This window comes from Streptomyces sp. NPDC043896, assembly GCF_056435605.1.
In genome coordinates this window covers 374,089-430,599 of record NZ_JBWKEE010000002.1, presented here as the reverse complement: position 1 = coordinate 430,599, position 56,511 = coordinate 374,089, and the positions used below count along the sequence as shown (strand labels likewise).

Genomic DNA, 56,511 nt, shown 5'->3' with positions numbered 1-56,511 from the left:
GCGGCCCTGTGCGAACGGCTCGACGGCATGGCGCTGGCCATCGAACTGGCGGCGGCACGGTGGTCCACGCTCGGTCTCGACGGCCTGACGGCCGGCCTCTCCGACCAGCTCCGGATCCTGGCCGGCGGCCCCCGGGCCGACGGGCGGCACCGGTCGGTGCGGGCCGTACTCGACTGGAGCCACGAGCTGCTCGATCCGCAGGACCGGGCGCTGCTGCGGCGGGTGTCGGCGTTCGTCGCCCCGTTCACCGCCGCGGCGGCCGCCGAGGTGGCCGGATCCGCCCCGCTGGAGGCGGCCGCGGTCGCCGACGGGCTCGGCAGGCTCGCCGAGCAGAGCCTGCTCTCCGTGTCACCGTCCGACACCGGTACCCGGTACCAGGCGCTGGAGACCCTCCGTCAGTACGGCACGGAGCGGCTGGCCGACGCCGATGAGCTCGACGACGTCCGCTCACGCCACCTGGCCTGGTGCCTGGCCGGTGCGGCCGGCCTCGAAGGGGGCGGCGGCCCGGACTGGCGGGCCCGGTTCGACGCGCTCGCGGAGGACCTGCGGGCCGCGTTGGCCTGGGCCGCGGGCCGGGAGGGGCAGCGCGCGGACGCGTACCGTCTCGCCCTGTCCCTGGCCGGGACGGCCTTCACCCGCAACCTGCTGGGCGAGGCCCAACAGCGATACGAGCAGGCGGCTTCGCTCGCGGCCGAAGCCGGTGGCGACCCCGCCGCCGCGTTGCGGCAGGCCGCCGGGGTGGCCGGGTGCCGCAGGCTCGGCGACGACATGTACCGCCTGCACCGGGCCGCCGCCGAAGCCGCCCTCGGGGCCGGGGACACCGCCGGGGCCGCCCGCGACCTGGCTGCCGCCGCCACCGCCGCGTACCGCTTCTCCAGCACGTTCACCGGCCGGGTTCCGCCCGCCGACGAGGTGACCGGTCTGCTCGCGCGGGCGCGCGAGCTGGCCGTCGGCGCCGGCCCGGCCGCCGAGGCGGCTCTCGCGCTCGCCGAGGCCGCGGTGGTCGCGGACGCGTTCGGCGCGGTCCAGGGGGTCGAGGACAACACCGCGCCCGACACCGTCGCGTGCGCCGAACGGGCCGTCGAACTCGCCCGGCTCGCGGGCGACCCGGTGGCCCGGTCCGCGGCCCTCGACGCGCTGTCCGGCGCCCGGAGCTGGGCCGGTGAGAGCTTCGCCGCCGCGGCCGCCGCCCGGGCCCGGATCGACATCCTGAGGTCGGCCCCGAACACCCCCGCCCGGACGCACGAGCTCATCGACGCCCTCGCCATGGCCGCCGCGACCGCCGTCGGCACGGGCGAGCTGCCGGCGGCCCGCCGTTGGGGCGGCGAACTCGCGGACCGTCCGCAGCTGGCCGAGGTGGGCGACCACGCCACGTCCTGGCTGCTCGTCGCGGACGCGTTCGCGGGCGACGCGGACGCCGTGCTCACCAGCGGCGTGCGCTTCCTCGACACGTGGGAGCAGGCCGGCCGGCAGCGGTCGTTCTCCCTCGGTCCGGCCGCCGCGTCCGTCGCGATGATCCACGGCCTGCGCGGCGACCACGAGGCCCGGGCGGCCTGGCTCGCGACAGCCGACCGGGCGGGCGGCAAGGAGGACCACCGGTACGGCCACGGCGCCGTCTTCGACGCCATGGTCCTGCTCCATCACGGGGACGCGCAGGCCGCCCTGGAGCGCATCGCGCCCGAGCCGGAACAGGTGTGGAAGTGGGTCTGCTGGGTGTGGCTGCACTGGTACGCGGCGATCCGGGCGGAGGCGGCGGTCCTCGCCGGGCATCCGCAGGCCCCGGCGCGGATCGCCGCCGCCCGGGCCGTGGTCACCGGGAACCCGGTCGCCACCGCCCTGGTCGACCGGGCGGAGGCCCTGCTCCACGGTGACCTGCCGGGGCTGCTCGCCACCGCGACGGCGTTCGAGACGTCCGGCTGCCCCTACCAGCGGGCGCGTACGCTGCTGCTCGCCGGGGGCGCGCACGCCGCGGCCGGCGCGGCCGCCCTGTCCGCCCTCGGACTCGCACCGATGGCCGCCCGGCTGCCGTAGATCCGGTCCGTGGGGCGGGGCGGGGCCGGATCGGCGGCGACGGCCGTGTGCGCCGTCCGGTGCGATGGGCGGCGACCGTATGGGTCCGGCGGTCCCGGGAGCATCGGGACAGCCACCGGCTTCCGCCGGCCGGGGGCTGCCCCCGCCGCAGCGACGGCCCGCCGGATGGACCGACGGGCCGTCACGGGCGTGGGGTCATTCGCCGGCGGGTGCCACCGTCTCGATGGTGATGCAGGCGACGGCCCGCTCCGCCCGCTCGGCGGCCTCGACGCCGTCACGGCCGACCGCGAGGACGTGGCCCGAGCGGTCCCAGGAGTTCCTGACGAGCCCGACCCGGTCCCCGGCCTCGACGTCCATCTCCACCTCCCGGACGCCCGGCACCGCCTTCGCCTCGTCGAGGCCCGTGATGCCGCGGACCACCCCGGGCGCCGCGTCGATGAACCGGATCGCCGCCCCGCCCACCAGCGAGCGGGATCGGGAGACCTCACCGCCGCCGAGGACGTTCAGCACGTCCCCGAGCAGGGAGCCGCCGTAGGAGAGGTCGATCAGGGTGTCGATGCAGTCGCCGGGCAGCCGGGCGGCGCATTCGACCAGGTTGGGGGTGTGACCGTCGGCGAGGAGCCACTCGGAGTGCAGGAGGCCGGTGTGGAACCCGCTCTCCCGGATCAGCGCCGTGACGGATTCGTCGAGTGCCTTCACGACGACGTCCGGCAGGGCGGCCGGAACGGTCTGACCCTGCTCGACGGGGTTGCGCCCGTCGAACACCGTCTTCGCGGTGATGTTCGAGTAGACCGGCTCCCCGTCCTTCACCAGCACTTCCACGCTGACCTCGGAGCCGCGGACCACCTCTTCCACCATGTAGAGCGGTTCGACGCCCTGACGGGCGCTCAGCCCGAACTTGTCCGCGGCGACGGCCTCCGCCCATGCCGCTTCGACGTCGTCCTCGGGGTCCAGCAGCAGCACCCCGAGGCTCGCCTGGCGATTGGCGGGCTTCAGCACGCAGTGTCCGCCGTGCCGGGCGCGGAAGGATGCCACGTCGGCGGGACCGGTCGCCTGTACCCAGCGCGGCTGGGTGACACCGGCGCGCGCGGCCACGGTACGCAGACGCATCTTGTTGCGGAAGGTCCGCGCGGCCTCCAGGCCGGCACCGGGGAGGCCCCAGCTCTCCGCCAGGGCGGCCGCGCCGATCACGCCGTACTCGACGCCCGGGATGACGGCGCGCACCCGGTGCGGCCGGCCGACGGCCTCGATGACGAGGTGCACCGACTCCTCCCGCTGGATCGGGGCCGGCACCACGCCCGCGAAGCAGCGGTAGCCCGTCGCGTGGGTGTCGATCTCACGGGCGGCGATGACATCGGGTTCCTCGACGACGAGGACGCTGCGCTCCGGCAGCAGCTTCTCCAGGTCGGCGAGCATGGAGATGCTGAAGCCGACCATCACGTGCGTCACATCGGGGAGTTCGGATTCAGACATCCGCCATCACGTCCTCGGGTTGGGGGTGAGCAGGGCACCGGGAGTGCCGCTGCGGGGTCATGCCCGGAGACCTGCGGCCGGACGGGCCTCGATCAGGCAGGACTTCGGTCCGGGAGTGATCGAGTGCAGGGTGAAGCCCGCGCCCTCCAGCAGGTCCCGCCAGGCCTCGGCCGTGCGCTCGCGCCCGCCGAGGAGGACGAGCATGTGCAGGTCGAGGAGCGCCATCGGGTGGCGGGTCGCCTCGGAGGGCAGGACCTGCTCGACGATGAGGAGCGTGCCGTCGTCGGACATCGCCTGCCGGCAGTTGCGGAGGATGTCCGCCGCCTTGTCGTCCGGCCAGTCGTGGAGGATCTGGGAGAGGACGTAGACGTCGGCCTGCTGCGGAACGCCGTCGAAGAAGCTGCCCGCCGTCACCGTGAGACGGGAGGCGACGTCCGGCGTGCGCGGCGTCCGGGCGGCTTCCTCGGCGATGTGGGGGAGGTCGAGGACGACGCCCTTGAGGTGGGGCGCGTGCTCCAGGAGCCGGCAGACCAGCGCACCGTTGCCGCCGCCGACGTCCACCACGGTGGCCGCGGCCGACCAGTCACGTTCCAGCAGGGGCAGCAGACGGAGCTCGACCAGGCCCGCCTGCGCGCCGGCGAACTCCTCTTCGGCGGCGGGATTGCCGGCCAGCCACTCGAAGTACGGCGAGCCGAAGACGCGGTCGAACGCGGGCGTGCCGGTGCGGAGCGAGTGGGAGGCGGAGCCCCACACCTGGTACGCCTCATTGGACATCAGCTTGACGAGGTGGTGCAGGGAGCCGTCCACGCTCGTGCGCAGGAGGCGGCCGGCATCGGTGAGCGCGAACGCCTCCCCTTCCACCCGGAACAGGCCCTCCGCGGCGAGCACCCGCAGGAACCGGCTGAGGGCGTCGGCGTCCACGCCGAGCTCCGCGGCGAGGTCCGCCGCGGACCGGGCCCGGTCCGCGAGGGCGTCGGGTACGCCGGCCTCGCACACGGCGACGATCGACTGGGACACGATGTGGCCCATGATCTGCCGGCGCACCCGCTCGTAGGTCTCACTCATGCTGTCGTCACTCTCGTCAGGGTCGGGAAAAGCGGGATGTCCACGGCCGTGCGGAGGTAGGAGGCACCATCGGTGCCGCCCGTTCCGGAGACCTCACCGATGATCTTCAGGGTGATCCCCCAGTGGCTGCGCTTCATCAGGCTCCAGCCGCGGTCCAGGCGGATCATGGCGTGCTCCAGGGCGTCGGCCTCCGCGAGCTCGTCCCGGTGGGCCAGGAAGGCCGCTTCGAGGGTGGGCCGGTCGGCCCCGGCCGTCCCGCCGCTCAGGCCGATGACGCGGCGGTAGGACTCGGACTGGATCGCACTGCGGCCCGAGGTGTAGCCGCGGATCACGGCGAAGGCGTCCACGGGCATGGTCGTCAGGACCCGGAAGAGGGCGGAGACCGACTCGATGCGGTCCGCTGCCCGGCCGATGACGTGTGACGCGGCAGGGCCGTCGCCCGACTCGACGCACCGGATCGCGTCCGACACGGCGGTGGCGATCTGCTGGTACATCCCCTCGAAGATCTGGATCATCCGGATGAACATCAGTTCGTCATGCAGGCGGGTCGTCGGCACGAGTGCCCGGCGCACCGCCGACGCGATCTCCGCGGGCACCGCTTCGCGGGCCAGGGCCGCGGCCCGGGCCGTCGCGGCGGCGAGGGCGCCGCCGTCCTCCCCCGCCTTGGCGAGGACGAGGGCGATCCCCGCCCGGTCCGGGGTCGCCTGCGGGGCCAGATAGGCCAGCCGGGTCAGCAGGCGGGTGGCCGCACGGGCACGGGCCTCCTGGGGGGACCTCCGGGCCGCGCCCACGGCGGCCGACGTCTCCAGCTCCGCGAGGTCCGCCACCACGGCGGTGATCATCGCGTCCGTCCGGGCCGTGTCGTCACCCACGAAGTGGTGCAGGTAGTCCTGGCCGTAATACGTCGCGTAGTTGCCGTCCGTCTGGTCGACCGCCATGGACAGCCACGCGGCCACCTCGGGACCGGTCCCGGGGGCGGCCTTGACGGCCTTGAGCCGGCGGACCAGGTCCGGCCGTACGCGGTGGCGGCCCATCGACTGGTAGTGGGCGACCGCCTCGTCGAAGGGGAACGCCGCCGACGCGTGCTCCCACAGGTCCAGGGCGTGCTCGAGTTCGCGCCCGGACCGACGGTCCGGGGTCGCTTCCGCGCTCACCACGGACCCGCCGGACACGCCGGGCGACAACGATTCCGCAAGCAGCGTCTCCATGTCGAGTACCCCGCTTTCAATCATGTTTTCTCCTCGCCTTCACCGTTCCGGTCAGGGATCCGGATCAGGAATTCCTCTGCGTGGCGGCCGCCACCGCAGGAGCCCTCGGGGGTGCGGGCGGACTTTCGTGGGACATCAGGAGGAACGGACGAGCTTCCCGTACGCGTGCACGATCTCGGCCACCAGCGGTGATCCGGGGAAGCGGATGCCGTCGACCGCCTCGACCTCGGCGATCTCGATGGCGGTGCCGCACAGGAACGCGCTGTCGAAACCGGCGAGTTCGTCATAGTGGACGTCGCGTTCCTGCACCGTGCGTCCGGGCAGCAGCTCGTCGATGACGGTCCGTCGGGTGATGCCGTCCAGGGCCAGCTCGGTGGTGGGGGTCACCACGACGTCACCGGCCACGAAGAAGACGTTGGAGCCGCTCGACTCGCACACCCGGTCCTCGGTCGACAGGAACAGCACGTCGTCGGCGTCGGCGGGCTTGTTCCGGTAGCTCAGATAGCTGAGGGCGTACGTCGACGACGTCTTGGCCTGGTACGGATGGCAGGCGGCCGGCGGCCGGCGCCACTCGGCGGTGGCCAGCCGGTACCGCCGGCCGGCGCCCTGCGAGGGGAACGGCAGGGCGAACACGGCGGTCCTGCTGGCACATCCCCGCCCCATGAAGCTCACGTCGGCGTCGTCGTAGTGGACGAGGATCTTCAGGTAGGCGTCCGTGAGCCCGTTCATCTCCAGCAACCGGTGGCACACTTCGGCGAGTTCCTCGTCGGAGTGGCCGATCGTGTGCCCGAACAGGTCCGCGGAGCGGCGCAGCCGCCACAGGTGCTCCGGGAGCTTGAACACGGAACCGCCGTAGCTGCGGATCCCCTCGTAGACCGAGGTGGCGTACGACAGCGAATGGGTCTGCGCGGACACGGTGACCTCGTCGGTCCGCGTGAAGGAACCGTCCTGCCAGGCGATCAACCCGCTCACGCCCGCACCGCCGTACGCGCGGTGTCGGCGCAGTAGAACTCGCCCCGGATCAGGCTCTCGCCGTCGTAGCTGTTGGGGGCGGTACCGTTGGCGTCGAGCTCGGCCATGATGGCGTCGTAGGCGGCGAGCGGGATGATCCGGAAGTCCATGCTGACCCGGGTGCTGTCACTGGTGTTCTCGGCGGTGCCGTGGAGGGTGCGGGGGTCGAACAGCAGGCACTGGCCGTACCGCATGTTGACCGGCATGGTGTCGGCCCGGATCGCGGCCAGCTTCTCGGGGTGTTCCCGCATGTACTCGAAGAACAGGGGCCGGCTGCTCTTGTAGTCCGCGTAGGCGAAGTCGTGGTGGTCGATGAACTCGCCCAGCGTCGTCAGGCTGGTCTCCTTGGAGCACACGCTCAGCGCTCCGGTCTCCTTGACGTCGCAGAACGGGAGCCAGCAGTTCACCTGCTGGAAGTAGTCACCCAGCATGGTGTCCGAGTGGTGCGAGAAGATCTCGCCGTCGGACAGCCGGAAGCGGTCGTCGAACCGGTTCGGTATGTGGAAGCGGACGAGCGGGTTGTTCTCGAAGACGAAGTCGAACCCGAGGTGGTCGCTGAGCCAGCCGACGAAGCGGTGGTACTCCGCGACCATCGGCGCGCCCAGCTCCTGGATCGGGTGGGTCCAGTGACCCGAGTCCTCGGAGTTCTCGGTGATCTTGGACGCCTCGACGTACTTGTGCATCTTGTCCAGCCGGAAGTCGGCCGGGAAGCCGTAGCGCTCCATCAGCGTGCTGCGCAGGACCTCGCTCAGCGCGAACGACGACGCCGGGTAGCTGACGGCCGACGCCTCTCCGAATATCGGGTGGTCGGCGTCCAGGAGCTGCTTCAGATCGAAAAGGGACATGACTGTCTTCTCCTCCTTCAGGTGGCGACCGCCGCGGCGAATCGCTCCATCGCCGCGCGTCGTTGTGTGTTGACCGGGACGAGCACGTTCACCAGGTCGGCCACGTGGTTGGCGCCCAGCCGGCGCTTGGCCTGCACCGCGCCCCGGCCGAGGCAGTGCGTGGTGAATCCGAGTTCGTCGGCGAACTTGTACAGCTGGTAGTAGTCGGTGATGTAGAGGTTGAGCCCGGGTTCCCGCAGGCTTTCGTCCTGGCCCTGCACCAACTGCGCGAAGACCCCGTTCCGGTCGTCCGCGTAGCTGAGGGACCCGTAGAGCGCGGCGCCGTCGTCGCGCCGGCGGTTCAGCTTCAGGTGGTAGTGCCGGCCGGCCGGCGACGCCGCGAGCCCGCGCAGGATCTCGGCGGTGTAGAGGTTCCTGGAGTGCCCGTACTTCGCCACGTTGTTCGCCTGGAGCCGGGCGAAGTCGTCGAGCGGGCCGGGGCGGTCGGCCAGGTCGGACAGGCGGTGGAAGACCGTGTCGTACAGGCGCTCGGCCTTCCTCGTCCGCCGGGCGATGTCCTTGTACTGCCCGTTGCCGACGGCCGAGCGCAGGGACCGGTCCAGGTCTCCCTCCACCCGGAAGTACGCGACCGGCATGAACCCCACGGCCACGTGGTCGAGGCCGAGGGCGGACGACGGGACGCCGCGGACCGATGGCAGGAGCAGCCAGTCGGCGTCCCCCGCCCAGGCCAGCAGCCGCGCGAGCCCGGCCTCGTCCGGTTCCTCGGACACCGGCAGGTAGAAGTAGCCCGGTGCCAGGTGCGCGGTCTCGTCGTGCACCGGGTCGCCGGCCCGCCCGGCACCGTCCATGACCGCCGCCCAGTGGGCGATCTCCCGCAGCCGCAGGGTCGGCGCCGCGACGCCGTGGCTGGCGCAGAACGCCGCGCGCTGTGCCTCCCACGGGGCGGACTGCGCGGCCCCGGCCTCGACCGTGGTCACCGGTCGCTCCGTTCTGCGGCGACCAGGCGCCGCTCGCTGGTGAAGTGGAACCGTCGCGTGGCCAGCGCGGCCAGCTTCCGGTTGTGGGTGATGACGAAGAACAGCGTCCCGGGGGCCTCGGCGAGCAGGGTGGCCATCAGGGCGACCTCCTCGTCCGTACCGAGTTCCGACGTGGCCTCGTCCAAGATCGCGATCGCGGGCCGGGACGACAGCACCCCGAGCAGCGCGAGTCGCTGCTGCTCCGACTTGCTCAGTCCGCTCAGGCCGGTGACCGGCGCCGTCGCGGAGAACCCGCCGGGCAGCCGCCCGACGACGTCCGACAGGCCGAGCCGCCCGGCCAGCCGCTCCAGTTCCGCCGGGTCCGCCCCGCCGAAGTGGTCCGCCAGCGGCCCGGGCCGGAAGACCGGGGCGGCCGTCAGGAACTGGATCTCGCCTCGGTGCGGGCCCGCCAGGTAGCTGCCCGCGGAGCCCAGGGTCGTCACCGTGCCGCCGGCCGGGCGCAGGTGACCGATCACCAGATTCGCGAAGGTCGACTTGCCGATGCCGCTCGGTCCCGTGATCACCACGACGTCCCCGGAGTCGAAGGACTCGCTGAAGTCCTCCAGCAGGGCGATGCCGTCGCGCCGGTTCGCGTACGTCACGGCCTGGAACGACACCAGCGTCGCCCCGTCGGGCCGCGGGGCCTGGACGGGGACGTCCGCCGGAGCGGGGGGCAGGGCCAGCCGGTCGGCACTGTCCAGGACCTGCCGCAGCTCGATCGCGCAGCGCCCCAGCCGGCCGAAGATCGCTATCAGGCTGTAGCACAGGCCGACCCCGAGGATCATGCCGGCGCTCACCGGTCCCAGCCGGTGCGCCCACACCGACGCGGCGACGACCACGGCCATGAAGGTCAGGCCGAGCAGGTCCAGCTTGTAGCTGAACCACCTGCGCGCCGCGGCGTTGTCGAGCGTGGCGAAGGCCCGCTCCGCCACGCCGGGGCTCAGCCAGTCGAACATCGCCCGGGCGCCGTCCGTGGTGGCCTCGAACCGCCCGCCGTCCCGGTCGAGCGCGTTGACCTGCTCGAACAGGGCCGCTGTGGCGCTCACTTCACGGGTGTTGAACGCCCCCAGGACCTCACCGGACCGCTTGGCTCCGTGGAGGTAGACGGCCAGGATGACGGCCATCGCCGCCAGGACCACCGGGCTGCTCACCACCACGTACAGGATGGTCGCCGTCAGCATGGCCGCGGCGCTGAGGGTCTCCAGCAGCAGCGAGGGCAGGGTTTCGTCCACCCGGCGCTGATCCCAGGTGATCTTGCCGTGCCGGTCCTGTGCGATGCGCTCGCGGTAGGCGGCGTCGTGGCGCGGGTTCATCAGACCGGCCAGGTAGCCCACGCAGTGGGCCGAGGCCGCGGCGATGGTGCGCATCGTCAGCAGCAGCGTCCCGCTGATCGACAGCAGCGCGCCCCCGCCGATGGCGAGCGCCAGCCAGAGCGCCGCCGTACGGATGTCCGCGGCCAGCAGGCCGCCCGCCACCACGTAGTCGCCGACGATGGTGAGCGCTTCGCGGCCGGCCAGCAGGACGAGGGCGATCAGGGAGATCCGCCCGATGCCGAACCGGCGCAGGCTCCGCACGGTCGAGGGCCGGCGGCTCGCTGCGGGGGCCGGGGAGGCGGCCACCGGGGCCGGTACCGCCTCCTCCACCGGTGGCGGCGTGACGGGGGGCGCCGCCTTCGGGCCGGTGCCGGTCCGGGTCTCCACCTTCACCACGGTGCGGTCGGCGACCACCCAGACCTCGTCCGCGGCCTCCCGCTCGTCCGCGCGGTCGGTGACGTAGACGACGGTGGTGTCCTTCCACGGCCCGCTGAGCAGAGCGGCCAGGAGGCCGTCGGCCAGCGCGTCGTCGAGCCCGGAGGTGGGCTGGTCGACGAGCACCGGGGCCGGGCGGGCGAGGAGTGCCCGGGCCAGCTCGATCCGCTTGCCCTGACCGCGCGACACGCCCCAGTCCCGGGGCGGCTCGCCGGTCCGGTGGCCGGCGAGGAACTCCGCCGGCAGCCGGCAGGCCGTCAGCGCGGAGCGCACCTCCTCGTCGGTGCGGTCCCGCCGGTGGAGCGTCAGGTTCTCCCGCGGGCCGCCGGGGACCGTCCAGGGTTCGTCGGGGACGAACAGCGCGCCGTCGAGGCCGGCCGTCCGGCCCACGGCCCTGAGCACCGTCGTCTTGCCGCTGCCGGCCGCGCCGACGATGGCGATGTGGCGGCCCGCGGCCACCGGCGGCAGGGACGGGAGGCCGGGCGTGCCGGACTCCTGTGCCAGGTGCCGGGCCACGGCACGGTGTCCGGAGACTCCGCGCGCGATGTCCTGCACCAGGTCCGGAAGGGCGTTGGCCGCGGATCGGAGACCGCCTACGACCGCGATCGAGGCGAGTACACCGGTGACGTCCACGTGCCCGCGAACGGCCAGCTGCGTCAGTGCCGCCCCGAGCAGGGCGATGAGCGGTGTCATCGTGGCCAGGAGGCCGATCGGTGCCATCAGACGGGCCGCGCCCTTGAGGGAGCGCTCCTCGTCGGCGCGGCGGTGGGCGTACCGCCGTGCGAGGTCGTCGGTCCAGCCGTGCAGCCAGGCGGTCACCGTGTTGTCGACGGCGAAGGTCCCGGCCTCGACGCGGCGGGCCGATCCGGCGGACAGCTCGTCGTACGTCGTGTTCAGACGCTTGGCGATGCCGTAGACCATGACCGCGCTGAGCAGGGTGATCACCAGTGCGGTGATTCCGGCGACCCCGAGGGCCACCAGGAAGAACGTCATCGAATAGGCGACGGTGACCAGGACCAGGGCGACCATCACCAGGCTGGCCCAGGCGGCCTCCACCCGCGCGGCCTCGCGTTCGAGCGGGACCGTCAGGTTCTTTCCGCGTACCTTGCCGCGCAGCAGGATGCGGTTCTCCACGTAGACCCGTGCGCCGACCGCGACGACCTCGGCCAGGAAGGTCGTGTGATTGAGGGCCAGCCAGGCGACGAGGGTCAGCAGGACGCAGACGGAGCCGGAGGCCAGCAGTGACGACAGCTGTGCCGAGTCGTCCGTCAGCCGGTGCAGCAGCGTCCGGAGGGCGGAGGCCGCCCCGTACGCCGCCGCCCCGTTGACGGTGGCCGCGAGCAGCCCGAGGAGCAGGTCGCGGCGGACGACCCGGAAGACGGCCCGGTGGAGCGAGCGCCCGGCGGTGCCGGAGCGCTCGTCCCTGCAGGCCCCGTCGTACCACTGCTGCCACCTGGCGGCGTACCTGAGCTGAGCGTCCTCGCCCGGCCTGGGCACCGGGAACCAGAACAGCCGGGCGAGTGGCCGCATCATCGAGCGATGGCCTCGACGGGCTCGGTGGTCGCGAAGACGGCGATCCGGTCGCACAGCAGGGTGATCATCCGCCAGCCCTCACGGAGGCTCTCCCGCAGCTCCGCCGCGTCCGCGGGGCCCGCTCCGCGCAGCAGGTCGAGCCCGAGGAGGACGTGGTCACCGTCGTCCTCGCCGTGGTCCCGGAAGTGCGGGAGGTCCTCGAAGACGCGGGCCGCCTCGCGGTGCCAGACCTCACCGCTGGCCTCCAGCACGAGGTGCATCAGCAGCGTGCGCACCATGTCGTTGCGGCGCAGCATCTCGGACTTGAACCACTGCATGGCCGCGTCGAACTCCGCGTCCGAGACCGGCTTCTGGGTTCCGTCGCGCTGCTCGCGCAGGTTGTTGTTGTGCCCCAGCTCCTCGCGCAGGTGGTCCAGCGCCACCTCCTTGTGCGCCGGGTCCTCGCTCATGGCGACGCGGAGGTGCAGCAGGTCCTGGAACACGTCCGACCAGGCCTGCTGGCAGTCCAGCAGCCGGTCGAGGACGTCGGCGTCCTTGATGGCGGGCTCGTCCAGCAGGCGCAGCAGGGTGCTGTTGCGGAACTGCTCGACGTACGCCTCGTTGGCCGCGAGGAGTTCGTCCACCAGCACCGGCTGCTCGCCGGCGCCGAGGAAGGCGGCGTTCGGGTGCTCGGGGTCCTCGTAGAGGGCCTGGCCGTTGAACTGGATCGACAGGGCCCAGTAGCCGTCGCCGGTGCCGCGGAAGCCGTGCGGGACGTGGCTCGGCACCATGATGATGTCGCCCGGAACCACGTCCTGTTCGACGGCGCCCATGGTCTGTCCGGTGCCCTCGCAGACCAGGATCAGGCTCGCCTCCGGGTGCTCGTGGACCGCGAGCTCCTCGCCGGCCTCCAGCCGTACCCAGCTCATCGCCAGGTTGTTGGCGTCCGGGATGAACTTCGCCAGGTCGGGCTCCTTGGCGAACATCTTGACCACGCCGAGGCTGTGGACGACGCCGTCGACCTCCACCTCGCTGAGGGTCTCCATGTCGTTCCTGGAAATGATCTTCACCGCTGTCTCCCATTTCGTTGGTCGCAGAAGCCTTCACGGGGGCGTCGGGGCGCGTCGGCGCAGCACCGGGAGGGGTGCGCCGGCGCGGAGCACCCGTGAAGGAGGACGCGGTCTCGCGTCATCGTGTGTTTTCTCCGGTCGACGGACCGGGGAGGATCCGGCCGGACGGGAGGTATTCCGCGTCCGGGCAGTGGTTCCTCTAGAGGAATTCGTTCCCCAGGTATGCGACGGCCTTGTCGAACGCGGCCCGGTCCCGGGCGGCGAATACGACCCAGCCGATCTTGTCGTCATTGACGACCGGGCCGTGGCGCTCGGGGGCCGCGGCACCGATGTGCAGCCGGTGGATGTCGACGTCTCCCAGGTTCGCCCGCAGGACGTCCGGGTCGACCGGCTCGTAGAACTGGTGGGACGAGGCGAACTCGTAATCGCCCTGTGCGCTCGCGGGCTCCGGCTCGCCCGCGAAGAAGCGGACGGTCTCCCGGATCATACTCACACCGGTGGTCAGTTCCGCCAGGAGCCCGACATAGTCACCGCCGACCCGGTTGTTGATCTCGATCAGCCGAATACGGTCCCCGTCGAGCTTCAGCTCGATATGGCACGGGCCGTGTTCGTGACCGATGAGGGTGAGCAGGCCGGAACAGAATTCGGCCAGCCTCTCCCTGGTCCCGGAATTCACGACGTCCGGGGTGACCATGTGCCTGGCCTCCGCGAGTGTGCCGCGGTAGAGCGTCTTGTCCGTGACCGCGAGAAGCCGGTGCCGCCCGTCGATCGTCAGCGTTTCGACGCTGACCTCACGGCCGGGGAGGTACTCCTCGGCCAGCATCGAGAACGGTCCGCCGCCCAGCGCCGTGACCGCCGCGGCGAGGTCGCCCTCGTCGCGGATCACGAACACGTCCTCGCTGCCCGAGCCCGCGGGGGGCTTCAGGACGAGGCCGGCCGGATTCTCGCGCAGGAATTCCCGGACGTCCGCCGCATTCCCGCACGGAGCACTGGCGACGGCGAACTCGGTGCCGCGCAAATGGTCGCGCATCAGGGATTTGTCCACGCACAGCCGACAACTGGACTCGGATATTCCGGGCAGGCCGTGACGGCCTGCCGCGACGGCGGCCGGGAGCAGACCGTCTTCGGTGAAGGAAAAGACATGGTCCACGCGCTTGTCCGCCAGAATCGCACCGACCGCGTCGACGACGGTTTCCACTCCCAGGTCGTCCACCGGGCGAATGTCATCGGTCAGGGTGCGCAGATTGGGCCCGATCGCATCCGCGAGTTGCACGACACTGAAGGTCAGCGGCAGATCGGCACAGTGCGTGAACGTCTCATCGTGCCCACCGATCAGCACGATGTTCTTCATGAGTGGTACCCCTTCGAAGCGAGCGCACGATATGACACTGGTGGTGTTTTCTCGTCCGCCCGATGTGCAATGACCTGCCTGTTTGCCGGTCAAAGTTGATCTTATGCATTTCCGGAAGCAGTTGTCACTGCTTTCCGGAAATTTTCGGAAAGAAATTACTGCGCCGGTTCGGTCTTGACCCGTACCAGGTCGCGCGCCCGCTCGGCGTTGGCCACGGCCCGGTCGGTGTCCTCCCCGGTGCACAGCACGTAGCCCTGGCGGGCCGTGGAGGAGGTGAGGGCGCCGAGCTCCCGGCCGGCCTCCAGCTCACACTGGAGCCTGACCACGCCGGGGGCGTTCCCGGCCTCCGTGACGCCGTCCACGCCGACGACGCGCACGTCCTCGTAGGAGAAGAACCGGATCGCGGCCGCGGCCGCCCTCGGCGTGCGCGGCGGACGGGGCAGCCCGAGCAGCGTGGTGAAGGTCTCGGCCATCAGGTCGACCCCGCTCACCATCTCGCACATCTCCCAGATCTGGTCACCGCCGACCCTCGTCTGCGCCTCGATGAGCCGGGGACCGTCGGCGGTGAGCCGCAGCTCGGTGTGGACCGGGCCGTCCTTCTGCCCGATGAGCGTCAGGAACTCCGTCACGCACTCCTCGACGGCGGCGCGGGTCGCGTCGTCGAGCCGGGCGGGCACCTGGTGCCCGGTCTCCACGAAGCGCGGCATCGGGGTGATCACCTTCTCGGTGACGGCGGCGATCTCGTGCCGGCCGCCCACGGAGAAGGACTCGACGCTGAACTCGGGACCGGTCAGGAACTCCTCCACGAGGACGGGGCCGTCGGTGGCCCGCCGGGTCCACTCCCAGCGCTCGGCGAGCTCCTCCTCCGTCTCCGCCAGGAACACGCCCTCGCTGAGCCCGCCGTCACGGGGCTTGAGCACGACCGGCACCTCGCCCAGCTCCCGCATGAAGCTCAGGGCCTCGTCGGGCGTGCCGCACAGGCGGTGCCGGACGGGGCTCAGTCCGTGCCGGTCCAGCAGCTCCCGGGTCCTGGTCTTGTCCCGGGTCAGTTCCACCGCCGTCAGGTTGTCCCCCGGGATGCCCAGCTCGCGGGCGCAGCGCGAGGCCGGGTACAGGCCGTACTCGGTGAAGGAGGCCACCGCGTCGAAGGGGTCGACCGAGTGCCAGGCCCTCGCGACCGCCAGGACCTCGTCGAGGTTCCGGTAGTCCAGGACGGCGTAGTGGGAGGCGTTCGCGAACTGCCTCTCGCTGACGCGTTCCGGGATCTGCATCATGGAGTAGCGCACGCCGAGCTTCTCCAGCTTGTCCAGTTCGCTGCCCGGTCCTCCGACCAGCAGTACGTGCTTCCGTGCCATTTCCGTTGTTCCCCTCAAGGCTTGACGACTGCCGGCCGGATCGCCTCGTCCGGCTACGGACGCAGCCTGGCCAGGTCGATGTTCATGCGGTTCGCCCAGGCGCGGCTGCGCATCAGCACCACGTCGACGAGCTCGGGGTGCGTCCGCCGGACCTCGTCCGGGTTGAGGGCCAGGGCGAGCAGCTCGCCCATGCGCTGGCGGATGTGCGTCCGCAGGTTCGCCTCGTCGAGGCACTTGCGGCCCAGCCCGATCGAGTTGCTGAGCAGCTCGATGCGGTGGTACCAGTTCGCCGGCAGGTAGAGCACGTCACCGGGCTTCATCGTGAACCGCATCAGCTCGGTGCGCGGCGACTCGCACAGCGCCTGCCAGTCCTCCTCCGTGTCGGCGAGGACCTCCGCCCCGGGGGCCATGACGTACCAGAGCTTCTCGCCGACGATCTGCGCGTGCATCACGTCGACCGAGTACGAGTCCTGGTGGAGACGGGTCACACCGCCGCGCTGGCCCAGCCACAGCTGGTGGTTGGTCGACGCCGTCTCCCCGTACAGGTCGCGGCGGAAGTCGTACTGCGCGATGTCCATCTCCGGCATGTCGCCGGCCAGTTCGGGAGCGGTGGTCTGGTAGTACCACTCCTGGAGGTAGATGGGGGCCGCGTCGTCGCGCTCGCCCTCCTTCAGCATCGCCACGAACTCCGCGACGGTCGCCTCGCGGGCCGCCTTGGTGTTGTAGCTGTCCACGATCACGCGGACGTCGCCGCAGCGCTCGGCGAGGTGGTCGAACGACCACGTCCGCACCGAGGGCCAGTCCTCGACGAAGCCCTCCAGCACCACCGGACGCTGCTCGTGCCGGTACTCGCGCTCGAACTCCTCCAGCGTGAGCCCCTTGCGGCGCTCGAGCTCCGGCGCGTTCTTGACCGCCTCGCTGAGCGGACCGGAGTGGAAGGCCCGTTCCACGGCCGCGAGGCTCTCCAGGTCGTGCCGTCGCAGCATGTTCGGCTCGTTGCTCATTCGGTGTCCCCCTCTTCGTTGGCGAGCCGGCCGCCCGGCTCATGGGTGCTGCCGGTCACCACGCCGCGCAGCGCTTCCAGTACTTCGGCCTTCACCGCGTCCTGCCCCGGGAGCCACCGGTGGATGAAGTGGTCGCAGTCGAGCCAGATCACCCGGCGCGAGCGGGCCTTCGCGGCGTGCGCGAGGTAGCCGTCGACCGTCGCAGCGGACACCACCTGGTCCTGGCGGGCGCCGATGATCAGCAGGTCGCCGTCGAACTCCCCGATGCCGGCGTAGGCGGGAGAGTCGGCGTGGGCACCGGGACGGGTGCCGTCGCCGAAGGCGTCGTCGGCGGCGTCCGCCGGGTAGGCGGCCGGGCAGAAGAGCACGAGGGCGCGCGGTCTCAGCTGCGGGACGGCCCACGCGGCGAGGTGCCCGCCCATGCTCGTGCCGATGAGCACCGGGCGCCGTACGCCGTCCAGCAGGCCGGCCGCGGCCAGCGACTCCTCCTTGCGCCGGCGGAGCGTGGCCTGCGCCATCACTCCGGTGCTGTCGCCGTTGCCCGAGAACTCGAAGGTCAGCGACGCGTGCCCGTGTGCCGCCAGGTCGTCGAGCAGGTAGCGGACGCCGTGCCGGGTCGCCGTGGTTCCGAGGCCGTGCAGGTGGACCACGTCGGGCGCGGCGCCGCCGGCGGTGTGGACGGTGGTGGCGGCGAGCCGGTGCCCGCCGGCGTCGAAGAAGAAGTCCTCGGTCGCCGGGACGGCGCCGCCGGCGTCAGGCGCCGGATCGTGGATGACGGCCATGGTCAGGCTCCGGCGTCGGTGGTGAACGCCGCGAAGCGTTCCTTGCGGAGGGCGGGCCACTCGTCGCGCAGGATGCTGTAGTAGATGACGTCGCGCCGGCGTCCGCCGGGCATGTAGTTGAAGCTGCGCAGGACGCCTTCCTCGTGCGCGCCCAGCCCGGCCAGCCCCTTGCGGGCCACGGTGTTGAGCACGTCCGTCTTGAACTCGACCCGCTCGCAGCCGAGGACGTCGAACGCGTGGTCCAGCAGGGCGAGCTTCGCCGCCCGGTTGACGCCGGTGCCCCGCACGGCCGTGGCCACCCAGGACCAGCCGATCTCCAGCCTGCGGTCGGCCTTCGCCAGGTTGCCGTACGCGCTGCTGCCGACGATCCGGCCGCTCTCCCGGTCGATGATCGCGAAGACGTTGCGCACGCCGGTGAGCGTGTCCTTGATCGCGCTCTCCAGGAACAGGTCCAGCTCGCCGGGCGTCTCGATCCGGCTCACGAAGTATCGCCAGATCTCCTCGTCGTAGACGATGCGCTCGAACTCGGCGCGGTCGGTGACCCGGACGCGGCGCAGCTCGACCCGCTCGTTGGACAGGACGAGATCGGACAGGTTTTCCCAGCTCACGTTAGCTTCCTTCACATGGTGCGTACGCGGGTCCGGTCCCCGGTGCCACGATGACGAGGGGATCGTCCGCGGGGGGCGGGCTCGCGGCCCCGAGGGCCTCTTTGTAGACGCGGGACAGCTCGGCTTCGTAGCGCCGGTGGATGTCCCTGCGTTTGGGTTTGAACTGCGTGGTCAGCAGGCCGTTCTCCATCGAGAACGGCTCGGCCGCGATCACGAGTGCGTGGACGCGCTGCTCCGTCATCAGGCCGGCGTTGACCTCGGCCACGTGGCGGCCGAGTTCGGCGAGGTCCGGCTCCGCGGACGCGGGGGAGATCACCGCGGAGAGGAACTCCTCCCCGTTGCCGTAGAGCACGCAGCCGTGCACGGCGGGGTGCCGGCTGATCTCCTCCTCGACCAGCGGGGCCAGGATGTTGTAGCCGCAGCTGACGGTCAGGACGTCGTCGACCCGGCCGTGGATGTAGAGGTAGCCGTCCTCGTCGAGGGTGCCGACGTCGTACGTCTTCACCTCTCCGGTGGGCAGGAACATCTTCTCGTTGGTCCCCGGGGAGCACCACGTGTAGCGGTGGTTGACCGGGTGCCTGCTGCCGACGATCAGGATCCCGTCCCGGTCGAACCTCACCGTCTTGTTCGGCAGGACCTTCCCCACGCTGCCCAGGCGGAAGGCGCCGGGGTGGTTCTTCGCGACGATGCAGGTCTCGTTGAGCCCGTACCCCTCGAAGAGGGGCACGCCGCCCTCGTTGAAGAACTCCAGCAGCGTACGGCTCGCCGGTGCCGATCCCGTCCACAGGTAGCGGATGCGGCCGCCGAGCTCGGCCTGGATGAGGTCCCGGCGCTCTGCGGCGTCCTCGGGCAGCTCCCCCCGGGCCTGGAGTCCGGCCTTCACGCCTTCGTAGAACCCGGGGACACCCATGATGACGGTCGGTGCCGTCTTCCGTGCCGTGTCGAGGGCGCTGTCGGTGCGGGCGAGGGTCACGTCGTGGCCGTGGGCGAGTCCCGAGTAGATCCAGTAGCGCTGCTGGATGAACCAGCTGCCCAGGAAGGTCATCACGTTGTCGCCGTCGCCGTGGGCGAACATCTCCTGGACTTCGTGGAGGGAGCTGTTCACGCTGGCGACCGTGGCTTCCAGGCCCTTGGGGACGCCGGTGCTGCCGGAGGTGAACTTGACGGCCAGGATGTCCGCGGGGTCGTACCCGGCGTGGAAGGGGAACTCCCCGCACTCTCCCGCGTCCGGGACCTCGTCGGCCCACGCGGCGACGGCCGCCATGTCACGCAGCATGCCGCCGTCGTCCAGGCCCTCGGTGAACAGCAGGCTCAGGCCGTACTCCCGCAGCAGCTGCTGCGGGTCGAAGCGTCCGGGTTCGAACCCCGCGGTGACGCCGCCCAGCTTGATGACGGCGAGGTCGAGCAGCACCCACTCCAGGCTGTTGCGGGCCAGGATGCCGACGCGGTCCCTGGCCCGGACGCCGAGCGCGTGCAGGCGGCGGGCCACTCGGACGGCCCGGGCGTCCAGGTCGGCCAGGGTGAGGGAGCGCACCTCGTCCGCGTCCCGGTAGTACAGGCGGTGGCGGCTGTCGGTGTTCTCCACGAGCGACAGGGTGTTGACGACGTCGGTGATCGGGTCGCCGGCGGGGGCGGCGGCTCCCTGGGTGCGCGCGGTCATGTCAGACATCGGCGCTCCGCCCGGCGCCGGACGGGACGAAGAAGACCGCGTCGGCGAGCCCGATCTTCGTGCCGGCCGGCAGCAGCTCCACCGTGCGCGGCCACGTGGCCACTTCTTCCAGGCCGAGGGCCGCCGCCAGCCGGTCCGCGAAGCGGGGCATGACGGGGGCCGCGGCGCGGGCCAGGAGTCGCGCCGCGGCGAGCTCCAGGGCGACGGTGGTCCTGGTGTGGTCGTTCCAGCGGCCGATGCCGGCCACGGCGTACTCGGCCCCGGTGAACCGCAGGACGTCCTCGACGAGGCCGGTCAGCTCCTCGGCCGCCTGGTTGAGGGAGAAGCCGTCCTGACCGAGGCTGCGGGTGAGGGCGGCCAGTCGCACGGTGAGCCGGTCGAGGAACGCCGTGTGCTCGGGCGTCCACACCCCGGCGTCCGGTGCCAGCCCGTCGTACCGGTCGGCGATCCGCGTGCCCAGGTCGGCCAGCCAGCGCTGCCAGGTGCCGATCAGCGTGTCACCGAGCACGGCCTCGTAGACGGCCGGGTCGAAGTTGGTGCGACGCCCCTCGGGACGGGTGCGGGCGAGGAAGAACCGCACCGCGTCGACGGTGTCCGCGCCGAGGACGTCCTTGCCCCACACCGCGTGACCCCGGCTGGTGGAGAACTTCTCTCCCTCCAGCAGGTAGAACTCGTTGACGTGGTAGTCGATGTCCGGCTCCCAGCCGGGGTGGGCGAGCCGGTAGAGCACGGGGTAGAGCAGCGAGTGGTAGAAGCTGTTGTCGTACCCGAAGAAGTGGACGATCTTCCAGTCCTGCTGCGGCTCGCCGGCCCGCCAGTCCTGGCCCAGGCCGCGTCCCAGGGCCTCGATGCCGTGCAGGAAGCCGTACGCCATCTCGGGCCACACCCAGACGACCTGGCCCTCGGCGCCGGCCTCGGCGGGCGGCACGCCCCAGCCGGAGGGGTGCGTGAGGGGCAGGTGCAGCTCGGGCCGCGCGAAGACGCGGTGGGCGAGTTCGCGCAGCCGCGCCGGGACGCGTCCCAGGCCGTGGTGGGCTGCGACCGAGTCGGCGAACTCGTGCAGGGGGAGGCTGTGGCGGGTGGCCGTGCCGCGCCGCGGGGCCTCGCCGGAGCGCCGGGTCCGCGGGTCGGCCAGGTCGGCGCAGACGTTGGGCTCGCCGCACTCCTCGCAGATGTTGCCGCTCGTACCCGTCCCGCAGCCGGGGCAGCCGCCGCCGACCCCGACCTCGTAGAGGTAGTCGCCGGTCTCGGCGTCGAAGAGCGCGGGCGTCTCGCGCGGGGCCACCGCCTCGGAGGCCGCCACGCGGGAGAAGAACGCGCGGACGCCGTCCCGGTACGCCGGCTCCGCGTCCGTGGCGGTGTACTGGTCGGGCCGGATGTCCATCAGGGCCAGCGTCGCCGCGATCTCGGCCGAGAAGTGGGCGGCGGTCTCGGCGGGCTCGCGGCCGTCGCGCCGCGCCCGGTCCACCACGTAGCTCTGGTAGTCGTCACTGCCGGTGAGGTGCCAGGCATCGACCCCGTTCATGCGCTGGAAGCGGACGAAGGCGTCGGCGCCCAGGTACGGGCCGGAGAGGTGGCCGAGGTGGAGGTCGCCGTTGGGGGTGGGCGGGGTGGAGAAGACGAAGACCGGACGCTGCCCGAAGCGGCGGCGGTCCGCTGCCGCGCCGCCGGCCGCGCGGGCCGCGAGCGCGGGATCCCGCCAGTACAGGTCGAAGAAGACGAGGTCCTCCGTGCCCGTGTTCTCGACGACATGGGTTTCGAACGGCTCCAGCATCGCGACCGTTCCGGGTCCGACGGGGGTGCGCGCACCGTCGACCACCAGCTCGCCGGTGCCCTCGACGATGACGAAGACCTCCGTCTCGTCGTGCTGGTGCGCGTCGCTCCTGCCTCCGGGAACGACCCGGCCCCAGCCGGCGCCGGGGCCGAAGCCGTCGACCGTGCTCATGTCGATGCCGAACGCCTCGGACAGTTCGCCGGGGGTGAAGTGGCTGATTCTCACGCTGAGTTCCTTTGTGCCGTGCGGATGCGCAGTAGATCGGCGGCTTCGGCGGCGATGGCGGGGGCGAGGCGGTAGCCGGAGCCGTTGGCCGCACCGGCGAAGACGACGCGGCCGCTGTCGTCGAGGGCTCGTACGAGCGGTTCCCGCGCGGGGCTGTACGCGTCGCAGAAGACGCGGCCCGACGTGGTGCGGGCGGACAGGTCCGGCGCGTAGCGTGCGAGGACCGCGTGCGCCTGCGCCAGATCGGCCGCCGACAGCCCTACGGCGATCTCGTCGGGCTTCACGTCCCATTCCCGGGAGGTGAAGCTGAAGAGCCAGTGGCCCCGGTGGTGCAGCGGGAGCAGGAAGGCGTCCTGGTCCTCGAACACGACGGCGCCGTCGTGCGCTTCCGGCGCCTTGTCGACGTGCAGGGCGACGATCTTCTTCACCCGGGCTCCGAGCGGCTCGACCAGCGAGCGCCACGCGGGGTCGGCGAGCCAGGGCCCGGGGGCGAGCACGGCCTTGGCGGCGGTCAGCGTCTCGCCGGTGGAGAGGCGCAGCGTCACCTCGGACGGACCGGGCTCGACCGCGGTGACCGCCGTACCCTCGCGGAAGGCGGCCCGCGGGCGCAACCGCAGGGTCAGGGCTTCGGTGAGCGCCCCGGCGTCGGCGTACTGGCAGCCCCGGCCGGTCCAGACCGAGGTCCCCTCCGGCGCCGTGACCAGCCCTCCGGGTACGGACGGGACCGGTGCGAGGCCGGCGCGGCCGAGGTAGTCGCGCCCGACGGCCGCGGCGTCCGAGGAGAGGACGTGCAGGGCCAGCGGGTGGATGGGCAGGCCCGGTTCCGCGCCGAGGAGTTCCTCGTAGAAGGTCTGGCTGCGGTCCGCCATCTCGCGGACGCGCGGTGTGGCACCGCGCGGGAAGTGCAGTCCCGCCGACCGCCTGGTCGCACCGCTCGCCACGACGTCCCGGTCGATGACGGCCACCCGGCTCCGCGGCGCACGTGTGACGATCTCGCGGGCGACGAGGGTGCCGATGATGCCACCGCCGATGACGGCGACGTCGACGTCGGTCACGTCCGCACCTCTCGCGTCGTCTCGGGCAGTTCGCACTTGGCCGACCATTCGATGAACGAGTCCAGCTGCTCGTCGCCCCGGACGCCGCGGATCCGGTCTGCGATCCGCCGGCTCCGCCAGGCGATGAGGCTCAGGTTGCGGTCCGCCAGGCCGCGCTGCTGCGGGGCCGCGTTGTGGACGAAGATGTCGTGGCCGGCGGGGCCGTCCCACTGCACGGCGAAGTTCTGGTCGATCCGGTATTCGCCGTCCTCGCGCTCCAGGCGGTGGGCGAGCGGTTCGAGGACGCTCATCGGAGCGGGGCGGAAGCCGGTCGCCCAGATGATCACGTCGGCGTCGACGCGGGTGGCTTCGGCGGGGTGGTCGATGTCCCGGAGCTCCACGGACCAGGCGCCCGAGGCGTCCCGCGTGACGTCCGTGACCTCGCGGCCGGTCAGCAGCGCGACGAGGTCCGGGTTGTCCTCCGTGAACCGGTGGACGTAGACGCGCTGGTAGATCTCGCGCAGCGTGGCCTCGGAGATGCCGTCGCTGGTCAGCACGTGGTCCGCGTTGAGCTTCTGGCGGGTCGGCTTGTCGAGGAGGGCGAAGTGGTCCGAATAGCCGGGCATGTAGAAGTCGTTGGTGAACGGGGTGTCGTCGATCGGGAAGTAGTTGCGGCGCCGGGCGATCCAGGACACGCGCCGCGGCCGCTCCCCGGGCGGCCGGGAGATGAGGTCGAGGAACGCCTCCGCTCCCGACTGGCCCCCGCCGACCACGCACACGCGCTTCCCGCCGGCGTTCCGCGACTTCGCCACGACGTCGGAGACGTGGAACTGGTCGTCGCCGAGCAGGTCTTCGGCCAGCGGCGGGACCCAGGGGCTGGTGCCCACGCCGATGGAGACGTTGTCGGCGGTCACCGTCCGGCGGTCGGTCTCCACGACGAAGGTCTTGTCGAAGCCCACGGAGAGCACGCGCTCCCCGAACACGACGTTCTCGTTCCGCTCGCACGCCCATCGCAGGTAGTTGCGGTACTCCCGGCGGGGCATCGCGTCGAACTGCGCGTTGATGAAGTGGTAGATCCTTCCCTGGTCGTGCAGGTAGGCCAGGAACGAGAACCGGTTGGTGGGATCCGCGAGGCTCACCAGGTCCTTGAGCATCGACACCTGGAGCGTGGTGTCGGGCAGCTGCTGCCCGTCGTGCCAGGTGAAGGATTCCTTCTGATCGAGGAAGAGATTGGGAATCGCCTTGTCTCCGTAAAGGAGGGAAGCAAGGCTCAGATTCGCGGGGCCGACACCGACCCCGATGCAACCGTAGTGTTGGTCGCGTTTGTGCCCGTACATGGTGCTGATACTCCCTGAATAGTGAGCTCGCCGATCGGCCGAGGTGTGGCCTTGGGCATGCTCCAACCGCAGACCGACTTTTGGTGATGCCGGCCTGCAGGGCTGCGGAATTAGCTGCCGCTACAGCAACGCGTAATTGACTAGGAAAGCCGAGAGTCAGAGGTGGAGGTGTTTGGTTCCGACACCCTCTGACGAGAGGAGTCACTGTCGACGAGTTGGGGCCTTCGCGCTGCTGCGGCCACCACGGGCCGGACCGTCAGGCCGGCCAGAAGGAAAAGGACGGCGAGTACGGCCCATCCGGCCGTTCCATTGTTGATGACACCTGCCGTCATCAAAAGAGGACCCACCGCCACTTGGACGCTGGAACCGAGGTGAAAGGTCGCCAGGTATTCGACTCGGGAACGAGTGGGTGCCAGTCCGAAGGAAAGGCTCCACTGTCCGGCGGACTGGAACATCTCGCCGAAGGTGAGGAGGACGATGCCGGCCAGGAGCACGGCCGTCACCACGACCGGGGAGTCGAGGTACGCGGCCGCCGCGAAGCAGGCGCAGGACAGGGCCAGGGCGACGCTCGCCCTGCGCATGGCCGTCACGCCCCCGGTCAGCTTCTCCGTGCCCCGCGCCAGTCTGACCTGGAGCAGGATCGCGATCACGGTGTTGACCACGAGGAGGACCGCGACGAGCGAGTCGTCGGCACGGGTGTGCGTGGTGATCCACAGGGGGACGCCCACGCTGAGCAGGGCCATGTGGAGCAGCATCAGGGCGTTGACGCCCGTGGTGGCCGCGTACCAGCGGTCTCGCAGCGCCGGCAGGCGCAGCCGAGAGGTCTCACCCGAGGAACGTGCGGACCCGTCCGGGGGCCTCAGCCGCAGGAAGGCCAGCAGCGTCGCGGAGAGGACGAACGAGACGGCGTCGCCGATCATGATGGTCAGGAACGACGACCGGGTGCCCATCTGGATGGCGAGTGCCGCGAGCAGGGCGCCACCCGTGTAGCCCACGTTGTAGACGACCCGGAATCGGGCGGACATCGCACTGCGGTGCTCCTCGCCGACCACCTGCTCCACGAGCGCCTGGCTCATGGGCCGGGCCGACTGCTCCGCGATGCCCAGCAGTCCGGCGACGATCAGGAAGGACGCGAAGCCGTCCACCAGGACGTAGGAGGCGAATCCCGCGGCGCAGCAGAGATGGAGCAGGATGAGCACCGCCCGGGGACTCCACCGGTCGGCCAGTCTGCCGAAGGGAATGGGACCGAAGATTCCGAGCACACCTGCCACGGAAAGGCCGAGTCCCACCTGCACGGTGGAAAGACCCACGATCTTGGTGAAGAAGAGCGCCGACCCCGCCAGATAGAGACCGGTTCCGGTGGCATCGACAAGACCCACCAGCAGGAGTCCGGCGCCACTGCGATTGACTGCGAACCTGCGAAACCACGTTGCATTCACGCCCGTTTACCGATCATTATCGGAAAAGAGGGTACGCAACGGACACCCGCGACAAAGCGCGCGTCTATCATTAGATTATTCTCCCCGTCAAGCCCATGTCGCACTGTGTTTGATCACATGCCAGCGCGGTTTGAGCCAGCCCCCGTTGATCTTCGCCTCACCCTAAACGACTCCACTTGGTGCCCACAAGCATTTCTCGAGGGCCGCTAGAACCTCGGGCCGGCGGGCGGCCGGGTTTGCACCAGAGTCGCTCGAAGCGCCGCTGATCAGCGAAAAGACCGATCCCGCCCGCACGGGGGGCGGGGTGCGGACCGCCGCCGAGGAGGCGCGGACCGCGCCCGGGAGCGCCGGGGCCGCCGATTCCGCCGAACTCCCTTGCACGGCAAGGAAAGTGGTGCTTGCCTGCATGTGCGAGCGGGCCGCTTCCAGCTGATGAGCTTGGGGGTCGGCGCCCGGGTGCCGTCACCGCTCCTGCGGCGGCTTGCCCTCCGCCGCCGACACCTCGACGAACTCGACCTGGCCCTTGCCGTTGAGGCGCAGGACGGGGACGGCCTTGTTGCGCGGATTGCCGTTGTTCTGGAAGGAGATGAAGCCGCTGGCCCCGGCCACCTGCTGGGTGCCGTCCATCTGGTGGAACATCCGGGCCACCGCGTCACCGGCGACCTTCCCCTGCCAGCGTGCGGCCATCTGGATGCCGTGGGCCGCGGTGAGGACCGCGTCGTGGCCCATCAGCGCGCCGCCGTCCACGCGGGGATCGTGCGGGAACCACTGGTCCAGCAGGCCGCCCGGCTGGAAGTTCTTCGCCGACGGCGCGGACACCGCCTGCGGCGCGGAGCGGTACATGTCGGGGTGGGAGAGGCCCGTGTAGAGCACCTCGATGCCCGTCTCGGCGGCGTGGGCGAGCTGCTCGGGGCTCAGGTTGGTCGTGTCGTCCCCGGCGAACACGGTGAACTGCTGGTCGGTGCAGCTGCGGTTGGAGAGCGCGTCGAGGAAGTGCGTGAGGTGTCTGCCCCGGCCCGCGAAGTAGACGAGCTGCGGGCGCTGCTGGCACAACTGCCCGGGGATGTAGCGCAGTTCGTTCTGCCAGGCGCTGCTGACGGAGGAGTCGTAGGTCATCCGCTCGGAGACGAGCCGGTGCTTGTCGCCCTCCTGGAAGGCCTTGGTGAAGGCGGTGCCGAGGGTCGAGGCGTAGAGGTTTCCCTCCGCCACGTCCTGGAGGACGACGGCGGTGGCGACGCCGCGCCGTTTGAGGTAGCCGGCGGCCGCGTACGCCTCGTCCTCGTTGGTGGGGGCGATCCGTACGAAGCCGTTGATGCCCTGGATGTTCGTGGCGGTCATGGTGGCGCCGACCATGGCGATGCCGTTCTGGGAGAGGCGCTGGATGGCAGCGAGGTTCTCCTTGGTACTGGGTCCCAGGCCGGCCACCGCGACGAGCCGGTCGGGGGTGTCCTTGCGGGCGATCAGCTCGTCGACGGTGTGCTTCCACCGTGCGGACCTGCTGCCGGGGTTGGCTATCAGCAGGCGGATCTTGGGGGTGCCGGCGAGGTCGCCCTGGTTGTGCCGGTACTGGGCGAGGTAGGCGCCCTGCAGTTCGTGGCGGACGCCCTCGGCCGAGTTGCTGTCCTCGGCCGTGGTGGTGAACGAGGTGAGGTAGGCGACGCTGACGTACGGTTCCCTGCCGGCGTTGGCGAGGACCCTGCGGTTCTCCTCCTCGATCTTCTTGCTGACGGCGTCGAGGTGCGGTGCGAAGACGTAGGAGCCGTCGGTCACTCCGACGCACTCGTCGTCGGGTCCCTGTTCGACGACTCCGTCCCCGCACCTCGCCTGGCGTTCCTGCAGCCAGTCGGCCCCCAGCCAGAGCGCGGTGACCAGGACGACGGCGGCCACGGTGGCGAGGGCGACGCGGCGCACGACGTGCAGGGGCCATTCGAGTCTGGGCACGCGCTCAGCCCTCCCAGCCCGCGGTCTGGGGATCGCGCCAGTGACGGTACCGTTCCGACTCGTTGAACAGGGCCACGATGTCGTTCCTCCGCAGTTGGGACAGCTGGGTGTAGCCGTCGGCCATCAGGTCTCCCAGCCGCATGGCGGGGTCGGCGAGCGGATCGCTCCACACCCAGCGGGTCGTCACCAGGGTGTGGATCACCGACTCGGTGTCCATCACGCGCCCGGGCACGCGCCGCACGAGCCCGGCGAGGAGTTCCAGCGGTCCGCTGTCGGCGGGCAGGCGGTTCGGCGCGGCGGTGACCGCGTCGAGCTCGGAGATCCACTGCGCTGCCGGTACGGCGGTGAAGCGGCGCGCCAGGTGGGCGGTGACCTCCTCGGTCCGCCCGCGGGCGAGCTGGTGGTACATCTCCTGCACCGGTTTGCCCTCGTCGCGGTAGTACTCGGCGAGGAGTCCGTGCACGGCGTCCCACCTGTCCGGACGTGCAGCGAGCCGCCACAGCAGCAGACGGCGCAGCCAGGGGTGGAGTACGGGGACGACGGCGACGGGCCCGTTCAGCAGCCAGCGGGAACGGATGTCGCCGAACAGGGAATCGTCCGGGCTGAGGAGCCGGGTGGCGACGGAGAAGTCCCGGGCCGCCGCGCATTCGGCGAGCGTGGCGCGCTGGGTCCCGTCGAAGTCGCGCAGGAGGTGTCCGAGGGCGGTGTCGGCGAGGGAGGCGGAGTCCTCCCCGGCGCGCAGCGGCCGGTCCGGCAGGGTGCGCAGCCAGCGGTCCTGCAGGGGGCCCGGTTCCCGAGGGGGCCCGGCCTGGCGGAGTACGTCGAGTACCTGGTGGACGGCGCGCGGGAGTCCGCCGGTGAGGCGGTGCACGAAGGGGGTGAGCCGGGTCAGCGGGGCCAGGTCGCTGTTCCCGCCGAGCTGGAGTTCTATCCGGATCCGCACCTCGTCCAGGTTGAGGTCGCGCAGGCGCAACGGGTACCACCATGAGTCCTCGCTGTCGCGGGTCGGCCGATGGGCGTTCCAGTCGGCCAGGGAGGCCCGGTCGGGGCCCCGTAACCGCCAGGGCCAGGACTCGCCGGTGGCCGGGCCCCAGCGGGGCAGCCAGCGGTTGGAGCTGGCGACGACGGTCAGCGGGTCGCTCGCGTGCCCGGCGACGACCGTCTCGTCGTGCCGGGAGCGCAGCAGCAGGTCGAGGAAGCGGCGGCCGTACTCGGTGTGGGAGTTGTCGAGGAGCAAGAGGTAGGAGCGGGGCATGAAATTGCGGGCGGTGTTGCGTCTGAGGTCCTCCAGGAAGGCCGAGAAGAGGACGAGGTCGAGCCGCTCCTGCTGGTTCTCGTCGCCCTCGTGGCGCCAGAGGTTCAGCTCGACGAGGGCCTCCATGGGGTCCGCGCTGCGGGTCATGGCGTGGCGTCCGTACCACGTGGCCCCGGCGGTGAGCCGGCTGCCCGGTCTGCCGCCGAACAGTCCGGGCATGGTGCGGCGGCCCCGCCGCAGGGCGTCCTGGAAGAGGGCGTGCGCGGCGGTGGAGGCGCCTTCGGGCATGCCGACCGCGCCCATGGCCACTTCGAAGAAGGCGGCCAGGTAGTCGCCGTGCCGGGCCTCGTTCTCCTCCTGGAACTGGTCGAGCTGGCGGCGCACCGCGCGCCGGCCGTCGGGAAGGCTGCGCATGCGCAGCTCCTGGTCGGAGGCGAGCAGGCCGAGGCTGAGCAGCGGGAAATGGGAACGGCCGTAGCGCGGCAGTTTGCGTTCGAGCTGGCGGGCCAGGAGTCCGAGGGCGTAACGCGGCAGCAGGGACTGGGCCCCGCCGAAGTTGACGAAGGCGAAGGGGTAGTCGGGCCCGAAGTGCTCCATGAGGGCGCTGTGCGCCTCGCTGGCCCCGCTGCCCGCGGGGCCGAGGAGCACGGTCACGGGCCGCTCGGCCGCCGGGTCCTCCTTCAGGCACGCGTCGACCAGCGACAGGATGCCGCTGCGGCCCCGCAGGCCCATGCCCGTACCCGGCTCCATCACGTGTGATCCCCCCCGGGACGACGTTTCCGAGAAGTAGAGACTGCCATCCGGAGCCGGAGTCGGACAGGGGTTTCGGCCACCGGAAGGGTCCCGTTCCGCGACGCCCGTCCCACCGGTGTTCGCGGCCCCTGCCCGCGGGGCGTGCGGGCGAAGCCTTCCGGTTCCCGGGCTCCAGGAAACCGGCCGGGCGGTCCGGGAGGGAGGACCGGCCCGCGCCGACGTTCCCACCGGGGTGCCGCAGCGCGCCGCACCGGGCCCCCTCCGCCGTCCCGGAAGTCCCCCTCGTCAGGCATGCCGCTCCTGATTGCGGGGACACGCCGGACATGAGTACCAACAACCCGGACCCTGATCCCCGCACCACCCCCGGTCTGGAATCGGGCGGCTCGGTGCCGCCCGGTGAGACCCCGCCCGGCGAGGCGAGCACCGGCTCCGGTGCCGGGCCCTACCGGCCGCTGAAGCGCGGCTGGGGCAAGGGGCCGCTCGCGCTCATCGTCGCCCTGGCGCTCCTGGTGGCCCTCTTCTTCCTGGCTTACGGGATCGTGCTGGCCCTCTGAGCACGTGAGGCCGTCACCGACACGGGGGGGGACGGCCGGGGCCCGGCCGACCACCGCTGCCGCTGTCCTCGCGCCGCGCGCGACGCCCGCTCTCCGGCCGGCGTCGCGCGGCCCGGTCACGCCCACCGGCGCAGCGGGGTCAGGGCCGCTGCGGGGTCCAGGCCGGGTCGCGGCCGCTGAGGCCGAGCGTCCGGTCCAGCAGCGGAGCTCCGTCCGGTACGGGCACGACCGGCCCGAAGATCTCGCTCCGGCCCTCGTCGTCGACGGACGCCAGCTGGAAGGCGTACGTCGCGCGCAGCGCGGCCTCGTCGGGGGCGTACTCCTGGCCGGTGGCCCGGGCCAGGTCCCAGCCGTGCAGGACGAGTTCGTCGACGGCCACCGCGCCCGCGACATCGCCCGGCAGGTCGACGCCGCCCGCGCGGGTCATGCCGGTCCAGGCCGACGGGTCCTGCCAGGCCCCGGCCAGCTCGGCGAGGACCCGGGGCAGTTCCTCGCGCCACCCGGCGGGCAGGGCGGGCCCGGACGCGCCGGGCGCCGTGTCGGTGGCGGGGCCGAGGTCCTTGCGGGCGGCGTCCCGGAAGGCGGCGGCGAGGCCCGCGATGTGGCCCAGCATCCCGGCGACCGTGTAGCCGGGGCACGGCGTCGGGCCGTCGAGGCCGTCGTCGGGGACACCCGCCACGAGCCGGGCGACGACCCTGGTCTGAGGTCCGAGGCCGAGAGTCGTCTCTCCGGTCATCACTGCTGCTCCCTTCCGGCGCGCGGATGCGCGGATGCGCCGATGCGCCGACCAGCAGCGTAGACCGGTGTCGGGGCCCGGGCCCGGCGCAACGCGCGGGCCGCGCCGGACCGGTGGCAACGGGTCCCGGCCGCCCTGGGCGGCCGGGAGGCGGTCGTCCAGGGGCGTGGCAGGAGGTGGTCGGCAGGGGCAGGCCGGAGTCGTGGTGGCTCGTGCCGGATGTGAGGGCGGCGGCCCGGGTCACGACTCCCCCACCGGGACCGGGCCGGCCGCGGCCGCGGACTGGACCGTGGTCGCCGCGCGGTGCCAGCGTCTCGCGGCCGAGGTGGCCAGGCGGTGACGGGCCGCCGGCGGCGCAGGGGCCGGCGGCGCCCCGGGCCCCGAGGCGCATGCGCCCACCGCCGCTGACGGCTCAGAGCGCGGGCGGGAAGCGGTCCCAGGCGCGGTGGCCGGCCAGGGCCGACACCGCCGACTCCACGGCCGTCGCGGCGTCGTCGGTCACGATGAGGCCGGGACCCTCCGGCGCGATGCCGGCCGCTTCGAGCAGCTCCGTGACACCGTTCCAGCCGCCGACGGCCTTGCCATGACGGTAGGCCTCGGTGAGCAGCAGAAGGACGCGCGGGTCGCAGTCCTGCGCGGCGCCGGCACCGGCCTTCGCGTCCCGGGCACCGTACGCGTCGTCGCCTGGTGCGGGTGCCCCGGCGAACAGCAGGGCGTCGAATTCGACGGACCGCGCGGTGGCGAAGGTCCGCTGGACCGCGAGGGGATCGCCACCCGCGTCGAGCGCGCCGCCGGCCGGGGCGATGAGGAGCGCCGCCATGCCCGCGTCGAGGACGGCCTGCCGGGCGGTCCGTACGCCGTCCAGGTCGGCCGCCCCGTCAGCTACGATCCCGACCACGCGGCCGTCCACCGGCCATGCCCCGCCCACCTGTGACAGTGCCGGACTGGGGTCCGCCGCGACGAGCGGAACCGTTGCTTCGGGAGCCGGCAGGCCGAGGCCGGCGGCGACCTGCGCGCACAGCTGCGGGTCGATGTTCGCCAGCACCTTGAGGGCACGTTCCTTGACGGCCTGCTCGTGGCACTTGTTCAGCTCGAAGGTGTAGGCGGCGATGACGTGCTCGCGCTCCGGCGCGGTCATGCTGCGCCAGAAGAGCCGTGGCTGGGTGAAGTGGTCCGAGAAGGAGGCGGCTGCCTCGCGGACCTTGGCGGCCGCCGGAACCGTCACCGGCGCCTCGACGAAGGCACCGGTACCGGCGCCGGCCAGGAACGGGCAGCCGCCGTCCAGGCTGTTGGGACGGTACGGCGCCACGCCCGTGTGCACGGCGGTCTGGTGCATGCCGTCGCGGAGCATGTCGTTGACGGGAGCGTGCGGCCGGTTGACGGGGATCTGTCCGAAGTTGGGCCCGCCCAGCCGGCTGATCTGGGTGTCGAGGTAGGAGAACAGCCGGCCGGCGAGGAGCGGGTCGTCCGTGACGTCGATGCCGGGGACCAGGTGTCCGGGGTGGAAGGCGACCTGCTCGGTCTCCGCGAAGTAGTTCTTGGTGTTGGCGTTCAGGGTCATCAGGCCGATGGGCTGGACCGGGGACAGCTCCTCGGGCACGATCTTGGTGGGGTCGAGGAGGTCGATCCCCTCGAAGGTCTGCTCCGGGATGTCGGGGAAGACCTGGACGCCCAGTTCCCACTGCGGGTAGGCGCCCGCTTCGATGGCGTCGTACAGGTCCCGACGGTGGAAGTCGGGGTCCATGCCGCAGAGGAGCTGGGCCTCCTCCCAGACCAGGGAGTGCACGCCCAGCCTGGGCTTCCAGTGGAACTTCGCGAGCGCGGTCTCGCCGGCGGTGTTGACCAGGCGGAAGGTGTGGACGCCGAAACCCTCCATCATCCGATAGGAGCGGGGGATGCCGCGGTCGGACATGTTCCAGAGCGTGTGGTGGGTGGCCTCGGTGTGCAGGGAGACGAAGTCCCAGAAGGTGTCGTGGGCGCTCTGCGCCTGCGGGACCTCCCGGTCCGGATGCGGTTTGGCCGCGTGGACGACGTCGGGGAACTTGACGGCGTCCTGGATGAAGAAGACCGGGATGTTGTTGCCGACCAGGTCGTAAGTGCCCTCGTCCGTGTAGAACTTGGTCGCGAAGCCGCGGGTGTCGCGCACCGTGTCCGCCGAACCCCGCGAACCGAGAACCGTGGAGAAGCGGACGAAGACCGGGGTCTCCACGTCCTTCGCCAGGAACGCGGCCCTGCAGACCTCGCCGGCCGTGCCGTAGCCCTGGAACACGCCGTGGGCGGCGGCGCCCCGGGCGTGCACCACCCGCTCCGGGATCCGCTCGTGGTCGAAATGCGTGATCTTCTCGCGCAGGTGGTGGTCCTGCATCAGTACGGGTCCGCGCGGTCCGGCCTTCAGGGAGTGGTCGGTGTCGTACGGGCGAGCCCCCTGGGCCGTGGTCAGATGGGCGCCGCTCTGCGCCCGCCGGGCCTGGTCCGTCCCGGTGGCCTGCCCGGTCGGGCTCACCGTCTCGGGGCCGGTCTGATCCGGCTTGGGCGGGAGCGGCGTGTGCGGCTTCGCGGGTTCGGCCGCGGGCGGAGCCACGGGCCCCGGCTTGCCCGGCAGCCCGTCGCCCGGCTCGGGGTGGCCGTCGTGCGCGTCGGAGTGCTTGCTGGTCATCGTCTCTCCTCCTCGGCCGGAAACGGAGCCCCGTCTGGTCCTCACCCGCGCGGCTCACGGCATCTGCATCGCGCGCCTACCCACTGCTCGGTGATGAACCCGCTCCCGCGGGACGGAGGCGGCGGCCGGGCAGCGCGTTGTGCAAGGGCCGAGATCGCGGGTAGGCGCGGCCCATGACCTCCGACGTGCCCCTCGCGGCCTCCGCTTTCCCGTCCCTCCTCCTGATCCTCGCGGGCGTGGTCGTCGTCGCGCTGCTGATCGGCGCCTTCTGGTACGGATACCGGCGGGCGGCGGCCCGTAGGGACCCAGGCGCGCTCCCGTCCGAGCAGAACCCTGCCGCCCGGGCCCGACGCGGGTCCTGGCAGACGCCCGACGGCGCCGGCACCGGCACCGGCATCGATCCCGACCCCCGGCAGCGCCCGTGACAGGCCCGGGCCCGGGCGATACGTCATCCCCTCGCCATCGACGACCGGCGAAACACGCACGAAGAGAAATCCCGGCCGGAGAACGCACTCGGGCCCTGCGGGGCCGGTCGGTGGCCCTGCCCGTGCGCGACGGGCAGGGCCACCGGCCGTGGTTCAGGACGGGTTGCCCGGCCGTGCTCCGACCGGTCAGTCGATCGCAGGTGTGGTCCCGTCGGGCAGCGCGCAGACGTAGCCGGCGTAGGGGCGCGCGACGACCTGTCCGCCGGCGGCCGTGCAGTCGTCTCTGGAGATGTTCGGAGACGTGGCGGCCCCGGCGCTGACGGCGCCGATGGCGCTCATGCCGGCAAGGGTCGCCGCGGCCAGAGCCAGACCCAGGATTCTCCGCAGGCGCATGACGTCCTCCTCCTCTCAGGCGCCTTCGGCCGGCCTTCTGGAAGGACGGGTCTCAAGACGACGGCGCCCTACCTACCCAGCATGGGCGCTCCGTACGGGGCCCGCGAGGCAGGGCCGGGCGCCGAGCCCCGGCGGTGACCGCCCGGGCGCGGCGAGGCACGGCCGCACGGGCCTCTAACGCGGTTCCTGGGCCGCGGCCCGGCAGGCACCGGTCGCGGCGCCGCCCGCCACACCGGCCTCGGTCAGCCCGGTCACACAACTCTGCAGGTCTCCGACCACGCCACGGCTGCAAGCCGCCGTGACGGCGCCGGAATCGGTGGCACCGGCCAGTTGGGCCATCTGCGTACAGGCCGGGATGTCCGCCCGGGCCACGGGAGCGGCGAGGACCGTCCCACCGAGGGAGAGGGTCAGGCCGGTGAGGGCACCGGCGATACGGGTCGACGTGCGCATGGGATGCACCTGGCTTCCTGGTCGGTCGCGCGGCCCGGTCCCGGAGGGCCGGATCCCGCGCGGCAGGGCCGCCTGGCGACGCACGGTGAGCGGTGCCCCGGCCACCGGCTCACGGACCGACCGCACGGTTGCGCGTCGCGTCCGTCGAGCCGCGCCGGGACGCGTCCGCCAGTCCGCAGGAGAGGGACCCGCACCGGACGGGTCGCACCCGGGCCTCCACTCGCGGGCCCTTCACTCCAGCGTCGCACCCTGCGGCCCGGCCGTCCTGAGCATGCCGGGAGCGGGCCCGCCGAGCGGCAGCGACTCCGGGGGCGACCCCGTCGTTCGGCCCGTCGAGGGGACCGGCCGGGACACGGGGAACGACCGAGCGGATTCGCCGGGCCCGCACGTCCTGCTGTGCCTCCCCGGCCGCCGGTGTACGGGCGCGCCCCGCGGCACGTGGCTGCGGGGCGCACCCTGTGAAGTCACTCGTCAGTCGACTTGTTCGCCGTCGTACATGCCGCCTTGGCAGTAGTTTCCGTCCTCGTTGACCGCGGGCGTTCCGCCGCCCTGCCTGCACTCGGACGGGGTGACGACAGACGGGGCGCCCTGTGTGGCGGCGGTGGCGGTGACGGCGCCTGTGAGGCCGAGTCCGGCGAGGGCCGCCGTGGCGGCGACGGCGGCGAGGATTCGTCGAATGCGCATGTGGTTCCCCTTTCACGGATTGCCTCTGTCGGGGCACTAGCCAGCTTGATCTTCACCCATGTGGGTGGCACGCCATGTTCCGCCATTCAGGTGACGTCGCCTGCCTGGCAGGGCCCTCGTCCGGCCGCCGGAGCATCCTGCCCGTGCCGGCGAAGACAGCCGGATCGCCTCCTGGGCTGCCGGTCAGGGACCGTACGGCTCGTGGGCGGTTGGGCGCCCCGTCCTCCGGCAGCCCCGTTGCGGGCACACCGGAGTCATGCAACCGGGCAGCTCCTGCCCGCATCACTCAAGAACGCGACAGTTTTTGACCCCATTTGGCCAGTTGTGGTATAGACCTGCCGATTCCGGCGGCGCTACTTTTCCTCACACTCACCTCACAGACCACGCACAGCAGAGGAAAGGCAACGATGCGCCGCACCACAACCCGCCTGGGCCGAGGGCTCGGAGCGCTCTTAGCCACCGCGACGGCCACCGCGACGACCGTCATGGGCCTGGCCGCCACACCGGCCGCCGCCACACCGGCCGCTGCCGGGCAGGCGGTCCAGCCCGGTCAAGCCTGTACCGCGGCCGATCTCGGTACCCGCCACCCGGTGATCAAGACGACCGAAGTCACCCCGACGATCACCCACTTCAAGGGCTGGTACGTCACCCAGGGCTCTACCGGCAGCCAGACCGTCACCACCAGCACGGAGACCACCATCTCGGTGTCCGTCGGCCTCGAGGGCACCGTTCAGGGAAGCTTCGGCACCGAGGCCCTCGGCAGCGTCGCCGCGAGCCTGGGCCTTAGCGTGAAGGTCGACTACTCCTCCACCAGCAGCGAGTCGAACTCCGTCTCCTGGAACTTCTCGGAGCCCGGCTACTACGGCCTCTACAAGGGCACCAAGAAGGTCACCGGCACCTACGGCAGCCTCAACTGCAACCGCATCCAACAGGGCGACGGCAGTTGGACACTGAAGTGGACCGAGGGTCCCGACCGCGGCAGCTACACCACCTACACCGCCCTCGAAGAAGGCGCGGTGCGCTGCGAGGACAAGGTCCCCGCCAACAGCATCATGGCCAAGGCCCAGGGCCTGCTGGACTGCGGCTCCCCCACCGCCACCGCGAAGCACTCGGCAGGTCCCGTCCCCTCGGCCAAGGCCGCCCAGGCCAAGCGCGACGCCGCGACGGCCGCCCAGGCCGCCCAGGCCGCCCAGAACGTGAAGGCCGCCCCGGCCGCCAAGCCCGCCCCGCGCGCCGCCCTGGACTGCCGGCCCGGCGCCTACAAGATCGACGTCCCCGGCAAGCCGCTGAACTGGAGCGCACCGCTCCTCGCCAACGACGGCATCCGCCTGCGCGTATCCACCTTCTTCAGCGCCCACCTGGACAACTGGCGCCTGTGCAACGTGACCGAGAACAACGGGGTCATCGAGGCGTCCTTGTGGAACTGGGGCAACGGCGGATGCGCGACCATCCCGGCGAACATCGCCAACCAGGAGCAGGCCTACCTGACCACAACCACCTGCGGTGAGGACGACCTCCAGCGGTTCTACATCTACCGCGACGTACCCGGCAGCACGAAGATCGGTCTGCAGAACAAGTACACCGGCGCCATGATGGGCCACGACCGGTACGCGGACGGGGAGCTCATCCGCCAGTACTCCAGCGGCCGGCCCGACGGAACGGGTACGTACACCCTGACCGGAGTCTGACGGCCCCCACCCCGTGAGCTCGGCCCCGCACGTGAACCCCGGCCTCCCGGGTCCGTGCGGGGCCTCCGCGTCTCCGTCCCGAGCTCCGTGGACGTGTGGAAGGTGCGGAGACGTGAGAGCGCCGCCGTCCTCAGTGTGGACACCGACGACGTCACGTCGGGGGCGCTCCAGTACGCCTCGTCGCCGAAGCCGAGGGCTGTCGCCCGGGTTTCCCTGGCGGCCTTGTCCCGGAACTGCCTGCGCTGCTGCTCGGCTTCGTTGGCGTCGCGCTTCAGTTCCCGGCCGACGAACGCGTGGACCTTGTCGACCAGGCCGGAGATCCTGACCTTCGTGGGGTCGCCGAGCATCTACCCCCAGGCGCAGCCCCGGCCACCCCGGCCGCCCCGGCCACCCCGGCCACCCCGGCCGCCACGCCCGGCAACGGCTCGCTCGCGGCCGCTGACCGGGAGTCGGCGCTGCATGGGGGTCCGACGTTCCGTGGCCTCGCTCAAGCGGCCGGCTCCGATGTCGCTGAACGCCTATCACGAAGCATTCTTGTAGATGTGGTCGAGGCCGGCGCACATGGCGTCGGAGGAGGCGATCCACATGATCGTGAAGGTGTGGCCACCGCTCTTCCGGGTCACGGCGTCGGCGCAGTAGTCCGGCTCGATCCCGTGAGGTGCGATGCCCTGCGTCCGCGACGGGAACGGCAGCCGCTTGGGCAGCCAGCACGCCGCGATGTCGACGATCCCCTTGAGGTCCTTGCGGACCACCGCCACCATGCCGATCGACCAGGGCGTGGCGGTGTGCTGGTATACGCCGACGGCCAGGCGGTCGGTCTGGTAGGCGCACTGCGCGAGGTCGTTCGCAGCGTCCAGCTTCCCGACGAACTGGCCGACCCCGCTGCGGAACTTCGTGTACTCGGGGTTGCCGTTCTTCGGGACGAAGCCGAGGATCCGGTCGGCCAGCCCGGCGAGGGGCAGGCAGGGGTTCTGGCTGATCCTGCCGACCCCGTCCGCCGAGGGGAAGGCGGGGAGCTGGGAGCGGGTGAGGGGTCCGGGGGTGGGGCAGGCCGGCTTGACGGTACTGGCGGTACTCCCGCTCCGGCCCGACCCGGCCGAGGGCGTCGGGTCGGGGGATCCCGCACCGGGCAGCCCGCTCCCGGCGCTGTGGTCCGACCCGGGGGCCGGCGGCGTGCATGACGCGCCCGTCAGTGCGATGGCGGCCACCACGGCCCCGACGACGGCGTTCCGGCGTGCTCGCATCATGTTCTCTCCCTGGGCGTCGCAGGACGTGTGCGTCCGGTGCGTCGCCAACGGTGGCGTGCGCGGGTCACCCGGGGCATCAGTACTGCCACTGAAACGGGGTACGCAGCCCCTCCCCCGCCGCCCACCCCGCCCATCTGCGGGATACTGCCGGGGTGGGAGGCGAACTCATCGGCAGGACATCCGAGTTGGCGGTCCTCGCGGCGCGGATCGAGGCGGCCGTACGGGGCTCCGGATCCGTGGTGCTGCTCGCGGGGCCGGCGGGCGTCGGCAAGAGCATGCTCGCGGCCGAGGCGCTGCGCCGTCACGCCGACGGCGAGCGTGTCACCGTCGTGCGGGGCCACTGCCCCCGGGATTCGGTGGCACCACCCCTGTGGCCATGGCAGCACGCGTTGCGCTGGGCAGGAGTTTCCCTCCGGATTCCCGCACCACGGCACTCCGGGCCGGCCGGGGTCGGGGGTGTGGCACAGCCGCAGCAGCGGGCGGCGACAGCACCGGCCGATGCGGCGGCGGCGCGCTTCCTGGAGCTGGACCGCTTGAGCAGGTCAGTGGCCGCGGCTGCCGCCGAGCGGCCACTCGTCGTCCTGCTGGAGGACTTGCACTGGGCCGACACGGCCAGCCTCGATCTGTTGCGCCGGCTGACCGGTCAGATCACCGGGCACGGGCTGCTCGTGGTCGGCACGTTCCGGGAGCCGGCCCCCGAGGAACCCGCCGGGGCTCTGGCGGAAGTGGGCCGTTACGGTGCCGAGACGCTGCGCCTGGCGCCGTTCACCCTGGCGGAGGTCGCCCAGTGCGTCGGGGAGGCGGACGCGGCGCGGTGCCACCGGCGGACAGGCGGGCTGCCGCTCCTCGTGAACGCACTCCGCTTCCACGGAGGCGGCCTCGGTACCGTCGTCAGCGGCCTGCTGGCCGGTCTCACCCCAGAGCAGAAGGACGTGGTACGGGCGGCGGCCGTCCTCGGCGACCCGCTGGACGCGGATCTGCTCGCCGCGGTCCTGCCGCGGCTCGGCGCCGCCGCGGTCCCGCAGGCGCTGGAAGCGGCCTGGCACGGCGGGCTCCTCACCTCCGGAAGAAGCACCGGCGCCGGGCACGCCCACCGCTTCGGCCACGACCTGGTCCGCGAGGAGGTGGCCGGCCGGACCGGACCGGCCGACCGCCGTGTTCTGCACCGGGCCGCGGCGCAGGTGCTGGAGCAGGCCGGACACCCCGGCGACGCGGCCCGTATCGCCGCACACTGGAGGCAGGCCGGCCGGGAGCCCGCGCACCGCGCCGCCGCGGCACACTGGTCCCGGAAGGCGGCGGATCTGGCCCGGCAGCGGCACGCCTACGCGGACTCCGCCCGTCACCTGGCCGACGCCGCCTCCGCCCTCGACCCGGCGGACCCCGAGCGGGCGTCGGCGCTGATCGACCTTGCCCGCGCCGAGTACCTGGTCGGGGACTACCCCGCCGCCCTGCGGCACTGCGACGAGGCCTCCGACGCGGCGCAGGCCGACGGCCGGCCCGCACTGCTCGCCGAGGCCGCCCTGGTCGTGCGGGGAGTCACGTACCCCGATGCCTCGCGGGCCATCACCCGGCTGTGCGAGGCGGCCCTGACGGCCGAGGAACTGCAGGGCCCTCTCCGCGCCCGGGTTCTCGCGCAGCTCGCGACCGTCTCCGCCGACCTCGGTTCGCTGGAAGCGGCGGCCGAACAGGCGCACGCCGCCCTCGAACTGGCCGGGGCCACCGGTGACGCACGTGCCGAACTCGACGCCGCCCGGGCGTCACAGATGGTCCTGACCCATCCGGACGACACCGACGAGCGACTGCGCCTGGGCGAGCTGGCCGTGTCCAGGGCGCAGCGGCTCGGGGACCCGCTGGCCGAGGTGCTGGGCCACCAATGGCGCGTTCAAGCCGGCTACCTGCTCGGTCGGCTCGACCTGGTGGAAGAGGCGGTCCGCGGCATCGAGGCGATCGCGGACCGGTCGCCGCTGCCCCTGGCCCGCTGGCACCTGCTGCGCGTCGGCGCGGCCCGGGCAGCGCAGGAAGGACGGTTCACCGACGCCCGCCGCGCCAACGAGGACGCCACCGCGATCGCCCGGGCCGGCGGGGACCAGTACGCGATCATGATGGCTCATGTCCTGCGGCTACAGCTGGCCCTGCTCCGCGGCGACGCCGCTGAACTGTCCGAGGAGATGTGGCGTGACCTCGACCGTGCTCCTGCGAACCCCCTGATCCAGTCCATGCGGGCACGGGCGCTGTTCGCCGCCGGACGACCGGAGGAGGCGCGGGACGCCTACGCCCGGCTGCGTGCGCTGATTCCGGTGCCGACGGCGAACCCGACCTGGCCCGCCGTGCTGCTCAACCTGGTCGACCTGGTCGAGCTGGCCGGTGACGCCGACGCCGCACAGGTGGTGTACGACCAGTTCGCGCCGTTCAGGCCGTATCCCGGGGCCCTCGGCACACCCACGGCCTACTTCTCCGGCACGGTCAGCCGCGACCTCGGCCGCCTCGCCCTCACCGCCGGCCGCCCCGCACAGGCCGAGCAACTGCTGCACGAAGCGCTGGTCCGCAACCGGTCCCTCGGGGCGAGCCCGTACGTGGCACTGACCTGTCTGGACCTCGCAGCCGTGGAACGCGACAACGGTGCCCTCCCCGATGCGGACGCCCATGCCAGGGAGGCCTTGGCCATCGCCGACCGGCTGGACCTGCCCGGCCCCTCCTCCGCTGCCGCACGCCTCATCGGTGAGATCGCCGGCCGGCGCGACGTTGCCGGGCCGCTCACGCCGCGCGAACGGGAAATCGCCGAACTCGTCGTCCAGGCGCGCACGAACCGTCAGATCGCCGGCGACCTGTTCATCTCCGAACGCACGGTGGAGAGCCACGTCCGCAGCATCCTCACCAAGCTCGGCTACGCCAACCGGACCGAATTGACCGCGCACTGGGCCGAATGCCGCTCCCATGAGGCCCTGTCGGATCGGATCAGCCGAATCGGCCCCACGGGCCGATCTGCCGAGCTTCGGTGAGGACGGATCGTTCCGCTCGCGACGGGTGTCCACCTCGCCCGATGGCCCGCGAGCATCGTGTTCCGTTCGGGTGCGCTGCGCGCCTTCGGCACCGACGTCAGCGCCGACGGCCACCTGCGCCCTTGGCCGTCTTCCGCCCACCGCCCACCGTTCGCCGCGCGGCGCGGACCGCCGTAGCTTCGTAGTGGCTGCCGTTCAGACGGGTTCCGGCCGGTCCCCACGTACGCACGCACACGCCCCGGCGCTCTTCGGAGGTCCCTGATGGAAGCACCCCACCCCAAGGGCGGTCGCCGCGCCGCCGTCGAGGTCGAGGGCATCGCGGTCCGGGCCGACGGCGGCCCGGCAGCGGCGCCCAAGCCGCCGGTGTACCGGTCCGTCAGCGGGTACGGGAACAACCTCCAGCACCCCGCGCGCGGGGCCGCCGGCTCGGCCTTCCTGCGGCGCGCCCCCGCCGGGTACGAGGACGGGGTCAGCGCCCCGGCCGGCGCCGACCGGCCGAGCGCCCGGGTGGTCAGCAACATCGTCTGCCGGCAGGAGACCGACACCCCCAACGCACAGCGCCTGACGGACCTGACCTGGATGTGGGGCCAGTTCCTCAACCACGACTCCAACCTCATCGCGGCCGCGGATCCGCTGGAGGCGTTCGGCATCCCCGTGCCCGCCGACGACCCCGCGTTCCCGCCGGGCAGCCAGATCCCGCTCACCCGTTCGGCGTACGACCCGTCCACCGGTACCGGACGGCGCAATCCGCGACAGCAGCTCGACAGCTCCAACTCCTACTTCGACGGCAGCCAGGTGTACGGCCCCGACGAGGCCCGGGCCGCCGCTCTGCGCGCCGTCAAGAACGTCGGCCCGGTGGCCGTCTACACCGGCGCGCTGAAGACCGGCGACGGCGTCGACGGGCCGGCTCTGCCGCTGAACACGGCCGGGCTGTTCAACCAGACGGTCGGGCCGGCCGCCGGCTTCTTCCTGGCCGGGGACGAACGGGCCAACACCGGGTACGGCCTGATGAGCATCCACACGCTGTTCGTCCGCGAGCACAACCGCCTGGCCGCGCAGATCGCCGCAGAGCGCCCCACGGCGAGCGCCGAGCAGGTCTACCAGCACGCCCGCAAGTGGGTCGGGGCGCTGATCGGGTCGATCACCTTCCAGGAGTTCGTCCCGGCGATCCTCGGCCCGAACGCGATCCCCGCGTACGGCGGCTACGACCCGCGCGTGGACCCGACCATGAGCGCCGAGTTCGCCACGTTCGGCTTCCGTTTCGGCCACTCGATGCTCTCCCCCGACCTGCTGATCGTGGACGACGACGGCATGGTCCTGCAGACCGTGCCGCACGGCCAGGCGCTCCTCAACATCGGGATCGTCAACCAGTACGGCATCGGCCCCGTGTTCAAGGGCTTCGCGTCCCAGATCATGCAGGAGGTCGACGTCTCGGTGATCGAGGCGATGCGCAGCATCCGGCTGCCCGGTGCGCCGCCGCTGGACCTGGTGGCCGTGGACATCCAGCGCGCCCGCGACCACGGCATCCCGGACTACAACCGCTGCCGCGAGGCGTACGGGCTGCCACCGCGCCGCACGTTTGCCGAGCTCACGCCGGACCCCTCGGTGCAGGCGAAGCTGAGTGCGGCGTACGGCGACGTCTGCCGGGTCGACCCGCTGATCGGCGGGCTGGCCGAACCGCACATCCCCGGCACGGCGTTCGGTCCGCTGCTCACGGCGGTCATCGCTGATCAGCTCACCCGTACCCGGGCCGGGGACCGTCTCTGGTTCGAGAACGACCCGGCCTTCACGCCCGCCGAGGTCGCCGCGATCAGGAGCACGAAGATGTCGGACGTGATCAAGCGAAACACGCAGATCTCGAACATCCAGGACGACGTCTTCCACCTGCCGGTCTGACGGATCCCGTCATTTCGACGAGAGGAGGCGAGCAAGCCGTACCCCGACCAGGAGGTCATCCTGTCGGTCAGGAGAGTCGGCTGGTTCGGTGCTCGCCCAGCCGAGCCTCCAGTTCCTCCCCGGAGATGTCTTCCAGGTGGGTGAGGAACACCCACAGGTGTCCGAAGGGGTCGCGGAGGATGGCCGTACGGTCCCCGTGGAACTGGTCCGCCGGTTCCTGGAGCAGTTCCGCCCCGGCCGCCACGGCCGTCCGTACGAGGGCGTCCACGTCCGGGACGTACACGTGCAGGGCTGCCGAGGTCCCGCCCAGCGCGGCGGGGGGAGCGAAGGGGCCCTCAGCGGTGTCGCCGAGCATCAGGACCGCACCGCCGATCCGGATCTCGGCGTGCAGGACACCGCCGCCGGGGGCGGCGAGGCGGAAGTCCTCGACCGCCCCGAAGGCCTGTGCGTAGAAGGAGAGTGCTTCGGTGGCGTCGGCGACCATGATGTGCGGGACGACCGCCGTGCGGTAGCGCTCAGGGGTGACGGAAACGGTCTCGTGCTGCGTCTGATGCGTCATGCCCACGACCGTAGAACCTCAAGGATGGTCGAGGTCAAGTGTCGGCAAGGACCGGGTTGGTCAGGGCTTGGGGGTGCCGTCGGTGCGGGGCAGGAAGCGGGTCGCGCCCACGTAGACCCGGCCGGTGGAGCCGATGGGCTCCTCCCTGACCACCTCGCCCGTCCGCGGTGCGTTGATCATCATCGGCTCACCGTTCCTCGTTCCCGTGTAGATGCCGACGTGCGTGACCTCGGTGCCGGTGGCGGGGCGGAAGGCGACGATGTCACCCGGCCGGAGGTCGTCCGTGCCGGTGATCCGGACGCCGGCGGCGGAGCCGGCGGGCGCCTGCCCCCCGCCCGCGTCGAACTGGGGCTCCGCGTCACGCGGGATCGTCACGCCGAGGGCGGAGTAGACCTGGCCGGTCAGGCCGGAGCAGTCGTAGCCGAATCCGGAGGTTCCCGACCACAGGTAGGGCAGGCCCATGAACTTGCGGGCCTCGGCGACCACGTCCTCGCCGCTCGGCCGCCCGGCCGCCGGAACGCGCGCGAGATCGCCGGAGCGGAAGAACAGCTTGCCGCGGCTGGGCGAGTGGGCCGTGACGACGCCGGGCAGCGGACCGGGAGCCACCGGGAAGGAAGTGTTGTACGAGTACTCGCCGGAGCTCCCCGTCGATGCGGCGCCCTGGAGGGCGGCCTCGGGGGACGTGTAGCCGCGGGCCGTGGGGCGGGCCACGCGTTCCTCGTGCGTGCCCCGGGGCGGCTTGCGGTGATCGGCCGTCAGCTGGCGGTCGGGGATCCAGCCGGGGTAGGCCCCGAGGCCGGCCTCGTCACGGGGGGTGGGCTGGCCGTGTACCCAGACGTGGTCCCAGAGCACGCCGTCGCGCACCTCGGTCCGGTCGATGGTCACCCGGGCACCGTGCAGCGCCTGCGTCTCTCCGGCGACACCGCGCCGCTCGTCCAGGGTCATGGCCGCCAGCCAGCCGCGGACGTCGGCGGGGTTGGCCGTAGCCGGTGCGTCCACGGGCCGGACCTGCGCGGGGGCTACCCAGACCTGGGCCACCGTCACGTCGACGTAGCAGGTGCGGGCACCGGCGCAGGGGCGCGGCGTACCGGACGCTCCGGTGGCGGTGGGAACAGCGGTGGCAAGGGTTGCCGGGGAGGCCAGGGCGAGGAGCGCCAAGGCGGCCGTCAGGACGGGCTTCACGAAGGGCGTCGAGGGCATGCGGGGATTCTGTCCCGTGCGCGGCGTCCGCGAACCCCTCTGTCGTCCAGGCAGGGGTTTCCGGGTGGTCCGGCTCAGCCGCGGCGCGGGCAGGGCACGGCCCGGCGCCATTCGACGACGTCGTGGCCCGGGCGGGTACTGCTGGACGTCCGCCCGGCGCGGGCCGCCGGGCGGACGGGAGGACAGGAGGCCAGGAGTCAGATCAGCGCCTTCTTGTAGAAGATGCTGGAGCGCCGGTCGCCTTCGACGCCGGTGGCGAAGCCTACGAAGAGACGGGCCTCGCCGGCGTCCGTACGGTAGACCGCCAGGCCCTCGGGCTCGCGGAAGTGGAGGGTGGAGCCGGCCTTGGTGAGGACAGGGCCCTGCTTCACCGTGCCGGTGTTGATGTCGATGCTGGTGATGTAGGAGTTGCCGTCGCCGGTGGGGGTGCCGTCGCCCGGGTAGGCGTTACCCGTCAGGTAGTACATGTACGAGCCGTAGAGGGCGTAGCCCTGCGCGGTACCGGGGATGGACGGCTGCTTGAAGTCGACCAGCGGCGAGCCGAAGCCGCGCGTCTCGAAGGCCGAGAGGGGATACACGGCGATGCGCTTGCCGGCGCTGGTGTGGTAACGCACGATCATGCGCCGGTGGACCGGGTCGACGGAGCACGTGTATTCGGTGGCTCCGGAGATCGGCCGGTAGGCCGCCGCGGCCGCCGGCGAACTCAGGGTGGTGTCGGCGGTGTAACGGATGGGCGCGAGGGCGGTGCCGTACCCGTTGTCGTTCGCGTCGCACTCGATCCACAGCTCCGTACCGGAACCGCTCGGCAGAGCGGCGAAGGCGACGCCGTGGCCGAACCCGTTGAGGTGCATGTACGACAGGTAGTTTCCGTCGAAGTCCATCTTGTTGATGCACAGGTCGCCGGCGGACTCGGGGCTGTCGTCCCGCTTGGTCGCGACGAAGAGGTACTTGTTCACCCAGTCGAAAGCGAAGCTCTGCTGGACCCGGGGACCGTGCGTGTTCTTGGACCGGAACAGGTCGTACGACGGCTCAGCGAGGTCGAACCGCTGGGTCCCGGGCACGTCGGCCGACGCCGTCTGCGCGCCGACGCCGAGCCCGAGGGCGGCGAGTGAGGCTCCCGCGCCGGCGCGTATGAGGCCGCGGCGGGAGAGAAGGCCCAGCGGGCGCCCGTCAGGGCTCCTCTCACCCCCAGCCCCGGTCGTCGCGCTCGGCGACGCCGACGGTGTCCACGCGCACCTGACCGCTGTTGGTGGCGATGACGCCCCAGTACTCCGCACGGTCTCCGGACACCTTGTCGGCCGTGCCGTGATACGGGGCGTCGATCGCCTGGGGAGAGCCCCCGCTGGTGGTCAGGCGTGCTTGTCCGCAGGGTGGTGGGTGGGCTGGACCGACCAGGCCGGGGGTTCGTCGTTGCCCGAGTCCTCGTCGCGTTCCGCGTCGGCGAAGGTTGCGTGGATCTTGTCCGCGGCGTGGTGAACCGGGGCGTAGACCGCGTAGAGCTGCATGGGCTCGTCGCCGGTGTTGGTGACGTTGTGCCACGTGCCGGCGGGTACGAAGACCGCCCAGCCGTCCTCGACCTCCTGGTCGAAGTCGAGGCGGTCCTTCGCGCTGCCCATCTGAACGCGGCCGCGGCCCGCGTCGAGCCGGAGGAACTGGTCGGTCTCCGGGTGTGCCTCCAGGCCGATGTCCTCGCCCACCGGGATCGACATGAGGGTCAGCTGGAGGTACTTCCCGGACCAGGCGACGGACCGGTAGTTGGCGTTCTTCAGCGTCGCCTGCTCAAGGTCGAAACTCTGAGGTTCGGGCCCGATGTCCTTGATGGTCATGCTTGTCTCCCGGTCGACGGAGGTGGTACGTGGTACGCGTTCGGGCGCAGGATGTGCGCCGGGGCCAACCCTTCCAGACTCACGGGGGCGTTGTGACCCGACGCCAGTGACATTCAAGCCGCGCGTGAAGGACGCCACGACGCCGTGGACCGGGTTCGGCGACGGATCGCGGAGGGGGAAGCGCCGGGCCGCGCTCCCCTGCCAGCCGTTGATCCGGAGCTGAAGACGTGGAGCAGACCGTTCGACTCCAGCGTGGGTAAGGAACTGATCAGGTTCGACTACCAGTGCCGTGACGTCGTGTCCGCCCCTGGCGGATCTGCCGGGGGCAGAGGAACGACGTTCGGGAGGGTCCCGGGGGCAAGAGTGGAGTCAACGGCATCCGCCCCGACAAGGAGAAGAGATGACTCCCCTCACCATGCTCGCGCCCCGCGCGGAAGAGGGCGACACACCGCCCGGCCACTTCGACGACCACCTCGCGGCCAGGCTGCTCGACCAGCGGATCGTCTTCCTCGGCACCCAGGTCGACGAGGTGTCGGCCAACCGGGTGTGCGCGCAGCTGCTGCTGCTGTCTGCGCAGGACCCGCGCTCCGACATCAGCCTGTACGTCAACAGCCCGGGCGGGTCGGTCACCGCGGGTCTCGCCGTCTACGACACGATGCGGCTCATCCCGAACGACGTCTCGACGCTGGCGATGGGCTTCGCCGCCAGCATGGGCCAGTTTCTGCTCACCGTGGGAACGCCCGGCAAGCGGTTCGCGCTGCCGAACGCGCGGATCATGATGCACCAGCCCTCGGCGGGCATCGGCGGGACCGCCGCGGACATCGAGATCCAGGCCGAGAACTTGGAGTTCACCAAGAAGGCCGTCGAGCGGATCACCGCCCAGCACACCGGGCAGAGCGAGGAGACGATCGCCCGGGACGGCGACCGGGACCGCTGGTTCACGGCCGAACAGGCCAAGGAGTACGGGATGGTGGACCGGGTGGTGGAGTCGCTCGCCGACATCCGCCCGGCCACGCCGCGCCGACGGACGGGGCTGTGACATGGGGTCGTACACGGTTCCCTATGTGATCGAGCGGACCACGCAAGGCGAGCGGTCCTACGACGTCTTCAGCCGGCTGCTCAACGAGCGGATCATCTTCCTCGGCACCGAGATCGACGACGGGGTCGCCAACGCGGTCATCGCGCAGCTCCTGCACCTGGAGTCGGCAAGCCCGGAGCAGGAGATTTCGATCTATCTCAACTCACCCGGCGGATCGTTCACTTCCCTGATGGCGATCTACGACACGATGACGTTCGTGCAGGCGCCGATCTCCACCTTCTGCGTCGGTCAGGCGGCGTCCACGGCGGCGGTGCTGCTGGCGGGAGGAGATCCCGGGCGACGGTTCGTGCTCCGGCACGCGCGAGTGCTGCTCGGCCAGCCGGCCAGCGGCGGCCGGCAGGGGACGGTCTCCGACCTCAGTCTCGCGGCCAAGGAAATGGTCCGCATCCGCTCGCAGGTGGAGGAGGTCCTGTCCCGGCACACGCACCACGACGTGGCGACGCTGCGCGCGGACATGGACCGGGAGAAGGTGTTCACCGCCGAGGAGGCCGTGGCCTACGGGCTCGCCGACGAGGTGCTGAGCCGACGGTTCGCGTTCGTCTGAGCCCGCGCGGCCGTGGCCGAGGGCCGGGCGCGCCGGCCGGTCGGGCGGGCGCGCCCCGTCGTACCGGCCGTCGCCCCGTCCGGTCAGGCGGCGAGGCAGAAGCCGTCGTACTGCGCCGTGGGCGACGTGGGGGAGGTACGGCCCCGCACCCCCCGGCTCCGGGCGTGCCGGGCCAGCTCGTCACCGACGAGCAGGAGCACGTCGGCGAGGCCGAGCCCGAGGGCCTGGGCGGCGGCCGCGAGCACCTCGGAGGATGCCTCCTTCCGTCCGCGCTCCACCTCCGACAGGTACGGCATCGAGATCCGGGCCGCCTCCGAGACGTCCTTCAGCGTGCGCTCCTGGGCGAGCCTCTCACGCCGCAGCACGGCGCCGACAAGGTCACGCCACAGGGGCTCCCTCGGCGCGCGTGGCTGTGGACCCCCCACGGGTCGCCGCGGGGCGCCGGCCGACCCGCCGGAGCCGGGCGCCGGGGCCTGCGGGCGCAGGGAGATGACGCGGGACTCGTTCGGCGCATGAGTGCTCACTCCCCTCACCCTAGGGACCCGGGGCACGGAGGGAAGGCCCTGGCCTTCTGCCCTGAGTGAAGCCTGCCGGTGCCCGGGTTCCGGGCACGGCACGTATGTCAGGGCACCCCGACGAAGTCAGTGGCTCTTACCACTCTTGGTGAGGGGCGGGGGCGGGGTGGATCCCGGCGGCTGCGGCACGGCCGGGGTCCACACCCGGACAGCGGGACAGACGAGCAGGTCCGGCTCGCCTCGCTCCACAGGGCATCTGGTCTCGAAGATCTCCCCGGTCGTCGTGACCACCTCGACGATGACGTCGTTGCCGGTCTCCGCGATGGTGATGCCACAGGGGTTGGGCGGGTACCCGGTGGAGCTGGCGGAGAGGTTGTACCAGGTGTAGGCGGGGTCATCCGGGTTGTCCGCGTTGAAGTCGTAGACGCCCGCCAGCGCCGTTCCGTTGGGGAGCAGCACGCCCTTGTACTTGACGTCGTTCTCGTCCCAGGAGGTGGACACGTCGACGCACGGGCCTGTGGGACCGGCCGGCCCCTGAACGCCGGCGGGACCCTGCGCCCCCGTCGCACCCGTCTCACCCTGGGGGCCCTGGGCGCCCGTCGCACCCGTCTCACCCTGCGGACCCTGGGCGCCAGTCGCACCGGTCTCACCCTGGGGGCCCTGGGCGCCCGTCGCACCGGGTTCACCCTGCGGACCCTGCGCACCGGCAGGCCCCTGCGCTCCGGGCTCACCCTGCGGGCCCTGCGCACCGGCAGGTCCCTGCGCTCCGGGCTCGCCTTGCGGGCCCTGGGGACCAGCCGGGCCCTGCGGGCCGGGAACGCCCTCCGGCGGGCACTTGTCCCCGTGCCACGTGCCGTACTCGTCATCCTCATCGGCGCCCCCGCCCTTCGACGGACGGCCATCGGGATGGTCGTGCGAGCCGCACGGGCTGCTCCCGCCGACCGTCGACGGGGCCGCCACTGCCGTGACCACCGGCTTGCCCGCCGCGACGGCGGGGCCCGCCATGCCCACGAGCAGGAGCGAGAGGGAGGCCAGGGATCCCCCCGCAGTCCAGGCCCGGCTACGGGCAACGGGGCCCAGCACGGACCCGAACCTGTCCACACGACTCATCGAAGCGCTCCTCCGGAACGTAACGGCCGACCGGGAGCGGCTCCCGGCTCGACCAGAGGTATGAACGTCCATGGCATAAACGGACAACAACTCCGGCAACTTGAGTCCGAGAGACCCCACGTCCACCCATCGGCCTACTCAGCCCGCTCGATCGGATGCACGGACATCCGCCACGTGATACCGCGACCGTGAGCTGAGGCCGGGTGGCGGGCTTCCCCGTGGACGGGGCGGGACGTGCGCGCGTCGACGGGGTGGACGTACTCGGTGCGCGAGAGCGGTGGAGCCGTCCGCGCGGTGGCGGACCGGTGCGCCCACATGGACGGCCCCCTCTCGGAGGGGAAGACTGCTACTCCACCACGATGAGGGGGAGCACGGCTCCGGTGTCCTCTTGACCGGCAGCGCCCGGACCAGCGACCGCCTGCTTGCGTACACGGACGTACTTCGCCCTGACCGCCCAGGCTCCGAGGTCGGCGGTGTCCGCGCCGAAGTCCTGCCAGGCCCGGCCCCGCCTTCCGTCGTGGGGCGTCCAGGTGACGGGCCTGGTCTCCCACACCGTGACGGTGACGGTCCGGCGCAGGACCTGGTGGAACGCGTCGTCGGGGTCGGCCGGCACGGTGGGGGCCCGTAGGGAGCCGAGGCGGCCGAGGCCGAGGTGGGCGAGCGCGTACACGAACGCCTCCTCTCCCTCGTCGCCCTCGTCGGGCTGCACGGTGACGGCGGTGCCCCCGTACTGGGCAGCGTCGTACAGCGTGGCCCCGAGCACCGGATCGGACCCGCCCGTCATGACGGCCCTTCCGGAGTGACGGGGCGGTAATTTCCGGGGTTCGGAATTCTGCGGGCGGGCAGACGGATTTCATCAACCATACGGGTGGAAAGAGGCGCGTCCATGAGTATCATCGGCTGGATTCTGATGGGACTGATCGCCGGAATCATCGCAAAGTTCCTGATGCCGGGCCGGGACCCTGGCGGCTGCATCGTCACGCCGCTCATCGGTATCGCGGGCGGCCTGCTCGGCGGATGGCTGGGGAAGGTCATTTTCGACGTCGATTCCATTGACGGGTTCTTCGAGCTCTCCACATGGGTCGCGGCCATTGCCGGATCTCTCATCCTCCTGGCCGTCTATCGCCTGACGTTCGGCAGAAAACACTCCTGATGTTCACCAGGAAAAGGCGCCGCGTCCGCAAGTGGCTGAGGCGCCGGACCACGGGTGGCGGATGGGGGCCCCGCGCCCTCGTCCGCCGAGCGTTCAGGCGCCTCGCGCTGTGGGGCGTCCGCGTGATGATGTGGGGCATGCGGATGGCGGTGCGGCGTCTGATCCGCGCCGCCTTCCTCCCGGCTTGACACGCGCGCCGAGCGAAACGGAAAGGGAGCGGGGCCGTCGTCCTTTCGGCGGCCCCTTTGCCGTGCCGACCCCGTGCGCGGATCGCCGTCAGCGGCGGCGTCGCCGGGACCGGGTACGAGGCTCGGCCTCGTCCTCTTCCTCCGGTTCTGCGTCTTCTTCCAGCTCTTCTTCCGGCTCTTCGTCTTCCTCCGGCTCTTCGTCCTCGGGCTCTTCGTCCTCCTCCTCTTCCGCTCCCTCCTCGTCCTCGTACGCCCCGCCCTCGGAGTCGTCTTCCTCGTATTCGTCGTCCGCGTACTCCTCCTCGGGCTCCTCCGCCCCCTCCTCTTCCTCTTCGAGGGCCTCCTCGTGGCTCCGCACGACGTCGCCACCGCGGATCTCGCCCCGCCAGCCGTCCGGCTCCTCGTCCGAGAGGGTCACGTGCCGTGCGAAGTGCTTGAGGTCGAGGCGCAGGCGCCGGCCTTGCGCCCGCCAGAGGTTGCCCGTCTTCTCGAACAGCCCGGACGGGTAGTACTCGACGACCACCAGCACGCGGGTGAGAGCGGGAGCGAGCTCGTGGAAGGTGACGCATCCACGCGTCGTGCCCTTGGCCCCCTCGGAGGACCACACGATGCGTTCGTCGGGCACCTGTTCCTGAACGGTCGCCTTCCAACTACGGGTGGAGGGGCCGACCTTGACCTTCCAGTCGGAGGTGGTGTCGTCGCTCTGGGACACGCTGCGCACGCCCTTGGCGAAGCCGCTGAAGTCCCCGTACTGCGTCCACTGGTCGTACACGACGCGCAGCGGCGCTCCGACGTCGACGGCTTCGAAGATGTGGGTCGGTTTGGATCCGCCCTTGCGCTTTCGGCCGCCGCCGGTCAGTCCGCTGCCGATCTCCTTGACCTTGTCCTTGAGCCCGCCGACGGCCGTCCCCACGGCCGCCTTGAGCGGCGAGTCCCCCTTGAGCAGGCGACCGCCGATGTCCGCCAGGGAACCCTGGTTGTCGGCGATGCCGTAGAGCTGGTCGGTGATGTCGCCCAGCTTGTCCACGGCCTTGTCGGCCAGTTGGTCGGCCTGCGCGGAGAGGTATCCGGCGACTTCGTCGAGCAGCTGGTCGACGCCGGATCCCGAGGCCGAGCCGCCGGAGCGTCGTGCACGGTTCGTGGTGGCCATGGCGCTACCTCCGCGTCGAGGGCTTGCGCGCCGTCGTCTTCTTCGCCGGCGTCGTGGTCTTCCGGGAACCGCCACCGCGGGCCGAGGACGTCGTCCGCTTGGCCGCCGCCTTCTTCGCGGGCGGGCGTGCCGAGGACGTCTTCCTGGCGGCTGTCTTCTTGGCCGCAGCCTTCTTGGCGGTCGTTCTCGTGGCCGTCGTCTTCTTGGCAGGCGTCGTCTTCTTGGCAGGAGCCGACTTCTTGACAGGGGCTGTCCGCTTGGCCGGGGCTGTCCGCTTGGCCGGGGCGGACTTCTTCGCCGGTGCGGCCCGCTTGGCCTGCGGCGTCGTCGTCTTCGTCGTCGGCCTGGACGAGGTGGTCCTCTTCGCGGCCTTCCGGTCAGCAGGCTTCCTCGCCGGCGCGGACTTCCCGGCCGCAGGGGCCGACCGCCCGGCCGCCGGAGGCGTACGCCTGACCGTGCCGGTTCCGTTCCGGCGGGCCCGGCTGGGACGCTCTTCCTCGCTCGGTTCCGGTTCCTCCTCTTCCTCTTCCTCTTCCGCTTCCTCTTCCGGCTCCTCGGGTTCCTCTTCCTCCTCCGGTTCCTCTTCCTCTTCCTCCTCGTAGGGCTCGTCCTCGTACGACTCCTCCTCGTCCTCTTCCTCGGGGGACGCCTCCTCGTACTCCTCGTACTCGTCCTCTTCCTCGTCCGTGTCCTCGTCCGCTTCCCGGCGCCCGCGGGTGAGCTCCAGCGTGCGCTGGTGGAGCGAGTCGGCCAGGTCCGCGAGCTGGCGGTTGGCAGCCGTCTTGATGGCCTCGCGGCCCGCTTCGAGGGCCTCGCCCCGCAGCTGTTCGCCGATCTCGGCGGCCTGCGGCATCTCCCCCAGCTTGCGGACACCCTGGGCCAGGAGCTGGCCGGGCTGGAGCCCGAATCTGCGGCCTGCCAGGTAGGTGGCCAGCGACAGAGCGAGACGGGCCTTCTTCACCCGCCCCAGCACGTAGCCTCCGGCGACGGCGGCCGCCAGGGCCAACTTGGTGGTGTCGTCCATCAGCGCGATCCCTTCCCACACGGTCGATCACCCGGCCGGGGCCCGGGCGGGTGTCCGGACGGTCGGGCCGGAGCGGGTTCTGGCACCCGCGCTTCTTCAAGGGGGCACCTGCTCGCCCTGCCGTCGGATATTCCGGTTTGCCCAAAGAAAATCCGATATGCGAGGTGTGGTGCGGGCTCGGCGGGAAAGGCGCCTAGTCCGTGGAGATCCTGCGCGAGGGAAAGCAGACAGCCATGCCAGAACCGGCTCGCAGCCGTCGCCGCCCGTCCTCGGACCGGCACGACGAGCAGCCCGCCACCCAGCCGGCCGCTTCCCGCAAGAGCGGGGCGCCCAGCGCTGCGGCCGCCCTGCGGGCCGCCGCGCAGCAGCTTTCGGAACTGCTCGGCCGGCTTCCGGAGTCGGTGTCGTCCCTGAGACCCACCGAGGACGGCTGGGAGGCGGTGGTGGAGGTGGTCGAACTCGAACGCATACCCGACACCACCAGCATCTTGGGCAGCTACCGGGTCGAGCTGGACGGGCAGGGCGAGTTGATCTCCTACGCACGGACCCGGAGGTACAGCCGGGGCATGATCGACCGGCAGGGCGGCTGACACCGCCGCGGCCGGGAAGGGAAACATCATGACGGTGATGCCGCAGGGGGCTGGTGGCAGCCTCGCCCGTGGCGGCGGGGGCACGAGCAGCAGCCTCTATGACGTCCTGGAGCTCATCCTCGACCGCGGGCTGGTCATCGACGCCTTCGTGCGCGTGTCCCTGGTCGGGATCGAACTCATCAAGATCGACGCCCGGATCGTGGTGGCCAGTGTCGACACGTACCTCCGCTTCGCCGAGGCGTGCAACCGGCTCGACCTCGAAGCGGGTCCCCACGCCCCCGCCCAGCTGCCGGACCTCGCCGAGAAGATGATCGCCGGCGGGAGCAGGGGCAAGACCCGGGGCGCCTTGAGCGGCGCCCTCGAAGCCGTGACGCAGTCCCTGGGCAGCGGCAAGAGCAAGGGCGAGGACGAGGGCGAGGAACCGGAGGAAGAGGAAGAGGAAGAGCGCCAGGAGGTGCCTCCCCGGCGCCGGCGGACGGCTGCCCGGCGGCCGGTGCGGCGCGAGAAGGAGTGAGTCGTGGCTGTCTACGTCTACGCCGTCGCCCTGCGCGATCACCCCTGCCGGATCGAGGGGCTCACGGGGGTCGGCGCCGACAGCGCCCCGGTACGGCTCGTCCCGACCCGGGAGCTCCGCGCGGTGGTCAGTGACGTCGAGGGCGAGGTCCTCCCCAAGCGTCGGGACCTGGCCGCTCACCAGGCCGTACAAGACCGGCTCATGGCGGACGGGACTCCCCTGCCCCTGCAGTTCGGGTACGTCGCGACCGACGACGAGGCCGTCCGCGAGGTGCTCGAATCCCGTGAGGAGGCCTACCGCTCGGCCCTGGAGCGGGTGCGAGGCTGCGCCGAGTACAACGTGAAGGCCTACTGGGACGAGAGCCGGCTGCTGCGCCGGATCCTGGACGACTCTCCGCCGGCCCGCGGGCTGAACCAGGAGATCCTCGCCGGTTCCCGGGATCCCCGGCTGCCCCTGGAACTGGGGCGCATGATCGCCGACGAGGTCGAGGTGCGGCGCTCGGGCAGGGCGGCGGAGCTCCTCCACCTGCTGGTGCCGCTGGCCCGGGAGCACGCCCTCCACGCGCCCGGCGGCGAGGACTTCCTGAACGTGTCCCTGCTGGTACCGAAGGCCGACGAAGCGGCCCTGGTCAAGGCGCACGCCGACCTCGGCGCGGCGTACGACGACGGCGTCGCGGTCCGGCTGACCGGGCCGCTGCCCCCGTACAGCTTCCTGCCGTAGGGCAGTGCGGCAGCGCACGCGCGTCGCACGGGAAGCGGAAGCGGGAAGCGGAAGGAGCATCCGAGATGGGTCTGCTGGAGAAGCTGCTCACCGCACCCCTGTTGCCCCTGCGGGGTGTGGTGTGGGTGGCCGAGCGCGTACGGGACACGGCCGAGGCCGAGTACTACGACCCGGCGCCGGTATGGGCACAGCTCTCGGATCTGGAACACCGGCTGGAGGCCGGCGAGATCGACGAGGAGACGTACGACCAGGAGGAAGACGTGCTGATCGAGCGGCTGGCGGAGATCGAGCGGTACCGCCGCGGCCGCTGACGGAGGTGAGCGCAGGTGACGAACCCCCTGGACCGAAGGTTCGGCGCGGGACCCGCCATGACCGGCTATCCGCCGAGTTCGTCGGCGAGCCTGGCCGACATCCTGGAGCGCGTCCTGGACAAGGGCATCGTCATCGCCGGCGACATCCGCATCAACCTGCTCGACATCGAGCTCCTCACCATCAAGCTGCGGATCGTGATCGCGTCGGTCGACAAGGCCAGGGAGATGGGCATCGACTGGTGGGAGCGTGATCCGTCACTGTCCTCACTCGGTCACGAACGGTCGCTGGCAGCCGAGAACGACCGGCTGCGCGCCGAACTGGAGGAGCTGCGTGCGCTCCGGCCCGCCGCCGGCGCCCGGGGGGCCGCAGGGGACGAGCGCGAGCCGGAGCCGGAGCCCGTACCGGAGCCTGACCGGCCGGCCGCCCGCCGTACGGCCAGGAGGAGGACCGAGCCGTGACCACCCCCGGCCCGACGCTCACCTACGTCTACGCCGCCACCCCGCCCGCTCCCGTGCTGGCGGAACTCCTGCCGACCCTGACCGGGGTGGCCGGCCTCCCGGTCATGCTCCTGCCGCCGTCGGCCGGCGGGGAGGGCGGGCCCGTCGCCTTCGTCATCAGCGACGTCCCCCGCGCCGACTGGGACGAGGAGGTGCTGAGGGACCGCTTCGAGGACCTCCGCTGGCTGGAGGACACCGCGCGTGCCCACCACCGCGTCATCGAGGCCCTCGCCGCCCACACCACCGTCCTGCCCCTGCGGATGTCCACCCTCTACG

At 71.7% G+C, this 56,511-nt stretch carries 51 protein-coding genes (2 of these 51 cut by a window edge); 16 read left to right on the top strand and 35 right to left on the bottom strand.

All coding sequences use genetic code 11. The annotated features are described in order from the left end of the window. On the top strand, positions 1 to 2,031 hold the 3' portion of the coding sequence (locus tag AC069X_RS04600; protein ID WP_478725017.1) for an ATP-binding protein. Its footprint begins 780 nt before the window's first position; 2,031 of the gene's 2,811 nt are visible here — the last part of the coding sequence; its start codon lies beyond the left edge, outside the window; the stop codon is at positions 2,029 to 2,031. Between the two features lie 195 nt (positions 2,032 to 2,226). Here the strand turns inward: AC069X_RS04600 and AC069X_RS04595 are convergent, their stop codons facing one another. The 20 genes from AC069X_RS04595 to AC069X_RS04500 form a co-directional block, all read right to left on the bottom strand. Then, positions 2,227 to 3,504: an ATP-grasp domain-containing protein gene (locus AC069X_RS04595; protein WP_478725015.1), complete on the bottom strand. Its 1,278-nt coding sequence runs from the start codon at positions 3,502 to 3,504 to the stop codon at positions 2,227 to 2,229. Between the two features lie 57 nt (positions 3,505 to 3,561). Further along, positions 3,562 to 4,569 (bottom strand): methyltransferase, encoded by a 1,008-nt coding sequence (locus AC069X_RS04590; RefSeq protein WP_478725013.1) that lies wholly within the window; start codon positions 4,567 to 4,569, stop codon positions 3,562 to 3,564. Beyond that, positions 4,566 to 5,801, bottom strand: a complete 1,236-nt coding sequence (locus AC069X_RS04585) for a tryptophan 2,3-dioxygenase (RefSeq protein WP_478725011.1) — start codon at positions 5,799 to 5,801, stop codon at positions 4,566 to 4,568. The genes AC069X_RS04590 and AC069X_RS04585 overlap by 4 nt, the downstream gene beginning before the upstream one ends. 111 nt (positions 5,802 to 5,912) lie before the next feature. After that, on the bottom strand, positions 5,913 to 6,749 hold the full coding sequence (locus AC069X_RS04580; RefSeq protein WP_478725009.1) for an aminotransferase class IV: 837 nt from the start codon (positions 6,747 to 6,749) through the stop codon (positions 5,913 to 5,915). Then, the gene (locus AC069X_RS04575) at positions 6,746 to 7,633 is read right to left on the bottom strand and encodes a phytanoyl-CoA dioxygenase family protein (protein ID WP_478725007.1); all 888 of its coding nucleotides are present in this window, start codon (positions 7,631 to 7,633) and stop codon (positions 6,746 to 6,748) included. Before AC069X_RS04575 ends, AC069X_RS04580 begins: the two co-directional genes overlap by 4 nt. Before the next feature lie 17 nt (positions 7,634 to 7,650). Beyond that, a complete protein-coding gene (locus tag AC069X_RS04570) occupies positions 7,651 to 8,610 on the bottom strand; it encodes a hypothetical protein (RefSeq protein ID WP_478725006.1) in 960 nt (319 codons plus the stop codon). After that, positions 8,607 to 11,930, bottom strand: a complete 3,324-nt coding sequence (locus tag AC069X_RS04565) for an ATP-binding cassette domain-containing protein (RefSeq protein ID WP_478725004.1) — start codon at positions 11,928 to 11,930, stop codon at positions 8,607 to 8,609. Before AC069X_RS04565 ends, AC069X_RS04570 begins: the two co-directional genes overlap by 4 nt. Further along, positions 11,927 to 12,979 (bottom strand): cupin domain-containing protein, encoded by a 1,053-nt coding sequence (locus AC069X_RS04560; RefSeq protein WP_478725002.1) that lies wholly within the window; start codon positions 12,977 to 12,979, stop codon positions 11,927 to 11,929. The genes AC069X_RS04565 and AC069X_RS04560 overlap by 4 nt, the downstream gene beginning before the upstream one ends. 199 nt (positions 12,980 to 13,178) lie before the next feature. Beyond that, a complete protein-coding gene (locus AC069X_RS04555; RefSeq protein ID WP_478725000.1) occupies positions 13,179 to 14,330 on the bottom strand; it encodes an ATP-grasp domain-containing protein in 1,152 nt (383 codons plus the stop codon). Positions 14,331 to 14,485: 155 nt separating this feature from the next. Beyond that, a complete protein-coding gene (locus tag AC069X_RS04550) occupies positions 14,486 to 15,685 on the bottom strand; it encodes an ATP-grasp domain-containing protein (RefSeq protein WP_478724998.1) in 1,200 nt (399 codons plus the stop codon). A 53-nt stretch (positions 15,686 to 15,738) separates the two neighbouring features. Further along, positions 15,739 to 16,689, bottom strand: coding sequence for a cupin-like domain-containing protein (locus tag AC069X_RS04545; protein ID WP_478724996.1), 951 nt, complete (start codon positions 16,687 to 16,689; stop codon positions 15,739 to 15,741). Further along, entirely contained in the window at positions 16,686 to 17,471 is a 786-nt protein-coding gene (locus tag AC069X_RS04540) for an alpha/beta hydrolase (protein WP_478724994.1), read from the bottom strand. The genes AC069X_RS04545 and AC069X_RS04540 overlap by 4 nt, the downstream gene beginning before the upstream one ends. A 2-nt stretch (positions 17,472 to 17,473) precedes the next feature. Next, the gene (locus AC069X_RS04535; RefSeq protein ID WP_478724992.1) at positions 17,474 to 18,079 is read right to left on the bottom strand and encodes a GNAT family N-acetyltransferase; all 606 of its coding nucleotides are present in this window, start codon (positions 18,077 to 18,079) and stop codon (positions 17,474 to 17,476) included. Position 18,080: 1 nt separating this feature from the next. Beyond that, positions 18,081 to 19,748, bottom strand: a complete 1,668-nt coding sequence (locus AC069X_RS04530; RefSeq protein ID WP_478724990.1) for an AMP-binding protein — start codon at positions 19,746 to 19,748, stop codon at positions 18,081 to 18,083. Next, the gene (locus tag AC069X_RS04525) at positions 19,741 to 21,747 is read right to left on the bottom strand and encodes a class I tRNA ligase family protein (RefSeq protein WP_478724988.1); all 2,007 of its coding nucleotides are present in this window, start codon (positions 21,745 to 21,747) and stop codon (positions 19,741 to 19,743) included. Before AC069X_RS04525 ends, AC069X_RS04530 begins: the two co-directional genes overlap by 8 nt. After that, positions 21,744 to 22,802, bottom strand: a complete 1,059-nt coding sequence (locus AC069X_RS04520; protein ID WP_478724986.1) for an NAD(P)/FAD-dependent oxidoreductase — start codon at positions 22,800 to 22,802, stop codon at positions 21,744 to 21,746. Before AC069X_RS04520 ends, AC069X_RS04525 begins: the two co-directional genes overlap by 4 nt. Beyond that, on the bottom strand, positions 22,799 to 24,118 hold the full coding sequence (locus tag AC069X_RS04515; RefSeq protein ID WP_478724984.1) for a lysine N(6)-hydroxylase/L-ornithine N(5)-oxygenase family protein: 1,320 nt from the start codon (positions 24,116 to 24,118) through the stop codon (positions 22,799 to 22,801). Before AC069X_RS04515 ends, AC069X_RS04520 begins: the two co-directional genes overlap by 4 nt. Positions 24,119 to 24,258: 140 nt before the next feature. Then, positions 24,259 to 25,497: an MFS transporter gene (locus AC069X_RS04510; protein ID WP_478724982.1), complete on the bottom strand. Its 1,239-nt coding sequence runs from the start codon at positions 25,495 to 25,497 to the stop codon at positions 24,259 to 24,261. 522 nt (positions 25,498 to 26,019) lie between these two features. After that, positions 26,020 to 27,498, bottom strand: coding sequence for an ABC transporter substrate-binding protein (locus AC069X_RS04505; RefSeq protein WP_478724980.1), 1,479 nt, complete (start codon positions 27,496 to 27,498; stop codon positions 26,020 to 26,022). A 4-nt stretch (positions 27,499 to 27,502) separates the two neighbouring features. Further along, the gene (locus AC069X_RS04500) at positions 27,503 to 29,503 is read right to left on the bottom strand and encodes a hypothetical protein (RefSeq protein ID WP_478724978.1); all 2,001 of its coding nucleotides are present in this window, start codon (positions 29,501 to 29,503) and stop codon (positions 27,503 to 27,505) included. 326 nt (positions 29,504 to 29,829) lie between these two features. Here AC069X_RS04500 and AC069X_RS04495 point away from each other — a divergent pair, with 326 nt between their 5' ends. After that, a complete protein-coding gene (locus tag AC069X_RS04495; protein ID WP_478724976.1) occupies positions 29,830 to 30,060 on the top strand; it encodes a DUF6480 family protein in 231 nt (76 codons plus the stop codon). Between the two features lie 139 nt (positions 30,061 to 30,199). Here the strand turns inward: AC069X_RS04495 and AC069X_RS04490 are convergent, their stop codons facing one another. Together AC069X_RS04490 and AC069X_RS04485 are read right to left on the bottom strand one after the other, a co-directional pair. Continuing rightward, the gene (locus tag AC069X_RS04490) at positions 30,200 to 30,796 is read right to left on the bottom strand and encodes a TIGR03086 family metal-binding protein (protein WP_478724974.1); all 597 of its coding nucleotides are present in this window, start codon (positions 30,794 to 30,796) and stop codon (positions 30,200 to 30,202) included. A gap of 412 nt (positions 30,797 to 31,208) precedes the next feature. Then, on the bottom strand, positions 31,209 to 33,452 hold the full coding sequence (locus AC069X_RS04485) for a catalase (RefSeq protein ID WP_478724972.1): 2,244 nt from the start codon (positions 33,450 to 33,452) through the stop codon (positions 31,209 to 31,211). A 173-nt stretch (positions 33,453 to 33,625) separates the two neighbouring features. Between AC069X_RS04485 and AC069X_RS04480 the strand changes: the two genes are divergently transcribed. After that, positions 33,626 to 33,877 carry a DUF6479 family protein gene (locus AC069X_RS04480; RefSeq protein ID WP_478724970.1) on the top strand — a complete coding sequence of 84 codons (252 nt, stop codon included), beginning with the start codon at positions 33,626 to 33,628 and terminating at the stop codon, positions 33,875 to 33,877. 186 nt (positions 33,878 to 34,063) lie between these two features. Here the strand turns inward: AC069X_RS04480 and AC069X_RS04475 are convergent, their stop codons facing one another. The 3 genes from AC069X_RS04475 to AC069X_RS04465 all read right to left on the bottom strand — a co-directional run bounded on the left by AC069X_RS04475 (position 34,064) and on the right by AC069X_RS04465 (position 35,404). After that, positions 34,064 to 34,270: a hypothetical protein gene (locus AC069X_RS04475; protein WP_478724968.1), complete on the bottom strand. Its 207-nt coding sequence runs from the start codon at positions 34,268 to 34,270 to the stop codon at positions 34,064 to 34,066. Between the two features lie 174 nt (positions 34,271 to 34,444). After that, positions 34,445 to 34,720, bottom strand: a complete 276-nt coding sequence (locus AC069X_RS04470) for a hypothetical protein (RefSeq protein WP_478724967.1) — start codon at positions 34,718 to 34,720, stop codon at positions 34,445 to 34,447. Positions 34,721 to 35,191: 471 nt separating this feature from the next. Beyond that, positions 35,192 to 35,404, bottom strand: coding sequence for a hypothetical protein (locus AC069X_RS04465; RefSeq protein WP_478724965.1), 213 nt, complete (start codon positions 35,402 to 35,404; stop codon positions 35,192 to 35,194). Positions 35,405 to 35,811: 407 nt separating this feature from the next. Here AC069X_RS04465 and AC069X_RS04460 point away from each other — a divergent pair, with 407 nt between their 5' ends. Then, on the top strand, positions 35,812 to 37,092 hold the full coding sequence (locus AC069X_RS04460) for a hypothetical protein (RefSeq protein ID WP_478724963.1): 1,281 nt from the start codon (positions 35,812 to 35,814) through the stop codon (positions 37,090 to 37,092). Between the two features lie 521 nt (positions 37,093 to 37,613). Here the strand turns inward: AC069X_RS04460 and AC069X_RS04455 are convergent. Beyond that, positions 37,614 to 38,339: a hypothetical protein gene (locus tag AC069X_RS04455; RefSeq protein ID WP_478724961.1), complete on the bottom strand. Its 726-nt coding sequence runs from the start codon at positions 38,337 to 38,339 to the stop codon at positions 37,614 to 37,616. A gap of 152 nt (positions 38,340 to 38,491) precedes the next feature. Between AC069X_RS04455 and AC069X_RS04450 the strand changes: the two genes are divergently transcribed. Both AC069X_RS04450 and AC069X_RS04445 read left to right on the top strand, forming a co-directional pair. Then, complete coding sequence (locus AC069X_RS04450) at positions 38,492 to 41,338, top strand: helix-turn-helix transcriptional regulator (protein WP_478724959.1); 2,847 nt, start codon at positions 38,492 to 38,494, stop codon at positions 41,336 to 41,338. A gap of 261 nt (positions 41,339 to 41,599) precedes the next feature. Continuing rightward, the gene (locus AC069X_RS04445) at positions 41,600 to 43,234 is read left to right on the top strand and encodes a peroxidase family protein (RefSeq protein ID WP_478724957.1); all 1,635 of its coding nucleotides are present in this window, start codon (positions 41,600 to 41,602) and stop codon (positions 43,232 to 43,234) included. Between the two features lie 67 nt (positions 43,235 to 43,301). Here the strand turns inward: AC069X_RS04445 and AC069X_RS04440 are convergent, their stop codons facing one another. From AC069X_RS04440 to AC069X_RS04425, 4 genes are all read right to left on the bottom strand, one after another. After that, entirely contained in the window at positions 43,302 to 43,793 is a 492-nt protein-coding gene (locus tag AC069X_RS04440) for a VOC family protein (protein ID WP_478724955.1), read from the bottom strand. Positions 43,794 to 43,853: 60 nt separating this feature from the next. Further along, a complete protein-coding gene (locus AC069X_RS04435; protein ID WP_478724953.1) occupies positions 43,854 to 44,993 on the bottom strand; it encodes a C40 family peptidase in 1,140 nt (379 codons plus the stop codon). 197 nt (positions 44,994 to 45,190) lie between these two features. Next, entirely contained in the window at positions 45,191 to 46,054 is an 864-nt protein-coding gene (locus AC069X_RS04430) for a phage baseplate protein (RefSeq protein ID WP_478724951.1), read from the bottom strand. 288 nt (positions 46,055 to 46,342) lie between these two features. Beyond that, positions 46,343 to 46,819, bottom strand: a complete 477-nt coding sequence (locus AC069X_RS04425) for a cupin domain-containing protein (RefSeq protein ID WP_478724949.1) — start codon at positions 46,817 to 46,819, stop codon at positions 46,343 to 46,345. A gap of 400 nt (positions 46,820 to 47,219) precedes the next feature. Here AC069X_RS04425 and AC069X_RS04420 point away from each other — a divergent pair, with 400 nt between their 5' ends. Both AC069X_RS04420 and AC069X_RS04415 read left to right on the top strand, forming a co-directional pair. Further along, positions 47,220 to 47,858, top strand: a complete 639-nt coding sequence (locus tag AC069X_RS04420) for an ATP-dependent Clp protease proteolytic subunit (protein ID WP_478724947.1) — start codon at positions 47,220 to 47,222, stop codon at positions 47,856 to 47,858. 1 nt (position 47,859) lies between these two features. Then, positions 47,860 to 48,462, top strand: coding sequence for a ClpP family protease (locus AC069X_RS04415; protein ID WP_478724945.1), 603 nt, complete (start codon positions 47,860 to 47,862; stop codon positions 48,460 to 48,462). Positions 48,463 to 48,545: 83 nt separating this feature from the next. Here AC069X_RS04415 and AC069X_RS04410 read toward each other — a convergent pair whose 3' ends face one another. Next, entirely contained in the window at positions 48,546 to 48,986 is a 441-nt protein-coding gene (locus tag AC069X_RS04410; RefSeq protein WP_478724943.1) for a helix-turn-helix domain-containing protein, read from the bottom strand. Between the two features lie 117 nt (positions 48,987 to 49,103). Continuing rightward, positions 49,104 to 49,478 carry a hypothetical protein gene (locus tag AC069X_RS04405; RefSeq protein WP_478724941.1) on the bottom strand — a complete coding sequence of 125 codons (375 nt, stop codon included), beginning with the start codon at positions 49,476 to 49,478 and terminating at the stop codon, positions 49,104 to 49,106. 843 nt (positions 49,479 to 50,321) lie between these two features. On the opposite strand from AC069X_RS04405, the gene AC069X_RS04400 reads away from it, so the two are divergent. Continuing rightward, entirely contained in the window at positions 50,322 to 50,450 is a 129-nt protein-coding gene (locus AC069X_RS04400) for a Rieske 2Fe-2S domain-containing protein (protein WP_478724939.1), read from the top strand. Here the strand turns inward: AC069X_RS04400 and AC069X_RS04395 are convergent. Beyond that, positions 50,434 to 50,871, bottom strand: coding sequence for a hypothetical protein (locus AC069X_RS04395; RefSeq protein ID WP_478724937.1), 438 nt, complete (start codon positions 50,869 to 50,871; stop codon positions 50,434 to 50,436). The two genes, AC069X_RS04400 and AC069X_RS04395, sit on opposite strands and share 17 nt — an antisense overlap. A gap of 102 nt (positions 50,872 to 50,973) precedes the next feature. Between AC069X_RS04395 and AC069X_RS04390 the strand changes: the two genes are divergently transcribed. Continuing rightward, a complete protein-coding gene (locus tag AC069X_RS04390; protein ID WP_478724935.1) occupies positions 50,974 to 51,240 on the top strand; it encodes a GlsB/YeaQ/YmgE family stress response membrane protein in 267 nt (88 codons plus the stop codon). A 276-nt stretch (positions 51,241 to 51,516) separates the two neighbouring features. Here the strand turns inward: AC069X_RS04390 and AC069X_RS04385 are convergent, their stop codons facing one another. Next, positions 51,517 to 52,578 (bottom strand): SRPBCC family protein, encoded by a 1,062-nt coding sequence (locus AC069X_RS04385; protein WP_478724933.1) that lies wholly within the window; start codon positions 52,576 to 52,578, stop codon positions 51,517 to 51,519. A 4-nt stretch (positions 52,579 to 52,582) separates the two neighbouring features. After that, positions 52,583 to 53,602: a histone protein gene (locus AC069X_RS04380; protein ID WP_478724931.1), complete on the bottom strand. Its 1,020-nt coding sequence runs from the start codon at positions 53,600 to 53,602 to the stop codon at positions 52,583 to 52,585. Between the two features lie 233 nt (positions 53,603 to 53,835). Here AC069X_RS04380 and AC069X_RS04375 point away from each other — a divergent pair, with 233 nt between their 5' ends. From AC069X_RS04375 to AC069X_RS04350, 6 genes are all read left to right on the top strand, one after another. Further along, positions 53,836 to 54,192, top strand: coding sequence for a gas vesicle protein GvpO (locus AC069X_RS04375; RefSeq protein ID WP_478724929.1), 357 nt, complete (start codon positions 53,836 to 53,838; stop codon positions 54,190 to 54,192). 28 nt (positions 54,193 to 54,220) lie between these two features. Beyond that, positions 54,221 to 54,706, top strand: a complete 486-nt coding sequence (gene gvpJ, locus AC069X_RS04370) for a gas vesicle protein GvpJ (RefSeq protein WP_478724927.1) — start codon at positions 54,221 to 54,223, stop codon at positions 54,704 to 54,706. 3 nt (positions 54,707 to 54,709) lie between these two features. Next, complete coding sequence (locus tag AC069X_RS04365; RefSeq protein WP_478724926.1) at positions 54,710 to 55,426, top strand: GvpL/GvpF family gas vesicle protein; 717 nt, start codon at positions 54,710 to 54,712, stop codon at positions 55,424 to 55,426. Positions 55,427 to 55,491: 65 nt separating this feature from the next. Beyond that, a complete protein-coding gene (locus AC069X_RS04360) occupies positions 55,492 to 55,737 on the top strand; it encodes a gas vesicle protein GvpG (protein ID WP_478724924.1) in 246 nt (81 codons plus the stop codon). Between the two features lie 57 nt (positions 55,738 to 55,794). Further along, entirely contained in the window at positions 55,795 to 56,196 is a 402-nt protein-coding gene (locus AC069X_RS04355; RefSeq protein ID WP_478725119.1) for a gas vesicle protein, read from the top strand. Further along, positions 56,193 to 56,511: the beginning of a GvpL/GvpF family gas vesicle protein gene (locus AC069X_RS04350; protein WP_478724922.1), read on the top strand. The gene runs 542 nt beyond the window's last position; only the first 319 of its 861 coding nucleotides appear in the window; the start codon lies at positions 56,193 to 56,195; the stop codon falls past the right edge of the window. The genes AC069X_RS04355 and AC069X_RS04350 overlap by 4 nt, the downstream gene beginning before the upstream one ends.

Excerpts from the sequence above, each read along its gene's own strand:
- AC069X_RS04595 (WP_478725015.1), bottom strand. The coding sequence starts at position 3,504 with ATGTCTGAATCCGAACTCCCCGATGTGACGCACGTGATGGTCGGCTTC.
- AC069X_RS04590 (WP_478725013.1), bottom strand. The coding sequence starts at position 4,569 with ATGAGTGAGACCTACGAGCGGGTGCGCCGGCAGATCATGGGCCACATC.
- AC069X_RS04585 (WP_478725011.1), bottom strand. The coding sequence starts at position 5,801 with ATGATTGAAAGCGGGGTACTCGACATGGAGACGCTGCTTGCGGAATCG.
- AC069X_RS04575 (WP_478725007.1), bottom strand. The coding sequence starts at position 7,633 with ATGTCCCTTTTCGATCTGAAGCAGCTCCTGGACGCCGACCACCCGATA.
- AC069X_RS04565 (WP_478725004.1), bottom strand. The coding sequence starts at position 11,930 with ATGATGCGGCCACTCGCCCGGCTGTTCTGGTTCCCGGTGCCCAGGCCG.
- AC069X_RS04555 (WP_478725000.1), bottom strand. The coding sequence starts at position 14,330 with ATGAAGAACATCGTGCTGATCGGTGGGCACGATGAGACGTTCACGCAC.
- AC069X_RS04550 (WP_478724998.1), bottom strand. The coding sequence starts at position 15,685 with ATGGCACGGAAGCACGTACTGCTGGTCGGAGGACCGGGCAGCGAACTG.
- AC069X_RS04545 (WP_478724996.1), bottom strand. The coding sequence starts at position 16,689 with ATGAGCAACGAGCCGAACATGCTGCGACGGCACGACCTGGAGAGCCTC.
- AC069X_RS04540 (WP_478724994.1), bottom strand. The coding sequence starts at position 17,471 with ATGGCCGTCATCCACGATCCGGCGCCTGACGCCGGCGGCGCCGTCCCG.
- AC069X_RS04530 (WP_478724990.1), bottom strand. The coding sequence starts at position 19,748 with ATGTCTGACATGACCGCGCGCACCCAGGGAGCCGCCGCCCCCGCCGGC.
- AC069X_RS04515 (WP_478724984.1), bottom strand. The coding sequence starts at position 24,118 with ATGTACGGGCACAAACGCGACCAACACTACGGTTGCATCGGGGTCGGT.
- AC069X_RS04500 (WP_478724978.1), bottom strand. The coding sequence starts at position 29,503 with ATGGAGCCGGGTACGGGCATGGGCCTGCGGGGCCGCAGCGGCATCCTG.
- AC069X_RS04495 (WP_478724976.1), top strand. The coding sequence starts at position 29,830 with ATGAGTACCAACAACCCGGACCCTGATCCCCGCACCACCCCCGGTCTG.
- AC069X_RS04490 (WP_478724974.1), bottom strand. The coding sequence starts at position 30,796 with ATGACCGGAGAGACGACTCTCGGCCTCGGACCTCAGACCAGGGTCGTC.
- AC069X_RS04485 (WP_478724972.1), bottom strand. The coding sequence starts at position 33,452 with ATGACCAGCAAGCACTCCGACGCGCACGACGGCCACCCCGAGCCGGGC.
- AC069X_RS04480 (WP_478724970.1), top strand. The coding sequence starts at position 33,626 with ATGACCTCCGACGTGCCCCTCGCGGCCTCCGCTTTCCCGTCCCTCCTC.
- AC069X_RS04475 (WP_478724968.1), bottom strand. The coding sequence starts at position 34,270 with ATGCGCCTGCGGAGAATCCTGGGTCTGGCTCTGGCCGCGGCGACCCTT.
- AC069X_RS04470 (WP_478724967.1), bottom strand. The coding sequence starts at position 34,720 with ATGCGCACGTCGACCCGTATCGCCGGTGCCCTCACCGGCCTGACCCTC.
- AC069X_RS04465 (WP_478724965.1), bottom strand. The coding sequence starts at position 35,404 with ATGCGCATTCGACGAATCCTCGCCGCCGTCGCCGCCACGGCGGCCCTC.
- AC069X_RS04460 (WP_478724963.1), top strand. The coding sequence starts at position 35,812 with ATGCGCCGCACCACAACCCGCCTGGGCCGAGGGCTCGGAGCGCTCTTA.
- AC069X_RS04455 (WP_478724961.1), bottom strand. The coding sequence starts at position 38,339 with ATGATGCGAGCACGCCGGAACGCCGTCGTCGGGGCCGTGGTGGCCGCC.
- AC069X_RS04445 (WP_478724957.1), top strand. The coding sequence starts at position 41,600 with ATGGAAGCACCCCACCCCAAGGGCGGTCGCCGCGCCGCCGTCGAGGTC.
- AC069X_RS04440 (WP_478724955.1), bottom strand. The coding sequence starts at position 43,793 with ATGACGCATCAGACGCAGCACGAGACCGTTTCCGTCACCCCTGAGCGC.
- AC069X_RS04435 (WP_478724953.1), bottom strand. The coding sequence starts at position 44,993 with ATGCCCTCGACGCCCTTCGTGAAGCCCGTCCTGACGGCCGCCTTGGCG.
- AC069X_RS04425 (WP_478724949.1), bottom strand. The coding sequence starts at position 46,819 with ATGACCATCAAGGACATCGGGCCCGAACCTCAGAGTTTCGACCTTGAG.
- AC069X_RS04420 (WP_478724947.1), top strand. The coding sequence starts at position 47,220 with ATGACTCCCCTCACCATGCTCGCGCCCCGCGCGGAAGAGGGCGACACA.
- AC069X_RS04415 (WP_478724945.1), top strand. The coding sequence starts at position 47,860 with ATGGGGTCGTACACGGTTCCCTATGTGATCGAGCGGACCACGCAAGGC.
- AC069X_RS04395 (WP_478724937.1), bottom strand. The coding sequence starts at position 50,871 with ATGACGGGCGGGTCCGATCCGGTGCTCGGGGCCACGCTGTACGACGCT.
- AC069X_RS04390 (WP_478724935.1), top strand. The coding sequence starts at position 50,974 with ATGAGTATCATCGGCTGGATTCTGATGGGACTGATCGCCGGAATCATC.
- AC069X_RS04385 (WP_478724933.1), bottom strand. The coding sequence starts at position 52,578 with ATGGCCACCACGAACCGTGCACGACGCTCCGGCGGCTCGGCCTCGGGA.
- AC069X_RS04380 (WP_478724931.1), bottom strand. The coding sequence starts at position 53,602 with ATGGACGACACCACCAAGTTGGCCCTGGCGGCCGCCGTCGCCGGAGGC.
- AC069X_RS04375 (WP_478724929.1), top strand. The coding sequence starts at position 53,836 with ATGCCAGAACCGGCTCGCAGCCGTCGCCGCCCGTCCTCGGACCGGCAC.
- gvpJ (WP_478724927.1), top strand. The coding sequence starts at position 54,221 with ATGACGGTGATGCCGCAGGGGGCTGGTGGCAGCCTCGCCCGTGGCGGC.
- AC069X_RS04360 (WP_478724924.1), top strand. The coding sequence starts at position 55,492 with ATGGGTCTGCTGGAGAAGCTGCTCACCGCACCCCTGTTGCCCCTGCGG.
- AC069X_RS04355 (WP_478725119.1), top strand. The coding sequence starts at position 55,795 with ATGACCGGCTATCCGCCGAGTTCGTCGGCGAGCCTGGCCGACATCCTG.